The following is a 57671-nucleotide window of genomic DNA, read 5'->3' as shown; positions in this document are numbered from 1 at the left end:
CGCATCCTTGACGCGGCCACCCACCGCAACTGAGCGCCTCCAGCGCACCTTCGCCACATGTCGGCGTACGCGTGAACATCCCACCTGCCTCCACATGGACAGAGTCGCCAGCACGGCGCAAGGCCGCGGCTCTCGCACTCGTATGCCGACCCCTGTCAGTGGTGGGTGCGATGCTGCGGTCCGCAACACTGTTTACGATCTTCTGGGGGACAAATGCGTGGTGAGCAATCGCGGTCCGGCCTGCCTTCGGTCCGCTTCGAGGCTGGGTGGTGCGCTACCGATCTGGGTGCGTACCGCGCCTGCGCCGCTACCTACGAGCGCTACCCGTACAAGAGCCTCCCGCCGCTCGAGCCAGCTCGGTTCACGGGCGACTTCCAATGGCTCGGTAGCCCCGGTGAACTGGTTCCCGAACAGGTCGCGGCGCTCAGCCGCCTGGCACAGGATCTGAGCGCGAAGGGCGTGACGCTGCCACGGGACTTCGTCACCTACCACTCAGACTCGAAACTGGCCCTCACGCTGGACGAAGTGTCGGTGACCGGCTGCTGGACCGATATCTCGGAACCTCTGCCCAGCCCCGTCGAGCCCGGCGCCTTCCTGGTGCGCTTTCTGCGGGACCAGCAGGACTGTGTCCTTTGGTACCTCTACCTCCGCCCCACAGGAGAGACGTTCGTGGTCGAGTCCTACCTCGACTACGAGGACGTGTACGAGGCGCAGCGCGACGGGGACTACACGGGTACCGACCTCGATGACCTTAAGGAGCAGACAGCCGCCATCACCTGGTGCGCACCGTCCTTCGAGGAGTTCGCCGCACGCTTTTGGATCGAGAACCGCCTCTGGCTCGCGCTCCAAGACAATGAACTGTCCAGTGCCGAGCCCCAGTTGCGTGACTACCTGCGCCACTACGGGCCCCTGCCTGCCGACCCGGCCGGCGTCGAGGAGGACGCTCGGCAAGGACGATGAACGCTGGGACAGCTGGCCCGAGCCATGGGCAGGGACCAGCAACGACATACGGACGATCGCTAGCGCGATCACGCACAAGACCGAAGACGATTTCAAGTACGACGAAATCCCCGATCTGCAGGACGCTGCCCCCGCACTACCGGTGCTGCCGGAGCCAAGGCCCTGGTGTTGCACTTCGCCCAGCCGCTCAGCACCCCGCACGGGGCTAAGGGCTCGTTGTCCGACGTCGCAGGGACCGCATCGTCCACACTGTTCGCCTTACGGCCTCCGTCTGACTCTCAGCGGCCGGAGCGGGCGCAGGCGCATCGTGACCGAGCTGTAGAAGCTGGCGCAGCAACCCAGCGCGGACGAGAACCGCATGGATCGCCGCGGCACGCTCTCCTGGGGGTCCAGTCACCGGGACAGGGGTGGCGTCCTTCACTGGGCGTCTGCTCCCCTCCCGGCCAGAAGCCGCTCGATGATCACGCGTTGGGAAGACTCACCGCCTGCTGCCAGGGTTGTACGGCCTGCGCCAGCTCAGGAACATCTGCCCGCTTTACGCTCACTGCGATGAAACTACGTGCTCCTGGATCCGGCGGCCGACCGCAGCAGATGCACACCAGGTCCAGCCCACGATCGAGTGCTTGAACGTGAGCGGCCTGCGGTCTACCCGTCCGGGTCGGCCGCGCGAGCCTGTGCGTGGAGCAGGTACAGGGCGAACAACGCCTGCGCCAGGGCACCCACTGCCGCATCCAGCCCGACCTGAGCCAGGCCGTGACGGCCCTCGCCGAGGTGTCCTGTGCCTTGAGCAGACTGGCAGCGGCCAGCACCCGAGGAAGCTGCAAGGCCAGGCCGATCAAGGCTTGCGAGAGAGCAGTCACCAGCAGCCCTGCCTGGAACGTCGCGTAACTGACCGCCGCCAGGCCAGCCGGTCCAATCGTCAAGACCATCCACAACCGCCGGTCCGCGCCCTCAACGTGGCCACCCTCGGCTGCCCACTTCTTGATGCCTTCCGCAATACAGAACACAGCGAGAGCCGCCCCGTCCAGCAGAACGAGCACGACCGCCAGGGCAATATCCGCGGACCACCACCACGCAGGCATGAGGCGATGCTGACGGAATCAGGCCCAAGAGGACATGAGTACAGGTACTCAACCTTGGATCGCACGCGCTCAACCTTCCCTTGGTTCGGAAGGCGATCGAGGACAGCCTGGCGGGATCCGTAAGGGGCTTGATCTCAAGTGCGGTTGAGGTAGGAGGCTTGAACCATGAACACACCAGACAGCAGTTTTCTTCTCTTCCGTAACACCATGCGCATCACCGAGGGGCACCTGGAGGAGTTCCGGTGCGCCATTGACCGGGCGGTGAGCTTCGTTAAGCAGCACGGGCCCCAGCTCATGGTGGAGGTCTTCATCGACGAGGAACAAAGCCTCGCGCACAGCTTCCAGCTCTACGAGGACTCGGACGCCGTCCGTGAGCACTGGAAGCTATCGGACCCCTACATCCAAGACGTGATGGAGCACTGCCGGGTGGAGCACTTCGAGGTGTTCGGACAGCCGGACGACGCTGTGACGGCGGGCATCCGGGAAACGCTCGGCGATCAGGCCGAGCTTGCGTTCGCGCCGCGATTCACCGGCTTCGTACGCTTCGGCGAAGCGACGACCGTCGAGGGGCACCGCACGTGAACAGGGCGTAACGGCGGACGAGGCAGCCATTGTTCAACGGTGAGCAGCAAACCCACATCGTCGCCGAGCTGCGTAGCAGGATGCCGCGGATGACCGCCGCGCTCCTCCCTTTTCACCACGCCCCCGACGACTGCCTCCGCACCGCCCGGCTCCTTCATCACGCCGGCCTTCTCGACTCCACTCCGAACGCCCCGGCCATGGTGGGGAGTCCGGTGGTCGAGACACCGCCAGTCCCGGACTTCAAGGTCACCTTCGCTCTGGTCGCGCGCCGCATCAACACGCTGCCCCACATCGACCTCAGCCTCGTCGACGGCAAGGAACTGCAGGAACTCGGCGATCTCACCGTCGAATTCCCTCGAGGAGACCCCGGAAGACTTATACGTTGCCTGGGAACTCGACTACGACTCCCGCCTCAACGGTCCCCTTGCGCTCCCGTGAGCAGCCTTAGGCCGTGCGAGGGCAGCTCCGCCGTCGGGCTGGTCGAAACCCCAGGTCACCTCCCCCCCAGAGCCAGGGGGCCGCCCTCGTCATCACGCTCCTTACTTCCTCACCCTCTGAACCATCCGGGAACGTAACGTGACCACGGGCGGCCAGATCGCTCCCCACCGAGTGGTCGCCGCTGGGAACTCCCACTGACCGCCAAGACCGACTGGCCCCATGCAACGGCCCTGAAGCTGGATCCCATACTCGGCCAAGGGATCATGTGGGCCCGAAGACTTTGCCGGGGTTGAGGATCCCGGCCGGGTCGAGAGCACGCTTCACAGCGCGGTGCATCTCCAGGACGGCCGGGCCGAGTTCACGGGTGAGGCCGGGCCGTTTGAGGAGTCCCACACCGTGCTCACCCGTCACCGTGCCGCCCAGTTCAAGGGCGTCCGCGATGATGTCGTCGAACGCCGCGCGGGCCCGGTCCTGAGCCGCCGCGTCACCGTGTTCCGTCACCAGCAGCGGGTGCAGGTTGCCGTCGCCGACGTGCGCGATGTTGGCGATGGTGATCCGGTGCTTTTCCGCGGTCTGGTCGATGCGGGCCAGCATGTCCGCCACCGCTCCGATGGGCACGCAGACGTCCTCCGTGAGGACCGGTCCCAGCCGCTCGAGCGCGGGGAAGGCCAGCCGGCGGGCCGCGAAGAGCATCTCGGCCTCTTGCGCTGTCTGCGACCGGTCCGCCCAACTCGAGCCGGCCTGGCGGAAGCAGTCGACCATCCGGCGGGCGCCGTCCTCGGCGGCGTGGCCCTCGTCGTCGAAGCGGGCCAGGAGGACCACGTCCGCCTCGGCGGACAGCCCCATGTTCTTCCAGGCGTCGACCGCGCGCAGGCAGTGCCGGTCGACGAGTTCCAGCGCGGCCGGCCGCAGCCCGGCACCAGCCGTCGCACGCACCGCGTCACCGGCCTGCGCGACACTGTCGAAGTAGCCGATGACACTCACGCCGACCGGAGGCAGGCGTCGCAGTCGGACCGTGATCTCGGTGACGATGCCGAGAGTGCCCTCGGCGCCCACCATGAGGCCCACAAGGTCGTAGCCGGCGACCCCCTTCGACGTACGGCGCCCGAGCCGGACCACCTCACCCGTGCCGGTCACGACCTCCAAAGCAAGGACATAGTCGCGGGTGACGCCGTACTTGACGCAGCACACTCCGCCGGCGTTGGTCGCGACATTTCCGCCCAGGGTCGACCAGGGCGAACTGGCGGGGTCAGGCGGATACCACAGGCCGAGCGGCGCTACATGGGTGCGGAGGTCGTCGTTGACCACGCCGGGCTGTACGACGGCGAGGCGCTCCAGTTCGTCGACCTCCAGCACCCGGTCCATGGCGTCCAGTGCGAGGATCACGCTTCCTTCGACGGCATTGGCGCCGCCCGACAGTCCCGTACCGGCGCCGCGTGGAACCAGCGGGACCTGTTGCTCCAGGCACGCGCGCACCACGGTCTGGACCTCGTCGGTGCTCTTGGCGCGCACGACGGCCACCGCTCGGCCGACAGGCGCCCACACCGCCTGGTCGTGGGAGAGGCCGGCGACGATGTCCGGATCAGTCACGACCCGGCCGGCGGGCAGCCGTTGCCTGAGTGCTTCGGCGATACCTACGGCAGGACGTGTCGCGCTGCTGACGGTTTCACGCTCGGCCACCGGCACACCTCCAAAAGAAGTCGACTCGCTTGGGACGGAAGGAGAGTTGCGGCGTCCAATCTCACTGGGCGCGGCAGGTCCTGAGGTAGCTGAGGAACGATGCCTGCAGGCCCGTCACATGCGTCTCGTGCATGAGTGCGCTGGTGACGGATCCGCCGCGTGAGGTGAGGCGGTGAAGGAACGCGGCCGTGTTCTGCGTGAGGTTCTGGTAGACCGCCAGGTCCCCGAGCATCTCCTGCTCGTTGAAGGTCACGTGCAGCTTGGTGTCGGGCAGGGCGTCACCCATCGCTTCGAGATGAGCGAAGACCTGACTGTCCGCATTGATGATGCCGGGGCTGCCCGCACCGATGCTCTCGAAGAAGGTGCTCTTGGTGACCCAGGCATAGAGGCTGAACAGCCCGCCGTAGGAATAACCGAAGAGGCCGTGACCGCTCGGGGCCGTGCCGTAGTCGCGTGCGATCCGCGGGTGCAGGTCGTCGGTAAGGAAGTTCAGGAACAAGTCCCCGCGGCTGTCGCTCAGTTCGGCGAGGTAGGCGTCGGCTTGCTCGCGCGTCATCGAGCCCGCCTCGACCCCCATCTCCACCGCATCGACGAACTCCTTCGCGATGGGTTCGCCGGGCGGCACGAGGTCGCGGTTGCGCAGCCGCTCCCAGTGCTCAGCTTCCCTTCCCGCGTACCCCACGCTGACTTGGACGTAGGGCTGAACCGGCTGCATGGGGTCCAGTTGCGTGACGATGAGCGGGGCGGTCATGCCCACGGCCCAGTTGCCGTCGAGTACGTACACGACGGGTGCTTGCGCCGTGGCAGGGTCGTAGCGCGGTGGCGTGGTGACCCAGACTCCGTAGTCGTGCCCACCGCTGGAGCTCATCTCGAAGTAATCGGTGTGGGGAAGGCAGCCCTGCCACATGGTGCTCATCTGAGGTCCTTTACGATTCGGCCGGCCTGCATGACCAGGACGGCGTTGGTGGGGTCGGAGAACAGTTCCGGGTCTTCGAGCGGGTTGCCGTTCCACAGCACGAGGTCTGCCTGCGCGCCGGGAGCGATGACGCCCACCTGGCCGGACAGGCCGAGGATCTCGGCGTTGGTCCGGGTCGCCGCCACGAGCGCTTCCATCGGCGTCTCGAGCGCTGCGCGCAGGCTGAGTTCTGTGCCGCGCCCGTCCTGGGCCGGGCCGATGAGATCGGAACCCAGCCCGATCCGCACGCCGGCCTGCTTGGCGACAGCCAGTGCCTGCGCCATCTGCTCGCGTACGCCCTCGGCCCGCTCGCGGATCGAGGCGGCGAGACCCGTTCCGGCGGTGTCGTGCAGCAGTTGCTCGACGACAGCGAACGTGGGCACGAGGGCAACCTCGCGGCCAGCCATCAGGGCCGCTGTGGATTCGTCGAGGCTGGTGCCGTGCTCGACACAGCGCGCCCCGGCCTCGACCGCATGGCGTATGCCCTCGTTGTTGTGGGCGTGGACGGTCACATAGGTGCCGCGTGCCGCAGCTTCCTGAACGGCGACAGCGATCTCTTCGACGGTGAACTGGGTGTCGGTCAGCCGATCATGTCCGCTCACCACACCGCCGGTCACACACAGCTTCAAGAAGGAGGCTCCGCGCCGGAAGGCTTCACGGACGTTGTGCCGCAGCTCATCCGCGTTGCCCGCCATCATCGACAGGGCGCACAGGCCCGGGATGTGGTGCCTGCTCCACAGCTCGGTGGGCTCCCATGCGGCTCCGTAGTAGCCGTGCCCTCCGATCTGGCATTGAACAGGTCCGCACGACAGCACGCGAGGCCCTCTGACCTTGCCCTTCGCGATCGCGGTGACGACACCGCCGTCGATCCCGCCGGTGTCACGCACCGTGGTGAAACCGGCGTCGAGCGTCGCGCCGGCCGTGGCGAAGATGTCGGCGGCGATCTCGGCGGCGCTGATCTGAAACGAGAAGTGCGGCTGGATCGGGCTCGACAGGCCCAGGTGGACGTGGGCGTCGATCAGGCCGGGCGTCATCGTCAGTCCCTCGGCATCGAGTCGCTCGCCGTGCGCGCCGGCGGCACCGACTCGGGCGATGCGGCCGTCCTCGATCGTGACGTCGAGGTGGCTGGGATCGCGCCCTGATCCGTCGATGACCGTCGCGCCGACCACATGAGCAGATCCCATCGTCGATCCTCCGCCGTTGCGAACCATCTTTTCCAATGGATAAACTGCGGGTGTGATCCTGTCAACCTCGCAACGCAACAGCGGCGCACGCGAACGACTCCTGGCACGGCTTCTCGACGCCTTCGGCGAGGCCCTTCCCCCGCCCGAGATGTCGCTCCGCGAGATCGCCGCCCGGATCGAGACCAGCCACGCCCTGTTGCGCTACCACTTCGGGTCGCTCCCGGGCGTCTTGGCCGCCCTGCTCACGGCCCAGCGATCCCGTGACAACGAGGCACTCCTGGAGACCGCCAAGGAGGGCACCTTCGACGACTTCGTCGGGGCGATCTGGCGCACCTACACCCGGCCGGCGCAACTGTCGCGTGTGCGCGGCTTCTTCCACGTCGTCGGACTGGCCGCGTACGCCCCCGAGGACTTCCGTGAGTTCGTGGAGTCGATCGACGACCTCACCGCGATGCTGTCCTCCCTCGCGGAACGCGAAGGGCTCGAGCCGAAGGAAGCACGGGAGCTGGCCACCGTCACCATTGCCGCGATGCGCGGCCTCCTCCTGCAGGAACTCCTCACTCCCGGAACCCTCTCGCAGGACGCGCTCACCTTGATCCTACGCATGAACGAGGACCGGTCCGCTCCACGATCACGTCCGGAACGTTGAACAACGGCGGCGCGGCGACCCGCCGCAGGAACCGTCTGATCCGGCAAGAAGAAGGTGGGTTGGAACATGGGTGAGAGCACAGACGTAGTCGTCGTCGGGGCCGGGGTCATCGGATCCTCCATCGCCCTCGAACTGGCGCGAAGCGGCCTGCAGGTGGTCGTGGTCGACAAGTTCGGCGGCGCGGGCAACGGCTCCACCAGCGCCTCGAGCGCCGTGGTCCGCTTCACCTATCCCACGATCGCGGGCGTCACTGCCGCGTGGGAGTCCCGTCACTGCTGGGAGGCATGGCGCGACCATCTCCAAGCGCCCGCCGGTGAACCCCTCGCAGCGTTCCACCGCTGCGGCGTCACCATGCTGGACGTGGACTTCGCACCCGCTGCCCTGTTCACGCGCCACTTCGACAACATCGGTGTCCCGTACGAGAAATGGGACGCACAAGAGTTGTCGAAGCGGCTGCCCGCTCTGGACACCGGCCAGTACTTCCCACCCCGCCCCGTGGACGACGACGAGTTCTTCGCCGACGCGTCCGCTCGGCTCGGCGCTCTCCACACACCCGACGGAGGCTTTGTCGACGACCCCCAACTCGCCGCGCACAACCTCGCTGCGGCCGCCCAGCGGCACGGAGCCGCCTTCCGCTGGAAGACCCAGGTCACCGCGGTGATACGGCGCGGGGGACGCGTGCGCGGGGTGCGCCTCGCGGAGGGAACCGAACTGTCCGCCGCGGTGATCGTCAACGCGGCCGGCCCCTGGTCCGGGCAGCTGAACCGGCTCGCCGACGTGGGCGGCGACTTCACCATCGGACTGCGACCGCTGCGCCAGGAGGTGCACCACGTAGCAGCCCCCGCCGACTACCACGACAACGGCGACAACCATCACCTACCGGTGCTGGCCGATATGGACCTCGGCACATACATACGGCCCGAGGGCAGGGAGTTCCTGCTCGTCGGCGGCACGGAACCCGAGTGCGACCCGCTCGAATGGCTCGACGATCCGGACGACGCAAACCCCCTCCCGACCGTGTCGCAGTTCAGGACGCAGGTGACACGGGCGGCTCGCCGACTGCCCGGCCTGCGCGTCCCCAACAAACCCCGAGGTGTAGCCGGCGTATACGACGTCACCGACGACTGGACCCCCATCTACGACCGAACCGAACTCGCCGGCTTCTACGTGGCCATCGGCACCAGCGGCAACCAATTCAAAAACGCCCCACTGGTCGGACGACTCATGACCACCCTGATCCACGGCGTCGAAAGCGGACACGACCACGACCACAGCCCACTCACACACACCTGCGAACACACCGGCCACACCATCAACCTCAGCGCGTTCTCACGCCGCCGCCAACCCACCACATCCACCGGCACAGTCCTCGGCTGACACCGGGCCCAGACCCCACGGCAACCAGAAGGAGGACTGTGACGAACACGTCGGCCTCGACCGTCATCACCTCCTTGGCGAGTTCGACGAGTTCGCCGTACGGCGCGTACGGCGCATCGAGGCCCTCGCCCGAGGCGTGCATGTAAGCGATGGCGATGCGCACGTTGTGTGCGGGCAGCTGGCGCAGCAGTACCAGGGGTCTGCAGGAGCGCGGCCGCGCGCCAGGATGCATCGGAGTCGATACCGAGGCGGGGCAGGTCGACCCGGTGCCGTGCCACGGCCGCGACCAGCGCGGAGAAGTCCGAGCGGGGCGAACCCACTCGGGTCGTTGTGGTGGCGATGCCGGTGTGGTGTCTTTCCCTGCCTGGCGACGCGGCCTTCATTGAGGTCCATGACATCGTTCACCTCATTGGCCCGGCAGGGCCTGCCGGCCTGCGCGTTGGCACTGGCCGCGCTGGCCGGCTTGCTCGCGGCAGCGCCGGCGGCGGGGTCCGCTCACACGGCTGCGGCCGATCCCCTGCCCCCCGTCTGCGCGCCTGGGCCGGGCAAAATCCCGCCGTGGCTGGCGAAGCTGCCAGGGAGCAAGCAGCGTGAGTTCACCTCGCAGCAGTGGTACCAGGACTGGCTGACCACGACGACCTCGCTGTGTGTGGACCTGACCCAGCTCATCGCGCAGAACCGCAGCCACACGCTGCAGTGGCGCACGGACCACGCGCTGACGTTCCGAGGCACAGGCACCGGCAGTCACTCCGTGCCTGAGACGGTCTTCCGGGACGGGGTGCAGCCGCGCGGCATGCAGGGCGACGCAAACCTCAAGATCCGTCCGGGGATCGACGTGACCAACAGCGCTCTGTCCAGCGCTTCGTATCGCAGCCGTCATGCGAAGTACTTCGGCACGTGGATCTATGTCGTGGACGCGCCGGGCGGCATTCTCGTCGACGCCGTCCTCAACGGCGACGCGATGAACGACGAGTCCGAAGTCGCCTTCGTAGGAGGCATCCAGCCCCGCTTCATCGTGGGTGCTTTCCTGCTCGAGAAACCAGGGACGTGGTCCAAGGCAGTCGAGTACCGTCCGAACCCGGGCTACAGGGGGCCCATCGTCAACCCGAAGCCGGGGCAGCCGGGCGTGCCGGTGTTCTTCGGTGCGGGCCCCGCCATCCCGATGGCGCACGTGCGGGCCGCCGGTGGTCACGCGGCGGATCCGCAGGGCCGTGCGTTCCTGTACCCGCCGTCGGCCACGACGGCGACGCTCGCGGCGGACGCCACGGCGAAGGACCCCCTCTACATGTCATGGGGCTCCGTCCCACCCATGATCAAGGACTGGGTGGCCGGGCAACAGGATCCCTCGATCTCCAAGCGCACCCGCCCGTACGCGACCTGTCACGAGCTCGGCGGTGCCGAATTCGCCCCCGGCGTCGGGGGCATGGTCGACGCCCTGAGCGCAGAGCGGCGCAGCACCATCAAGCTCCTCGAGGACAAGTTCCTGATGGAGCCCGGTACTTGCTACAACCAGGCCGCGGCACCGCACTCGCTCGTGAGCACGGGTGACGGCAGGCAGATCACCGTCTCCTGGCGGGCGCCGCTGAGTGGCGCCGGCCAGGTGAAGACGTACGAGATGTACGGCCGCAACAGGGACGACGGAGCCTGGCGTCACCTGGTCAGCGTCGACGCCCCTGCCACATCGCACGTGTTGAGCGCCGCCGAGGCCGAGCCGTTCACCCTCGCAGACCTCGATCCGGCACGTCACCCCGGAAGGATCTCTCTCACCGCGGGCCTGACCGACGGGACCCGCACCGCGCCGACCCGCCCGGACTGCGACTGGCCGGCCGAAGGTGCCTTCGCGGCGAAGTGGAAGGAAGCCGGCGGCGAGGAAGGCCGGTTGGGCTGCCCCACCGCCGCCTCCCAGCACACCCGGACCGTCACCGGCGTCAAGCAGGACTTCGAACACGGCACGCTGTACTGGTCGCGGACCACCGGCGTGCACCCCGTGTGGGGCGCCTTCCTCGCCGCGTACCGGACACTCGGTGCCGACAGCGGACGCCTGGGCTTGCCGGAGAGTGACGAGCAGCCGCAGACCGGCGGCACGGTCCGTCAGGAATTCCAGGGCGGCACACTGACCTGGGACAAGAAGACCAAGAAGGTCACCTCCCGTTTCGCCTGCGCTCATGAGGTCAAGGGATCCTTCGCTCCCAAGTGGCAGGCGACGGGCGGCCCGGGCGGCCGGCTCAAGTGCCCCACGTCCGACGCCCTCCACACCAAAGGAGGTGTCTTTCAGCGGTTCGAAGGCGGCGTCCTGTACTGGTCTCGGGCCACCGGCGCACACATCGTGGCCGGCGCCATGCTCAAGACGTACGCCACCGTGGGGTGGGAGCAAGGACGGCTGGGCTTCCCGACCAGCGACGAGTGGAAACTCAAAAGTGGTGTCGGCTACCGGCAGCTGTTCGCCGGCGGCCGGATGACGTGGGACAAGACCATCAAGAAGACGACCATCCAGTACAACTGACACACCCTCGACCACACCGTGCACGGCCGCCCTGACGCACCGCCGGGCGGCCGGCCGGTCAGGCGGGCAGTGCGTCAGGGCGGCCGTGCGTACCACCCATCCCCTCACGCCACCACGGCCAGCAGCAAGTGGCTACTGGCTGCTGGCCACCGAATGTCATCTACGACGAACACCGCACGCGGGACCAGGAGGGCCGACGCGTTCCCGTCTGCCTGGTGTGTGCCGGCTGCCGCGACGGGCATCGTGGCGGTGTTACTGCACACAGGTCCGGCGCACGCGGCAGTGGCGGTACGCGATGCGCGTTGCTCGACGACAGGGCGCCCAGGGGTGGATGGTGGCGGAGATCTACTCCGGGTACGTCACCGGCCACACCAACGCCAAGGACACGCTCGGCGACGGCCATCACGCCCGGACCCGGATCGTCGCCACCACTGCCGGCCACTACTACGGAGACTGGGTCAAAGCCACCGGCGGCAAAGGCGACTGGAGCTTTCGACATGGTGATGGCGCACGCGGGTCACCCGGCGCACACGACCCTTGAGATCGGCGCTGGCACCGGCAAAGCAACCCGTCTGTTCGCTGAACGGGAGGTCGCGGTGACCGCGACCGACCCTGACGGGGCCGTGCTCTGTGAGCTGCGCAAGCAAGAGTCTGCCAACGTCCGGCCACTGCAGGCGGCGTTCGAGGACCTGCGACCGGGCGAGCACTACAGGCTGATCTATGCGGCGGCAGCACTGCACTGGACAAACCCGGAGAGCCACTGGTCACGCATGGCCGCACTTGTCGAGCCGAGCGGTGTGTTCGCCTCGTTCGGCGGGCCAATCCAGCTCGGGCGTGTCGAGATGTCCTCCTTGGACGAAGCAGAGGGCGACGACGCCGACGGCGAACAGGTCGGCTTGCGGGTGGAGTTCAGCGCTGCCGACTCACTCTCGGCCTGTGCATCCTGAACACGGCGATCGTGGAGGCGACCGCGTCATTGCAGGAGGCGGGTACCGCACCAGAGTTGTCTGGTCCGGTGCGGCAGGTGCCGTTCGACGGATCACTACCCCGGTCCCGGGCGCGTACGGGCCGAGGGCACATACGGCGACTTCCCGGAACCGGACTCACCGTGCCTCAGACTCACAACCTTTGAGCACTGGCCAAATAACTCCCTAAAGCCTCATCAAAGGGCAGATGCCGAGTCGCTTTTATGTGACCGAGGCCTGTTCCGGGCCGCAAATCATGCCGAGGCTTCCGGTCCCTCCCGTTCCAATGTAGGGTCCCGGTGAATCAGAACACCGATACCTGCGGGGGAAAATGAAGACGCGAAAGCTAGTCACCATCGGAATATCTTGCGTGGCGGCGTTTACCCTCTCGGCGGCACCGGCGAGTGCGGGCGAGAGCGTTTCGGTCGGCGTAACCCACTCGGACTGCACCGTAGTTGGGCACATGGCCGCGGAAGGCTCCTTCTACGAGAATGGCGATTCTTTCAACTCGCACGACACTTGTTCCGATGGACATTCGGCGGTCCTGCAGGTGGATGCGACCCCGCTCTCGCCGAATGAAAACGACTACGACTGGAAGATTCAAGTCACCACGGGCGCGGGAACTTCGAAACTCGTCCCGCATAACTACAGCGAAGGCACCCAGGTAGGCATTCGAGCCTGCGTTTACGAGGGATCCACCAAGCTCCGCTGCAGTTTGTGGAAATTCGGGCGAGCCTGATCCGTCCCCTGGGGTGAGGGATACAGGGGCCCTGGCTTCATGGGCCGCGCACACTTCCCCTATCGCGCTACACGTACACCCCACGGCGCTGGGTAAGTCTGAGGGCGCGTGCCGGCATGGATAACCCTGCCGCGGAGGTCGCTCCGCCGCCGGCGGCAGGGGGTGTCGGCACGCTCCTCCCGACCGCGCGGAACGCGTGATCTGCACGTGTGGACCTGCGCCCAGCGTGTCCGGGGTGGGGTCGAGACGCTCGGCGATCCAGGTCGCGCCTTCGCGCAGCCACCACAGCGCGAGCGGCAGGCTCGGTGCCCAATCGGTACCCAGCGGAACGCCGACCAGCCGGCCGGCGGGTGAGCCGGTCGCGCAGCACTTGCGGCGCCGCGTCGGCGGTTGCCGGCACGGCGTCATCGTTGAAGACCCAGGTCTCGATCATGGGGAGGACCCGGTGAAGCGGCGCACGGGATGCACCGTCTACGCGATCGCCGCGACGCGCGCCCTGGTGATGCCGCGAAGCTCGGTCTCGCCATATGGGTCGCCTGCTCGCCACGGCGTCGTCACCTGTGGATTTCAGGATTCTTCAAGGTGTCTGCAGGCTCTGTGCCGCATCGTTGCTCCCGCATCGCCGTACGCCCTGCATCTCGCGGGTAAGCCGGACGGCGCCAACGGGGGAAGAGTCAAACATGAACCTGCGATCAACACCCGCCAAGATCACCACAGGCGTGATCGGCATGCTGGCGGCAGGTGCACTGGCCGTGAGCACGGCGCCCGCTTCTGCGAACGCTGACGATGGCTACGTGAGAGGTTACGACGCGGCCAAGGGGGACTGGGGCGACGAGGGAACTCTGGGGTCTCACCCGGGTCTCCACCAGGAGTCCAATGCGACGTGCCTGTGGCAGAAGATCCTTTGGGCGGAAGGCGCGTACTACCCGGGACCGAACAACACGCACCCCAGGTTCACCGCGAGCCAGGTCACCGGATACTTCGGGTGGTACACCGATCGGGCCACCGTTACGCTCCAGGCCCGGTGGGGCCTGGACAAGGACGGCGTGGTCGGTCCGGCGACCTTCAGCCGCGCTGAGCGGCAGCTCACGGTGACTGGCGGCAGCGACGACAGGGGCGAGCAACTTAACTTCACCTACTACGGCCAGGCCCACAGCTTCTCCGTCATTCGTAACAAGGAAGGCCAGTACGCCTTCCGGGACGGCGATGACAAGTGGAGGGCCGCCGGCTACAACTACCGCACCTGCAGCTGACACGGCTTATCCGCACTCCGGCGTTGATCGACGAGGGGTCGGCCGTGGCTAGTTGGAAGCGGCCGCCCCAAGTTTTTTGATCACCGGCCCCGGGCCATCGCATGAGCCTCTGCGCAGCGCCGCCTCGACCGCCCCATGCACCTGCCACGCCAGGGTCCGGGCCTGCGCCTGGAGCGCGGGCGCCACGCTCACCAGCGTGTCCAACAGCCAGATCGGCAATCCCGACAACACCCAATCCGGTTCGGCTGGCTCACCCGCTGTGTTCCCCAAAGGCCGATGGCCCCGCACCGTAGATCGGTCTACGGTGCGGGGCCGATCGGCGAGGGCATCAAGCCTCTGAAGTCCTACGTCGCCCGGGCAAGGGGCGAAGTGCTAGGCGATGCTGGCGGTGCCGCCCAGGGACCACGTCTGGGTGCCCTTGCCGTCGTTGTTGATGTTGTATTCGATGTAGCCGTCGGCGGTCCAGTTATTCCTGCTGGTGGAGGTCTTCGTCGCTTCCAGGTCGCAGTCGAGCGCGAAGCCGTTCTCGTCGCCATACCGGTCGAAGTTCGCCGTCGAATCCAGGTAGATGGCCGGGCCCATGTCGCAGTAACTGCTGGCCTGGCTGACGTTGCTCTTCTCGAGCCGCAGGTGGATGTCGAACTTCTCAAACTTGTCGACGACCCCACCGCCGTCCGTCCAGGTTCCCAAGGCGTAGGCGACGTATCGGTTGCTGTCCGAGTCGCGCTGGACACACAACCTGATGTAGAAATCGGTGTCCGTGCCGGGCGTGGGGAACTCCTTGTGCTGTCGGTTGGCGTTGCACTGGAAGGCGGCAGCGGCCGGACTGGCACCCAAGGTGATCGTCCCCGCCAGGGCGATGCCGAAGGCCAACGCCGTCGTGGCTGCCCGCTTCATGATCTGAGCCATGTAATCCCCTCGTTGGTGGTCATGTTCTGACGTCTTCGGACGGAATGCGCCAGCCGAAGGCAGGCTCCATCCCCGCTGGGTCACGATGCGTAGCGCCATGGATCCGCACCCGCCTCTGACGCTCGTCGGCTCAAGGGTGGAGTGATGGAAAGAGGAGTCAGCAGCTGGAGGAAGTGCTGATACGGATGCCGGTCAGCGTGTAGGGGGTGCTGTAGTAGCGGGAGGAGTTTGGCGACATGCACTCGGTCCAAACGTCGCCGTAGTTGTTCTGCACGCGTAGGTAAGCCACGTCATCGTTGCGGGTGTTGACGACGAAGTCGGCGCCTCGGCTGGACGAGCCGAGGTTCTGCCAGGTGCTGGTGACGTCCTGGAAAGCGGCGGTCGGGCTGTTGGCGTCATAGTCCGCCTTCTTGAGGTAGAAGCAGACCCGGGGATAGGCGCATCCCTTGGTGGGAGCCTCCGCGGCCGTGACCGATGGTGCGAGGGCGAGCGAGGATGCGGCGGCCAACGAGGCGGCACCGACGACAATGGCAGACCTGCGGATGGCGTTCATGTCCGGTGATCCTGGCGCAGGCACCCTGTGCAAACCTTGCAGGGTCCTGAAACGTGCAGGCCGCGGACCAGACTTCCTTGACCACTGCACTGCCTACAGCGAATGCATCCGTGACGGTGAACTCGTCCGCGGTGACCGAGCAGTGGCCGAACAAGTGCGGCTACACGGTCAATACCGACGGGGCGCGGCTGCGCACCGGTCCTGCCGACTTGGCGAGGACGAAATCAAACTCCGCGCCCTCCATCGGCTGGTGAATACGGCTCGCCATCAACACTCCTACGGTGATCAGCCACGCATGCACCCCTCATCATCGCCGACCCTCACGACAGCACGTGCCGACGCACAACACGCTCAAGAGTGAAGACGTCACCGCCGCAAGGCAGCCGAGGACGGTTCCGCCTCAGGGTGCCCGACCCGGCCGCCGGCTCCACCCGAAGGTCAAGCTGCGCAGTACTGGTCGGACCCCGGGCCGCCCCAGGTCGGAGGCCGGTCGGGCCCGGCCCTGGCCGACGCCGGCCCTGGCCGGAGCGTGGCAACTCCTCTGCTACAAGACGCACTTAGATGGCGACAGTCGAGGAGGCAGCGCGCAAGCCTCCCCCTTTTTTTGTTCACGGTCTGAGTACGGCCGGTAGCGGGCGTGGGCAGACGGGAACGCGGCGGTGGTCGGACCGACCGTCACCGACAAGCATTCGTGGTGTCTTCCGTGGTCCGCCCGACCACGGAAGACACCACTGCGCACCCGTGCGCAGTAACAGCCACAGCACACCGTGGCCGCCTGCGCACCCAGTGTGGAGCTGCACAAACACCGATACGCAGCGGAAGCACAGTGGGTGCGCAGACACAAACACCGGTGCGCACGAGCCTGTCCAGTGCGCAACGAATCGGTGAGCGGTGCGCATCAGTGACCGGCAGTACGGGAGTAACCCGCATCAAGGTGCGCGCTCCCGTGTTGTCGGCCTCCCGGCGCTGCACGCCAGTGACGGCCGCTGCCGCCGGGCACGCGGAAACGGGCGGTCATCCTGCTGTCCACCGGAAGCAGCCGGGCACGGCCGGATACGCGGCCATCATGAGCGATACCTTCAGCGCCAGCGGCCACAAGGGGAGTTGGATGCGGATCCTTTGAAGTGGCCGGTGGGATCATGGCGGCGTTGATGGGGTAGGGGCCCTGGCCCGACTTGGTGGCGGAGGGCTACGTTCGGGTGATGCGGATCTTGCATCTCTCTGACACGCATCTCGACGCGGCGGGTGGCCCGGATGTTGACGGGGCCGACGGTACTGCCGCGCTCCGTCTCCTGCTGGATGAACTCCAGTACCTGGACGACCTCGATGCGGTGGTCGTCACCGGCGACGTTGCCGACGACGGTTCCCGCGAGGCATACACGCGGGCCGGCGAGCTCGTGTCCGCCTACGCCGGCCGACGGCGGGCGGAGGTCTTTTACACGACGGGGAACCACGATGACCGCGGCGCGTTTCGTGAGGTGCTTGGCAGTGGACACCGACAGCCCGAGGCCGTGTATGAGGGGGCGGCAGGTGAGCGGGCGGCGGTCAGCACCGTCGGCGGATGGCGGTTGATCACGCTGGACACGCTCGTGCCGGGCAAGGGGTACGGGCACCTGGACAGCGGTCAACTCGAGTGGTTGCGGGAGCGGTTGGCCGCACCGGCCCCGCTGGGCACCGTGTTGGCTTTTCATCATCCGCCGGTCGCTCTGGATGTGCCGGTCCAGCGGGCGCTGGGCCTTGAGAACGCTGGCGAGTTGGCCGAGATCATCCGCGGGACGGACGTTCAGCTCGTCTTGTGCGGGCACTTCCATCTGCAGATTCTGGCGCGCCTGGAGCAGGCGACGGTCTGGGTCACCCCAGGGGTCGTTAACCGCATCGACCTGACCGGCCGGCCGGGTACCGTGCGTGCAGTTCACGGCCCGTCGGCTTCTCTGGTCCGTCTGGGGACACCGTATGGACCGTTGATCCATACGCTGCATGCCCGGGTTCCGCGCATGGGTGAGACGGTGTACGAGGCCGACGAGGCGCGGGTGCGCATGGCCATCAGTAGGCTCGGCCCTGCCTAACTAGCCTGAATGTGCGGGCTGTTGCGGGAAGATGCTGCCTGCTTGTTCTGTGGTGGTGCCGTCGCTCTCCTTCTGCCGGGTAGGGAGGTGGGGCCAGGCAGGTCGTGCCGCGGATCGGTCTTCCGACGGCGACCGGGGAGATCGAGGGCCCCTGGGGACTGGCTGAGGCGACTGGTGGAGCGGGGCTGGCTGGACGCCGGGACGCCGTCATCACCTGCGCCCGCTACTTCACCGGTCACCGCGAGCGCCAGCTGCTGGCGCGGGCGGACACGGTCGTCGTACCCCCGCCACACGCCCGCGGCAGCGCCCTGCTGGACGGCGCCCCACTCCCGGCGGCACTGGCCGCCGCGCTGGACCGCGTGCGCCCTGGCACCCGGATGGTTTCGATCTGCAGGGTCTCGCACGTATCGGCGGCCGCAGGGCTCCTCGACGGGCGGCCCGCCGCGACGCACTGGCGGCGCGCAATGGCCTTCCAACGGGCGTTCCCGCAGGTCCGGGTGGACCAGGACGTGCTCTTCGCGGACGACGGGAACGTCCTGAGCCCCGCCGGTATCGCAGCAGGCGTGGACCCCTGCCTGCGCCTGGTACGCGACGACCACGGCGCTGCCGTCGCCAATCTTGTGGCCCGGCGATGTGTCGTACCGCCCTGGCGGGACGGCGGCCAGGCCTCGTTCATCGAACCGCCCGTCCCCAAGCCCACCTCGGCGACCACGGCCGCGACACGCGCCTGGGCGCTGGAACACCCGCAACAACCGCTGACGCTCGGCGAACAACTCGCGTTACCCGGCGCCTTCCGCGGCACGGACGTGTTGGCCTGCTATCCCGCTTGCGCTGGAGCCACGCACGCAGGCTTGCTACAAGCGGCGTTGGCCAGCACGGGTAGCCGGTGAACTGGTGCTCAGCCGTGTCTGGCACCGTGCACCGGTCACCACGACTGCCTGGGCGGGGCACGCGCCGGGTCCTGGAACTAGCCGACACGGACCTCGCCAGCGCTCCCCCAACGACCCTGCCGCAAATGGATCCCCAACGTCACAGACATAAGGCTTAGGGCTCGTGCGGCAAGTCCAGGGTCATGCGAATGACGGCCATCGGCTGGCAGCCCACTCCCGCCAGGTCGACCAGCCGGTAGGCGGCCCGCCTACCTCATGCGCGCCGAGCTCTGCCTCGTCGGGCTCCTCGAACAGTCTCCGCCAGCGCAAGACGTCAGCCTCGCTGATCGGGAGGGTTTCCTCGGGGGTGGTCGCCTCGCGGTGAGCGATCCGAGCCAGTTGGGTCTTGTGGTCCACCGGTACGTACATGAGGCGGAAGGAGGCGCCTGCGGATTCGGTCAGCCAGCGGATCGCGGATCTTTCGTCGCGGGACCAGCATCCGAAGTCCAGCACCACGTTGGTGCCAACTTTCAACGCTTCCATGGCAACCCACAGGAGTCGGCCTTCCAGAACGTCGCGACTGTCGTCTGCCTCCAGCAGCTTGCCGAACAGCGGAATCATCCACTCGTCAGGCGTCAACCGCAGTCCGTGGTGTTCGTCGGCGAGCTGCCGAGCCTTCGTGGTCTTGCCGGCCCCTGGCAGGCCGACCATCAGGAACAACGCCGTCACCCCCTGATCATGTCAGGGAAGTCGAGCCAGACTGTGTGAAGTGGCAGAGCGGGCAGAGCAGTTTGACGCCCCGCTGATACCTGGCGTTCGGGCCGGGCTCCCCGGGGAGGGCACCTTCACGGCAGGGACGCCTGCTGGGCGATGGCTCAGCGGGCCGCATGGGCGTGCGAGTTGGCGTGACACGCCCTTACCGCCACATCACCGTTCATCGCGTCTTGGAGAAAGTCGCGGAGACGCCGGACTTGCAGCAACCGCGTGCCGGAGACCAGCAATGCCGCCCTGCCGTACCGCGTCCCTCCCACCTCCCGTCCAGCACTCCCCTGCCCGTCAACCCCAGACGCGTACACATGCCGAGCTGCCATAACCTTGCCGCCCGGCGCTCCTGGCGAAGTGAGGGGTGACGCCATCTGGCGGATGACGGCTGATCGGTGGCAGGGAGCGGTCCTGCTGCCCAAGTAAGGACAAAAGGGTTCGCCCCGGGTCGTCCGGAGGCCGTCAGCGGGCCGGCACCTCCTGGGCTGGTACGAAGGCCCGGTTCAGGTGGGCCGTGGCAAGAAGCGTGTTGCGCCGGCGCGCCTGGCTGAGGAGCTCTTCGCGGGTGGTGCGGGCCAGGGGCTGGTCGCGTTCGAATCGGTAGGCGACGCCGGGATTCGCCAGCTGGACCGCGTGCACGAGAACATCGCCGGTGACCAGGATGTGCCGGGCCGGGCTTTCGACGAGGACCGACTGGTGTCCGGCCGTGTGGCCGGGTGTCGGGACGAGGGTGACCGTACCGGCCTGTCCTCGGCCGCAGCTCAGGATCCGTGTGTGGCCCTCGACTTGACGCAGCAGACCCGCCGCGCGCAGCGGCGCGATGACGTAGGACATCGCACTGTCGTCCTCGCTGAGCGCCGTCACTTCGGCGCGCTGGATGAGGTGGCGGGCGCCCGGGAACATGGGCGTGCCGTCGGGGCCCACGACCCAGCCGTAGTGGTCCTCGTGCAGATGGGTCAGGACGACCGTTTCCACGTCGTCCACCGCGATGCCGGCCTCGGTGAGCACCGTAGGCAGCTGGCCGGGCACCGGAGCCCACCCGGCGGCGGGGCTGGCGGCGTGCCCGATCCCGGTGTCCACCAGCGTGACGCGCCCACCGGGGCGGCGGATCGCATAGCAGCGGAAGTCGAGGTTCCAGGCGTCGTCCGGACCGGCCGCTGCCGGATCGATGCGGTCGGCTCGTGCCCAGTCGGCTGCCGTGGCATCGGGGAAGTGGTCCTGGCGCCTGCCCGGAAACCGCCCGTGGGCATCGAGCAGGGCCAGTACCTCCAGCGGCCCGGCGGCTCTGGCGATGACGGTGGGTTGTACGCCTGATGCGACCGCCCGGTCGCCACCCATCAGCAAGTGGCCCCACCCTGCCAGCGCGGCAGCCCCCACAACACCCCGCAGCACCTCTCGTCGGTCCGGTCCGCTCATGCCCGTCCTCCTCGACTCGACACCTGTTGTCGGTTCCTCGCACGAGACAGTGCCGGGCAACACCCGCAGGACGCTTGTAAGTTCTTGCTCACTGGGGATCGCGCCGGGCAAGCGGCAGCGCCGGCCGAGGGTGCAGGAACAGGGGAGGTGGTCATGTCGTCACAGCGTCGGGTCCTGCTGCGCGGTGACGATCTTCTGCTCGCGGACGTGTGGTGCGCGCCCGCTGCCCCCGGCTGGACGCCGACGCGCCCGGCGAGTGTCTTCGGCCTGGTCATGGTCCGGCGCGGCCTGGTGCGCGGCCGCATCCAAGGAGTGGAGCAGGTACTCGATCCAGCCGGGGTGTACGTGGAACGGCCAGGCAGTGAGCAGCAGTTCGCGCATCCCTGCGGCGAAGATGTCTACACCGAGATCATCCTGTCCGAGCCGCAGCTCGCCACGATCCTAGGCGGCGACCCCACTGTGCCCGACGGGCTGGTGTACACAACACCCCAACTCACTTTGGCACACCGCCTTCTGCTCGCCCGGGCGCATGCGGGCGATGACGCGTTCGAGGTGTGCGAGCGTGCTGTCGTGCTGGCTGCGGATCTTCTAGCGCAGCTGGCCGCGCGGCGTGTCGTATCCGGCCGTCCTCGTTCGGCTGCGGCGCGGCGGCGGTTGGCCGACGACGCGCGCGCCGCGCTCGGCGCCGACGTCACGCGGGGACTGAACTGTCTTGCGCGTGCGGTGGGGTGTTCTCCGTACCATCTCAGCCGTGTGTTCCGCGAGGAGACCGGGGCCACGCTCACCCACTACCGCAACCGGCTGCGGCTCGCGCACGCCCTCGATCGCCTCTCCGAAGGCGAACGTGACCTGGCACTGCTGGCACACGACCTGCACTACAGCGATCAGTCCCATCTCACCCACGCGCTGCGCCGGGCGACGGGCCTGACTCCGGGCCGACTGCGCACTCTGCTGCACCGCGTATCGCCCACGCGCTGACGGGGGCCGGTCGCGGGTCGGGTCCGCGGGACAACGGGGAGTGCGCCTACTTGGCGGCCAGGGCCTTCCGTGTTCGATCGGCCGGCGACCGCTTACACGCGGCCTGCTCGCGGTCCGTATGCGTGCCGAGCTGGTTCGGGTTGATCCGGGAGCTGTTGGTGTACGGCGCGTGCGGTCGGTTGTCGTCGACGATCTGGATGCGCGATTACTGGGGCCGGAGCGAGAGATGGCCCGCTGACCAGGCTGGCTAATAGCCATCCAGTCCGTCGCGCCGTCCCCTTAACATGATCAGGTTTACACCCCCGTAACACGCAAGATCTGCCACTTGGCCGATTGATGAACACCTGGAGCATCGCCGGTGACTTCGCGAATAGACCGCAGAACTGAGTTCGCCGCGTGGCGTCGGCCACGGGTGGTGCTGTGGGTCGGGGTGGCGGTGATGGTGAGCCTCGGGTTCTTCCTCGCGATGGATTACGCCGAGCGTCGCTACGGCGGGGGGCCGATCATCGGCCACCCAGGGGTGCAGATGCAGGAGCTGATCTTCACCCCGGAATCGTGGCCGCTGATGTACGTCAGCATGGCTTTGATGACAGTGGTGTTCACCTGGCGTCAGCGGTTCGTCGCGGCAGGTGTCGCGGTCGTCATCGATGGCGTCCTCGTACTGGTGCGCCTGGTCTTCGATGCCAGGACCACTCTCGGCACCGGGCCGTTGTGGGTGATGCTGGCCTGCGCGGTCATGGCGGTCACGCATCGCAGCGGCAAGGAACGTGTCCTGCTGTTGAAGGGAGTCGGCCTTGGCATGCTGCTGCTCGTCGCCCGCAAGACAGGCAACATCTGGCTGCTCATCACAGCGACTAGCCGCCCGACCGTGCTCGACGAATACCTGACGACTGCCGATCATGCGCTGGGCAACCCGTCGTGGCTGGCCGGCCGACTGATCGAGGCCACCGGGCCGGTCGGTTCGAACATCCTGCACTGGGTCTACACCCAGCTCACGGTGGCCGCGGTTGTCATCGCCTTCTACCAGCTTCGCCACGTGGCGAGGGAGCGCAGTTACCCGCGCCACCATCTGGTGCGCACGTTCCTGGCCATCGGCCTGCTCGGGCCTGCCATCTACATGATCTTCCCGGTGGTCGGTCCGGTCTACGCCTTCGGTGCCCAGGGCGGACCGTGGGCAGTGGCCAACCTGTGGCCCGACGTGCTGCCGTCGATCCCTGCCCCGCGGCACCTGACGTTCAACGACCTCACACCGCGCAACTGCATGCCGAGCCTGCACACGGCATGGGCCACCGCGATCTTCATCCATTCCCGCCGGGCTCCACGACTGCTGCGCTACGCGGGCACGTTCTGGCTGGTCGCCACGTTGGGGGCGACGCTGGGGTTCGGCTATCACTACGGCGTGGACATCATCGCGGGCGTGGTGTTCACGCTCACGATCGAGGGAGCACTGCGCGCGCAGGCGTACGGCTGGAGGTGGTCGAGCGTTCAACTGTTCGCGTACGGCACGACCGTCTTCGCCGGGCTGCTGGTGTCGTACCGCTGTCTGGCGACGGAGATGGCCAGATACCCGGGGGTCTTCGGGCCGCTGCTCCTGCTGGCGATGGGCTCGGTCATCTACGGCTATGTGCGCACCACCACCAAACTGGGCGAGCCGCAGGCCGCCCCGGCGACGAACCTGGCGCCGGGACCGCAGCCCGAAATGGCCGCCTGACCCGGGAGCACCGGAGCGCGTCGGAACACCACGGTTGAACCAGCAGCAAAGTGTGAGCTGTGCTGTGCCGCTTGGCTGCGTCGGTCACCACGGGATACGGCGCCGGCCGTTGGCTGCATAGGTCACCACGGGGTACGGCGCGGGCCGTTGGCTGTGTCGGTCACTACCGGCAACAGCCCGGGCCGGCCCCCGCAAAGGGGCTATGCATGGCGTTGGACGCGATCGTGCCGATCACTGCCTACCGCCGGATCGACCCGGTGGCGTCGATGACCAAAGCCGACGGGTCTCTGCGACCGGGAACCGTACTGGCCGTGGTGCGCACCGACTTCCGGCGCCACGTCCACGACCCGCCGTACAAGACATCGAAGGGTCCGGTACGACCGCAGTTCCGCTCCGGCCATCGAGCGTTGACACGAGAGGCCATGCACAGCCGGACCCTACGCGTCGGGAACTCTGCCGTAGGCCGGTGCCGTTGACGTTGAGTCAGCTCGTCGAACAGAGGAGTGCCGTGCCCGAGACCCCGTCCACCGTGCCTGTTCTTCCCTCGCTCTCCGACCAGGCCCGACGCCTGATCGAGCTCGGGGTGCCGGAGCTGTCGGGGGTGTCCGCCGACGAACTGCGCGCTTTCGCCGCGGACAACGCCGGCGCCGACGGTGACGCCCTGCTGACCGTCCACCCGGACCGCGCCCCCGCCTCCGTTCTCGCACCGCTGCTGCGCCGGGACGACAAGCCGGGCTTTGTCGTCGTCGACATGCCCGACGTCGACCGCTTCACGCCGACCGACGCCGCTCTGGTGCCCGAGGCCGCCCTCTATCTCATCATCGGCCTCGACCGCGGCGACCACATGTCCAACTGGAGCCCGGACGAGGCCCTGCCCGCCCTTGCCGAAGAGGGCCGCACACCGCTGCTCCTGAGCGAGGGCATCCACTGGGTACTGCAACAGCCGGCGGCCCTGGAGCGCAATCGGTGCTTCATGACCATCGGCTCGCGGCTGCGTAAGGACAACGGCGCGTTCGACGCCCGTACACCGGCGATCTGGATCAGCAACGGCACCGGGCGCGACGGCCGCGAGCGGCGTGGCGCCCCGAAGGTCGGCTGGTGCTGGTGGAACAACCGGCACACCTGGCTCGGCTTCGGCTCGGCCACGGGCCGCAAGGCATAACAGCCGGGACCAGAACCCCGCCCGCCCCCAACGCCCAGCACGCACGCCCGCATCGTGCCCGGCATGAGCCACCGCGGCCCACTACGGTCCGAGGTCGGAAAGGACACCGTCGGTCCACGCCTCTTCGAGACCGTGGTCGTCGGCGGGGCCCAGGATGCGATGCGGGAGAACTGCTCGGGCGCAGTCACCAAATGACTCCTGCGGGGTGGTTGAAGAGCGGCGGTGTCCACGGGCTCTGGCACTCCGTGCAATCGGGTCGCCGAAGTGATGTCAGTGGCATGTGCTGAGATGACGTCGCTCTGTCAGACGCTTGGTGGGAGATCTTTCCGATGTCGGTGTATTCGTCGCTGACCCGTGCTCTGGCGCAGGCCTTGGTCGATGTTCTCTGGTTCGTTGAGGGATGCGAGGACGACCGGATGGATCCTGATGACGCGGTCAAGGTCTTGGAGGGTGTTGCTCACTTGGTGACACGGCTGTCGAGTGATCAGCGAATCGAGTTCATCACTCTGCTCGGTTCAATGGCCGCGGAGGAGGCGGATCCATCGCGACGCGCATTCCTGGAGGGCTTCCCTGCGGGGTTCGGTCTCGTCGAGGATGACTCATGACCTGAGCCCCGTTCGTGCACCAAGACCCGTTTGCGGAGAAGTTCGAAGCCTGTGCGGCCGAACATCGGGTGCTTGAGCAGCTTGCCGGTCATCGGCAAGGCCTGCCGTCGTGGCGAGTTGTCACCTGCCCCGGTTGAGGCGGGTGTGTCCCGCGCCGGTCACGTGAGCAGGACGCAGCGCCTGACTCATCCTGAGACGTAGCGGAAAGAATCTCCCTGTCCCTCAGTTGCGAGCCTCATCCCCTCGAGCGACTTGTCCTCGTCGCTCCTGTCCAGGAAGCATTGGATCTGCTGCGTGCCCTGCGAGGGCAAGAGGTAGGCAATCTGCTCCAGTGCCCGTTGCAGTGACACCTCCAGCAGGATGGCGCTGTGGTGGAGTGCCACCAGCGGGTAGAGCTCGTCGTGCTCGTACTCCGACCGCCCCGCTCCGATCGCTACAGCCACCAGCCCCTTGTTCAGGGCGTCGCGCGACTCTTCCCGGACGGCCATGGCTGCCATGCGCTGGCCGTACACGCACAACACGGAGCCGGCCCGGGGGCGAAGCCGGTTCAGCATCCACGCCCTGTGCTCCGCCGAACCGCTCAGGTACGAGCGGATGTACCGGTGCACCTGCGCGTCGAGCGCATGCGGCAATGCGATCTTCAGGTACCCGTTGAAGCGTTTGTCCTCGAGCCCCATCAGGCCCTCAACTCCCCTGTCGTCACAAGCTCGGTGGCACAAGGCAGTCACCGTTCCCGGGCCATGCTCGGCTGTCTTGGAGCCGTCGTCGAGCCCCGGTTGACCGTGCCGGCCGTTTGCTTTCGGTGTCCGAGGCCGCTGCCAAGTCGGGCTCCGCGTCGTACGACTTCGAGCGCGACGAACGCGACCCACTGCGCACCGACGGCGCTGCTCGCGCTCGCCGAGCGGCTCAGCCTGCGCTCAAGACAGCGACGACCGTCTGCGGGGAGGGGAACCTTCCGCAGCAGCTCCCACAGCGGCCGTGAGCCGGCCGCCCACGTGCCCAGCAGCGCACGGTCCACCAGGTGGATCCGCTGCGAGGTGGCGAACGGCGGCGCCTTCTTCGAGAATCGGCCGTTGGTCACCAGCACCACCACGTCCGCCTTGTGCACCGGCCGGGCGGTGCCGTTGAGGACCTGTAGATCCGGGGTGCCGACCGCGGAGCCGGCCAGCCCGGCGCGGCGGTGCTTGCACTGGATCACCCAGCGCCTGCCGTACGGGTCGGTGGCCTTCACGTCCGCGCCGTTGTCGTTCGCACCGCCCACCCGCACCGCCTCCGGACAGCCATCACGACGCATCAGATCCCGGATCGCGAACTCGAACTCCCGGTGGTGCAAAGCGTCGAGCTGCGCCAGCCCGTAGCGCAGCGCGCGGGCCTGGACCTGATCCCATTTGGCCCGCTGCACACGCTGGAACAGCCGGAACCCGCCCCCGCCCACACCGAGCACGGCGAGGACCAGCAGCAACCACCAGTGGGCGAGCAGCCACTGCAGCAACGTCACCACCAGCGACACCCCGAAGAGCGCTGCGATGCCGTAGACCCACAGCAGGTCTTGCTGCCTCTGCCGCCTCGAGCGGCGCCGGCGGCTCACCCGCGGTCCCACGGAATCGGATACGACACCGTCGACTTCGGCAACGGCCGCTTCTGGTCGGAGTCCTGGAACTTGACCGGGTACTGCCCCGTGTGGCCCGGGCGCGGGTTCTGCGTGGTCCCCCCGCTGGATGATCCGGCCGCGTTGGAACCGACGAACACCAAGGCCCCGATCCCCAGGAAGACGGCCATCTCCCGGTGTGCTCCCCATCCCCAGCGGTTGTGCTCGCGCACCTTGTGCCCGGCCCGTATGTGCTCCCTGACTTTCGGCATGCCGTCCCCCTGGTCGTCTGCGTCTCCCCGCGCAACTGGTCATGCTGGCAGGCCCCACTGACAACGAGTCAGGGACGCTACACCCGCAGTGATCGACGAAGGGAGAGCGATACAGGTCAAAGCCCTTGCCTCCGGCTGGCCACCCTGCGGAGACCAGCGGCCAGGCGATCTTGCCTGTGAGTGGTGGAGGGCGATTGGCAGTGGCACTGTGCGGCACCCTCATCGGACGGCGCCCACCGAGTGCCCGGGGGGTGGGCCACCCGGGCGCCTTGCCCAGGTCTCGTACGCAGATGGTTATCGATGAGGGCTGCTAGTGCGGGGGCAGCTGCTCTGCGTCGCTGCGTTGGGAAGGCAGGCTTGCGCCGGCTGTCTGAAGTGGGTACACAGCCCGCACCAGTCCGCGTTCCGGCACACGCCATCCGTCACTGCGTGCCGTACCACATCGAACGTGGTCGCCAGATTCTCGGCCCGTTCCATAAAGCAGCGCGCGAACCAAATGTCCTCTTCGCCCCACCACTTGTGAAGCTTCAGTTGAATCGCAGTCCCGCCGCCGACCCACCACCTGTCGGCGGGCCCAGTCGCCTCGACGTCGAGGGCAGGGAGACCTGCTTCGGCGAGCGTCGGCTCCTGGCCGGGTTCGGTGGCAACAGCGAAGGTCATATGGGGCCAGTCTCGGACCTGTGACAGCTGGGCGTGGTTCTCCAATCGCTGAAGAATGCTGCTGTTGATGATCCGGGGACGCCCCGCAAGCGTCATGGCGGTGCGCTCGCCCGGGAGGACGTCGACCCGCCAGGTCTGGTCACCATCGTGGATGCCTGGGAAGGTCCAGCCGTCGATCGTGAGACAGACGGTGGCCTCGCCGTCCAGGCCGTGTTCCATGCCGTTGGAGCCGAGAAGCGGGTACCACAGGCCGCCGTAGCGTTCCTCGAAACGAATCATCGACTCGACGGCCTCAGGCGGCACCGCCGCCTCGACCCCGTCGGACGTCTCCGCACGGGCCAGTGCCCGGATGCGGTCAGTGGGCATCTGATGGCCGCGCCGTGCCCGCGCCAGGAGAGTCGCGACGCGGGGCGACAAGCAGGGGTCATCGAGAATATGCACGTCAATACGCTAGTGGGTCGGCTCAGTCGTCTCGATCAACTGCCAACCAGGTGACGCCGGAGATGCCCGGGGCGGCTGCCACCGCCTTGGAAGCAGAACTCTTTGAATCCCTCCGTGATGATCTGGCGCAGCTGTCGGTCGTCTGCGCCGGCGTCCCGGGCGTCGAACAGAGGCTGGGTGTATGGGGCAGGAAGGTTCTTGGCGACGATGTTCCCGCCTTGGGGCCTTGGCCGGAGTTCCCGCCTTGGGGTCTTGGTCGGGCTACGGCTCGATCACCGTCATTCCTGGGCCGGGCGCCGAACCCATCGTGCTGAGTGCCGCCGGTGCCTCGTCCAACGAGACGATCGACGTCACCAGGAGGTCCGGTCGCAGCGCCCCGGCCCGCACCATCTCCAGCATCGGCGGGTAGGCGTGTGCGGCCATTCCATGGCTGCCGAGGATCGTCAGTTCCTGGCTGATCACCCGTGACATCGGTACTGCGGGGTCTCCGAGCGCCGGGGGCAGCAGCCCGACTTGGACATGCCGTCCTTGCCACCGCAGACCCAGCACGGAGGCGGCGCAGGTTGTGGCGGATCCCAGCGCGTCGAGTGACAGGTGGGCGCCGCCGGCGGTCAACGCCCGCACTGCCTCGCCCACTCCGGCCCCGGGGCTGGTTCCGGCCGCCACCTCGGAAGCATTGAGACATTGTGTGGCGCCGAACTTCCGCGCCAGTTCCAGTGCTTGTGGTGACACATCAACCGCGACCACCCGCGCCCCGCAGGCCGCGGCAATCATGACGGCGGACAGTCCGACCCCGCCGCATCCATGCACCGCCACCCATTCGCCCGCAGCCACGCGGCCCTGGGTGACGACCGCGCGGAAAGCCGTGGCGAACCGGCAGCCGAGGCTCGCGGCCGTGGCATAGGAGAGGCCTTCGGGTATCGCCACGAGATTCGTGTCGGCTTGTTCCAGCGCAACGTACTCGGCGAAGGAACCCCAGTGCGTGAACCCCGGCACGGCCTGTTCCCCGCACACCTGTTGCTGTCCCGCCGCGCAGGTGTCACAGCGCCCGCATGCGCAGGCGAAGGGCACCGTCACCCGGTCTCCCGGGCGCCAGTTGACGACGTCGGCGCCGACTGCCTCGATCGCACCGGCGAGTTCGTGGCCGGGGACGTGCGGCAAAGTGATCGGGTCATGCCCTTTCCACCCGTGCCAATCGCTGCGGCACAACCCGGTAGCCCGCACCCGCACGACCACGCCCGCCGCGGAAGGCGCCGGATCCGGTACCTCTCGCACCATCGGTTCCTGCCCGAATTCCTCGAACACCACAGCTCGCACGGTTCCCCACCCTTTCGCTGAGCGGCCGCCAGGGCCTGCCGTCACCCGGCCGCCCTGGTCGAGCCCGGTCCACCTCGAACGGGCTTACCCGTGCGCCCGCCGCGCACACCCAGGCCGCTCCGCTCGCGATTCGACCTGTGGCCCACCTCGAGGAAACAACGAGCTGTGCCCACACCGGCTCTGTCTCGCAGTGCGGGGCCATGTCCCGGAAGGTTGCCGGACTGTGCAGCTGTGTGATGGGTGATGGGTGATGGGTGAAACGTTGCCCGTCACTGAGGCCCGCGCGCAGTTCGGCAGGTTGATCCGCCGTGTGTGTCACGGCCAGGAACGTGTCACGATCACGGCACGCCTGCGGCTGTGTGGATTAGTCCCCCAGGAACTTGCCATGCTCGGGGACGCCTTGGCGCTCGCGCAGTACCGGGCGCGGCAGGTCGGCGGTGAGGTGGTTGGCGTCCCGCGCTCTGGGGTCCGGGCTCGTATCGGGCCGGGGCGCTGAGCTTGGCGTATGGGCGAATGGGTGTATGGGCCAAATTCCCTGGGCGCGTCCGGAGATACGTCCGCGGGCTCGTACGGAGATACGTCCGCGGGTCACTCTGTGTCCGGCATGCCCTCGAGGGCATGGAGATGGCTCTTTACAGCCAGTAGCTGGGCCGCTGAGAGGATACGCCGGCACCGTGGGGATGTCAGGGCGCGTAGTGGGAGGTGTGTTCGGGATGCGGGGTGTCCTCGCGCCGAGTTAGGCCGTCTTGCGCGGTCCGCTGCGGCGGTGTCCCTCCCAGAGCGGTCCGCCCCCGCGTCGAGGACGTCCGTGAACAGCGAGGTGAGGCCCTCCGGTGCGCCGCTCAGGGCAGCTTGCGCCGTCTCGTCCAGACGCGCGGCCAGGTCCGATGCGACGGTTCCAGGCGCCGGGCCAGCCACTTGCCGCCGCCGAGCCGGGTGCCGTGGGTCAGCAGTGCCAACTCGCCGCTGCGCCGGACGAGTTCGGCCACGACGAACAGCCGCTCCCCCGCATTCGTACATGCGGCAAAGTCGTCGAGCAGGTCGGTGAGCGCGTACTGGGCGTCTTCGAGCGCCGTGTCAGTGACCGGGGGCGGGCGCGCCTATCTGGACTGCACTGTCCCAGGGCCGCTCGGAAGGCTCGCACCTGAGTCGGGAGCCGCCTGCGGTGTCGACGCCTGCGAGTCGGTTAGAGGCCGGGGCTCACTACGCTGCACCCGGCGCCCTCGAGGGGAAACCACGGGGACGGGGACGGGATCCTCCTCCACCGGGGTACGGGGTCCGGCGTGCTGCCCACGCGGGCGAGGACTGAGTTCGGCGTCGATCCAGCTCTTCTGCACCAACGGAGTCACCGACGGGCCCGTGTCGCGTGGCGGGAACAACTGATGCTTGAGGGCTTCGACGTCACCTCCCGTGATCTGGTGCGTCGCGAGGCAGAATGTGTCGCGGAGCCCGGAGCGTTCATTGTCAGGAAGCGGCGCCATCATCCTGATGCTCTCCTGGATCACGGTGAGGTGCGGCGTCAGGGCCTTCCGCACCACGCCCGCGATCTCCGTGAGTGGAGAGTGTGGTGCCGCGGCCTTGAAGGCGCCATGCGCCATTGCCGCGATGGCTCCTACGACGTGGAAGCCGATCAACACCTGTACCACGCCGGCGGCGAGCGTCAACAGGGCGTCGAGAAGCGAGGGTGGAGCGGCCAGGCCCGCGCAGTCGAGGTTCGACGCGGGTGGAGTGCTGACGCCGGGCTGCGGGGTAGTCCGCGAGTCGGGCGCGGCGTGCTGCTCGGTGGTCTTCACAGCGGATGCGGGAGGTTCCGGAGTCACTAGCTCGGCAAGCAGCCGAAGTTGGACCAAGAGGTGCCGCTGGTAGGGCGTCAATTTGAGCTGAGGACCGGTCCAGGGTTCATGCGGCTGCTCCAGGAGCAAGGCAGCCGCGGCAAGCATCTGCTCCCCCGCCTGCTCGTCTTCGTTCTCCTCGACTATCTCCGAATCCGGCAACAGCCTTTGCAGAGCCCAGATTTCGCAGAGCACATGCCAGACCGCCCACTCCTGGCTCGTAAGCGTGCGCTCTGAAGACCATCGTCGGCCCTTGTCTTCCCACACCAGCAGTGCCCGCCAGTTCTGTACCGACATGCCAGCCGTGTCCGTTACCTCGAGTGTGAGACCGCTGTACGTAGTTGGCCAGACGCCGGCGCAAGAATGGCCCATGAGTTCATCGCGGGGGCCACCCCAGGACCAGGGCGCACCGTCGGGCTCACTGGGCGGACACGGTCACTGAACAACGCCCGCGTCGTGCCCTGCCCACTCAGGACCGTGCGACCCGTTGCACCACCTGGGACAGCGTTTCTCCCAGGGGTAGTTCGATCCGGGCGGTGGCCCATCGGTCACCGCGGGTCGGCCCCTGATTGACGATCAGGACTGGGATGCCGGCGTCCGCCGCCTGGCGCACGAAGCGCAGGCCGGACATGACGGTCAGGGATGAGCCGAGTACCAGCAGTGTGTCGGCGGTGTCGACCAGGTGCCGGCACCGGGCCACGCGCTCGGGTGGGACGTTCTCTCCGAAGAAGACCACGTCGGGTTTGAGCATGCCGGTACCGCAGGCCGTGCACGGCACCACGCGGAATTCCCGCACTGCCTCTTCGGGTAGTTCCACGTCTCCGTCGGGGTTGACCCGCGCGGCCCGATGCCGTTCGGCGACGCGCTCGAATCCGGGGTTGGCTTCGCGCAGCCTCCGGTCGAGCGCGGCCCGGGTGTCCTCGCGGCCGCAGTCGAGGCACACCACGCGGCTGAGGCTTCCGTGCAGCTCGATCACGTGTTGCGCCCCGGCGGCCTGCTGCAGTCCGTCGACGTTCTGTGTGATGACGCCGACGACCAGGCCGGCCCGGGTCAGGGCGGTGACCGCGCGGTGTCCGGCGTTCGGGTGCGCACGCGTCATGGCTCGCCAGCCGAGCTGGCTGCGGGCCCAGTATCGCTGCCGGGCCGATTCGTCGGCGACGAACTCCTGGTACGTCATCGGAGTGTGCCGCCGCAGGGAGCCGTGCTCCCCGCGGTAGTCCGGGATGCCGGACTCGGTCGACAGGCCGGCGCCGCTCAGCACCACGACGCCGCCCGCCCGTACGGCGTCGACGACGGCCGTCGGATCGGTCGTCGCCGCGGGCAGGTCACCGGAGGGTTCCCAGCTCAGCGTGGGTCTGATCCGCATGCCTGCCAGCGTACGCATCCCGCAGAGCCGGGGCCGGGTCAGTCCGGGGGCGTCAGGCGGGATTGTCGATGCCGGTCACGGACGCCGGCCCCAGCGCGGCGTCCCGTTCTTCGAAGCCCGCCGCGCGCAGGGCCTGCGTGGCAAGTTCGCCGGCCGCGCTGCGGGCCTCGTCGCCGGCGTCGGCGGTGACTTCCACGCGCATGCTGAACGTGTCGTCGTCGTTCACGGTGAGCAGCCCCAGGTCCTCCTCACGGCCCAGCTCCGTGTCCTGCGGGTCGGCGCCGCGCAGATGCCGTGCGATCCGGGCTTGGGCTCCGGCGTCCGCCGGGCGCAGAAATGTGCCGGGGATGGTGATGACGTAGGTGGTCATGTGAGGGCTCCTGTCTGTGCCGGATCCGCGGTACGGATATGTGCCGGATCCGCGGTACGGACGTGTCGGTTCGCTTTCCCCAGGTGGGCACGCTGACTCCGGTCAGGTGATCCCGATGCTTCGCTCGGCGCACGCCCCGCAGCTGCACTGGATCCAGTGCAACCCTCTGGTTCGTGGGCGCTGAGGTCCGACAAGTCGTGCGGCTGTCTGCCCACAGCGGCCGGAAAATGCGTTGGCCGACCGTCGGCATGCTGGGAGCATGCCTCTGATTCCCAGCGGAGGTCATTTGTTCGTTTTCGAGTGCGCGGGGTGCGGCGGAGAGTTGACTGCCCCACTCACCCAGGTCGCCTTGCCGGTTCACGCCCACCAGTCGTTCGGGAGCGGGCTCCAGCTTCCGGTGCTCATGGAGCCGGGCACGTTCGCCGTGGACCCGGAGCCCTCGGGACCACCGTGGCGACCGTGGGAGGAGATCGATCCGGATGAGGCGGCGGACCGTGGCATCTACGCGCCGGTCGACGGCCTGTCCGACGGCGCACCCGGTGCGATCGTCATCGCCCCCGGCGATGCGCGCGGCACCCAACTGATCCCGGAGAAACGGGGCGGCACCTGCTGCGGCATGGACGGGGCCGACGGCCCCAACATGACGTGTGAGGCGTGTGGGCTGCCCGTGGCGAGCCGGATCGACGACTGCTCGCTGTGGCAGGCGGTGTGGCTCGCCCCGAGAGCTGTGCGCCGTCGCCCGGTCGACGGAGGCGACGCCGTACCGCTGTCCTGGGCAGAGCTGGTGGCCGAAGGCAGGAGCACTCCTCCGTTCGAGCCGATAGTCAACACGTGGAGTCGTTCGTGGCTGAGGTCGGACGACACCTGGTCGTGGAACCCACAGTGGGAGGCCGCGGCGGGCCGAGCGCTCGCCCACCTGCGGGTGGCCTCCCAAGGCAGGCCGGTGACCGTCCAGGAGGGCCTGGTCGCGGAGGTGTTCCAACGCGCCCTGGACGCCCTGCTCCCCGTGGGTCCACCGATGCGGCGTGCCGCCCTGGCCGGACCGGGGCAGCCCTCCCCCGAAGCGGACGCGGACATTCTGCTCGTGCCGACCCATCCTCAGACGGGGAAGACCTGGATTCCGTCCGGCCCGGCCGCCTCCGCGTACCGGGTGCCGCTGCCGTTCGGGGTGTGGTTGTGGCTGGTCTTCCCCGAGCCGGACCTGCCTGTACCCGCGTCGGGCGGCCTGCCTGACTGCGTCCTCCGCGACGACCTGCCCACGCCGCGTCCGGATCGCCTGTTCCAGGCCGACTCGGCAGCGTTCCGGCACACCCTGACCCGGCTACCGGCTGTGCGTAGCCCATGGTTGAGCGAGATCCTCAAGAACCTCAGGCAGCACATGCGCGCCGGCCTCTTCGGCTGGTGACGGAGATGCCCGTCGTGTCGCGGCGCAAGGCACGTCACCAGCTGGTCCAGGGCGGGCCAATCGCTTCGATCTCGAGATTCCCGAGCAGCGCCTCGACAAGCGGGAGGGGGTCGCAGACCTTGGTGCCCCCAGGGGTCGTGGTCGGTGCAGACTGCCCAGGAGCGGTCGGCTGCACGTCGGCTCGCGCTTCAGGAGACGAGCCGACGATAAATCTGCCGTGACCCGCCTTCCGGTCCCGGATCTGCCGTCTCAGCCGGCGTGAAGCCCAGCGACTCGTAGAAGACGCGAGCACCGCTGGAAACGGCGCCCGGGTGGTCGGCTCCGAAGGTGACCACCTCGATGGTGCCCGGCCCACGCACGAACCTGCGCGACGCCTCATCCATCAGCGCGCGACCGACGCCGGTGCCGCGGCCCCCTTCCGAAACCACCAACCAATCCACGTGAAAGACAGGCGCCTCCGCGCCGAACAACAACCCGCCGAGGACGCCTGAATCTGCAGAGATGGCGACGAGTGCCGTCGACCGACGAATGTGATCTTTGACGGCTTCATGGAAGCCAGGTTCCGCGACCATCGGGCCGAACCAGTGCTCGACCTGGGCGGCCAAGGCAAGGAAGCTCGGGAAGTCACGCTCCTGCGCGGGTCTGACGATCACCCAAGCAGTCTGACAGACAAGGCCAAAGGCCCGGACCAAGTCAGGGTCGCTGGGGAATCAGCTGATCCCGAGGCGGCCGGGTTGGTTGCTCACGGGTGCGGCGGTCAGCTGAGGCCGGTGTCCGTGTGGCGGAACGGGGCGGTCCTCTGCATTTTCCGGGCGGGCGGTGATCTACTTCCCGGCATGACGACTTCGACGAAGCTCGTGCCGGCGCCGGTCATCGACGAGACGGTCCGGCTGCTGACCGAGCACTATATCTTCCCCGACATAGCGCAGCAGTTGGCCGGTCTGCTGCAGCGGCGCCTGGCCGAGGGCGCCTACGACGTCGACGACGCCGAGAAGCTTGCCCAACTGGTCACCGCGGACTTGCAGTCGGTCAACGGCGACCGGCATCTGAGCCTGAAACACCACGCCAATCAGGTGCCAGCCAAGAAGGGCGCGGCCAACATGGAGGCCATGCGTCGCGACTTCGACGCCTCGCTGGGTGGTGTGCCGCGGGTGCAGTCGCTCGAGCAGAAGCTTGCGGTGCTGGAACTGGCGCCGATGCTGTTTCCGTTGGAGTGGGCTGCCGAACCGCTGACGGCGGCACTGACCCTGGTCTCCCGCGCACAGGTGCTGATCGTGGACCTTCGTGCGAACCTGGGCGGCGATCCGGACAGCGTCGCGTTCGTCTGCAGTCACCTGCTGGATGAGCGCACTCACCTCAACACCATGCACTGGCACGGCGACACCCGCATCGAACAGACGTGGAGCCAGCCGCACGTGCCCGGCGCCCGCTACGGCGGCAGCAAACCGCTGTATGTCCTGACCAGCAGCCGTACGTTCTCCGCCGCCGAGGAACTTGCCTACAACCTGCAGCAACTCGGCCGCGCCACCATCGTCGGCGAACCGACCCGCGGCGGCGCCCACCCCCGCGACGGCTGGACCGTGCATCCGCACCTGGAAGCCAGCATCCCGGTCGGCCGTGCCGTCAACCCGATCTCCGGCACGAACTGGGAGGGCACCGGCGTCCAACCCGATGTTCCCTGCCCCGCCGCCGAGGCGTACGACCGTGCGCACGCGCTGGCCCTCACGCAACGCACCTCCTAACCCACGGGCAACAGACGGGTTTTCGTCGCCGGCGCCGCGTTCGGGCGGCAACGCCGTGGGATGCCGGCGGCGGGCGGTTTCCGGGCTGCCTCATGCCTGACAGGTCACGTGGTCGGTGACGGCGCCTTCACCGTGCCTGCGGCAGAAGCGCGGCGATGACCATCTGCACCTGGTCGATCAGGTGCGCGGGCTCGAACCTGCCGGGGTCGGTCAGCGCGAGGACGCCGAAGTGTTCCGCGCAGGCGACGAGCGCGTGGGCGAGTACGCGCGCATCCAGCTGTGGTGCGGAGTTGGGGTCGCTGTGTGTCGTGAGGGTGCGGGAGATCCACGCTTCGACGCGCAGCCTGAACCGCTCCCGGTCCGCCTCGATGCGGTCGCGGACCGCCGCGGGCATGTTGCCCGGGGGCAGCAGGATGAGCCGCCAGGTGTCCGGGTCGTCGCGCACCATCGCCGACATTCCGCGCACGGTCTCGGCCACGAACACGCCCGGATCCTGCTGACCGTACGGGTCGGGGATCGACTGGAGCAGCCTGTCGAAGGCGCGCACCTGCTGGCGGTCGAGCAGGGCGTGCAGCAGGGTGTCGAGGTTGTCGTACGCGCCGTAGACGACCGACCGGGCCACTCCGGCTCGCGTCGCGATGGCGTCGATGGAGATCCGGTCGTAGCCGTCGTTCACGATCACGAAGAGGGCGGCGTCGAGCAGTTGCTCCCTGCGCTGGGCGAGCGGGAGGCGCGGCGCGTATGGCCGGCGCTTGCGAGGCCGCTCGGAGGAAGAAGAGGACGTCGACACCTTGGCAGCGTACGACATGCGTGTCTTAATTTACGACACCGGCGTCGTAATTGAAGGCGGCGTAGCCCGCACACTCACAAGGAGCGCCTGCATGGCGAAGTTGAAGCGCGACACGGTCGAACCGCACGAGGATTACGGGTTCTTCGGCCCGGGCTCGGTGGTGTGGAAGGTCTGGAGCTACCCCACTGCCCCGACCGTGGGCTTCCAGCGGTCCGTGGTGGTGGAGGAGCTCGATCCGCCGCTGGTCGCCGCGGTCCACGCGACACAAGGGATCTATCAACGCTCGCGCACCCGGTACGACCGGACCCTCAAGTACTTCGCGATGGTGGCCTTCGCCGGGTCACGGCAGGTGTGCAAGGCCGCTGACATCCTGGTCAAAGTGCACTCGAAGGCGATCGGCCAACTGCCCTACGGCGGCGGGACCTACGACGCCAACGACCCTGCTTCACAGTTGTGGATCCAGCTCACCGGCTGGCACTCGATCCTCTATGCGTACGAGAAGTACGGGCCGGGGAAACTGACCGCGCAGGAGGAGAAGGAGTACTGGGAAGCCTGCGCCGTCGCAGCGGAGCTGCAGACCTGCTCCCCTGACGACATCCCGCGCAGCCGCGAGGGCGTGCGGGAGTACTTCGAGCGGATGCGCCCCCAGCTGTCCGCCAGCCCGATCGCCCGACAGGCGATGCACCATCTGCTCAGGACCGAACTCGTACTGCCGCCGGTCCCCCGTTGGGCCAGGCCGGCCAGCATGGTGGTGGCCAAGGCGCAGCGCATCGCCACCATCGCCACGATGCCGCGCTGGATGCGCGAGATGGCCGGGATCCGCCAGTCGCGGCTTCTGGACGTGCTCATCGTTCCCGTCATGAAGACGGCCTTCGCCCTCGCCCACCTCCATCCGCGGGTAGAACTGGGCCTGTTGGGGATGATCTCGCCCTCCACCGTCGCGGTCGTCGCGCCCATCAAGCTCCACATACCTCCCCGCAACAAGGAAGTGCTCACCCCTGCTGAAGCCCGTGCCCGCCATGGCTACGTCAAGCCTGCCGAAGCCCACCACGAATTCCGGGCCCGGCAAGCGGCCCGTGTTTTCGGTGAAGGGCAAGTACCCAGCGAACAGGGCCTGATCGAATCCCAGGAGATCCTGGGACCGCTCGCCTGACCAGGGTGGAGGCGCTGCGCGGGAGCGCGCGGTCGCGCACCGAAGATTCCGTTGCCCGCCGTCGCGCCCCCGTGAGAGCATCGAGTTCTCCGGTCCGTCCCTTTCGTTTGCGCTTCGGGTGCGAAGGAATGAGTGCGGGCCTTTGCCATGTCCACCCTCGCGAGCAGCCCAACTCGGTGAACGGCAGGTCCGTTTGATGTACGCAGCAGAGCCGGCGGAAGCCTGCATCGATGACGCCGGCAACCTCTTGGTCGCACCGTCGGCGTTGCAGGACCATGACGTGGTGAGGGACTTCTTCGGGTCGGTCATCACACCGGATCATCTTGCCTCCGGTTCGGTCGACATCGCGGAGAAGACCGTCTACCTGTGTGGTGACATATCCGGGTTCAACAGCCCTCAACTGCGCGCGGCCGCACGGGTATTCGTCGTCCGGGAGCTGTCGCAGGGATACCGCGAGGCCAGCGACTCGTCGTGGACTCCCGTCGGTCTCGGCCGGGTCCCCCTCGGCGTACACGGCGTCGGCGTGCACTACCGCCGCTACTTCGACCTCGACGGCGACCATTTCGCACGGATCCGTACGGAGCATGCGTTCCAGTCCCTGACGGAGTCCACCAAGCCTGGAACCGCCCATCGCAGCGGCATCTACCTGACGCCCGTCACGCAGGACGGCGACGAGCTGCATTTCCGGCTGCTGCGCTGTTCCACAAATCTCTCGGGGCCGACCGAGACCTTTCGCCCGACCGACACGCAGATCGTCGAAGCGCTGAACCGCGAGGCCGCTGCCGTCTTCCGGAACCACGCACCGCTGAATCACGTGCTCGCGCAGATCTACCACAACACCCTTGCCACGACCGAGCGAAAGCAGGCCAAGGCGAAGATCTCGGCCCATGCCGACAAGACAAAGGACATGCCCGCCAATGGGATCATGGCCTTCTGCACCTTCTACGACCGGCTCGACCAGCTGCGGCCGCTGACCGAAGACGTCTTCGACTACGGCGTGAAGGATGCCAGCGCACTGACCAGACTGCGCTTCCGCCTCAAGGAGACGGCCGCGAACCGCCACGAGACCGCGCCGCCCCAGCAGTTCTCCGTCACTCTGTATCCGGGCTCCGTGTTCATGATGCCTCTGTCCACCAACCGCCTGTACACGCACGAGACCCGGCCGTCAGCATTGAACGCCGAACTGCTTCCGACCCGGCTCGGTTACGTGGTGCGCTGCTCGAACACCGAAGCCGTTCACAAGGACGGCAGCACGCTCCTGAAAATGGCGGGAGGTCTGCGGCAACTCGAGCCACCCACGCCTGCGGGCACGGACGAGCTGCGCCGGTTGTACGCCGAGGAGAACCGGACGTCATCCCGTATTCACTACGGCGACGATTTCCTCTTCAGCATGAACTCGGGAGACTACCTTGCACCTCGCATCTAGGATTCCGCACGAGTTCATCTCGATCGCTTTGCCGACAGAGGACAACCCCTTCACGGAACTGTCCGCATCAGTCTGCTGGGAAGATCTCGGCAAGGGTCGGCAAGGCGCCACAGTCACCGACATCGATGACACCGACGGCGTGCCTCTCGTCCGTACCACCACTCGTTACAGCAGCCCCATGCAGCGCTTCCGGAAGATGCACCAGCGGCTGGCGCGCGAGATTCAGGAACGCGCGGCGCTCCCGGTCGGCTTCAACAATGCGCTCGTCGAGAAGTACACGAACGCATACAGAACCATGGGCGGCCATTCCGACCTGGCCCTCGACCTGGCCGACGAGTCGTTCATCGCCGTCTTCTCCTGCTACCGGCATCCCGACGCGGGCCCGCCCAGAAAGCTGATGGTCGAATCGAAAGAGTCCGCTGACGATCGGTTCGAAATCTCTCTCACGCACAACAGCGTCGTCGTGTTCTCCGTCGCGGCGAACCGCCGGTTCAAACACAGGATCGTGCTCGAGGCGTCTGACCCGACGGCTGACAACGTATGGCTGGGCGTGACCTTTCGTACGTCGAAGACCTTGCTGCGTTTCCGCGACGGAGATGCGTACCTCCCGCGGGGCGAGCGCCTCACGTTGGCCGACGAGGAGCACAGGCGCGAGTTCTACCGCCTGCGGCGCCGCGAGAACAACGAAACGGACTTCGTCTACCCCCAACTGACCTGCACCGTCAGCGAGAGCGACCTCATGCCACCCGTCTGACCTCTCACCGCAGTCGGGCGCCCGAGCGCGTACCTGTGTCGTGCGTTTCTGGCGGGTGTCATGCGGTGCTGTGCGGTCACGGTCCGCTCCCCGCAGCCATCTCGACCGCTCGCAGCGCCTTGGTCAGGCCCCGGCCTGCGTGCCGCCAGGTCCAGGCCTGTTGCTCACGCGAGTAGCCGCGTGGAACCGACTCGACCAGCATGATCAGGTAGAGGTAGCAGCGGTACAGGTTGAGGCGCAGTCGCGTGGAGTCGGTGAATTCTGCCTGCCCGCCGGCCTCGGCGTAACCGGTGAGGAAGGCCTCGTCGCGCTCGATGTCGTCGAACAGGGAGAGCGAGACGAACTCGGCGACCGGGTCGCCCCAGAACATGCGCTCCCCATCGATGACGCCACTGACGGAGCGGACGCCTGGCTCTCCGTCGAGCAGCAGATTCCCCTTCCACAGGTCGAAGTGCACAAGTGCGGGCCGCGTGACCTCGTCCAGGACGCCGGCCGCCGAGGCGAACACCTTGCGCACGTCCGCCACGGTCCGCGGAGGGCGTACGTCATGGCGCTCCGCGTCGTCGAGGACCGCGCGCATCATGTCGGTGAAGGCCTCGCGCCAGGTCGTGGCGAGCGGCCCGAACGGCAGAGCCGGGTAGCCGAACCCGTCCCCGGCCACGGTATGCAGTCGGGCGACGATGCCGCCCAACTCCCGGCGCAGCCGGCTTTGTTCGGCCGACGCCAGTTGGGCGTCGACCTGATGCCAGGGGCTGCCGGGGCACTCCGTCATCACGAGGCATGACACCGTCGGCGGGTCTCCATCGAGTGCCGCGTGCACCATGCGCGGAACCGGGACCTGGGACAAGTCGGCGGCAGCGCGGTAGTAGACGGTCTCGCCCCGCAGCAGGTCGTGCTCGTACGCGAGCCCGCACGCGCCGCCGCCCGACGGAGGGCGCTTCACGATCCAGCGTTGCCCGTCCCGCAACACCACCCGCAGCAGGTCGTTGTACGTACCTCCTGCCAGGGGCGTGTACTCCACGATGTCGCTCACGGCGACGGAGAGGGCGGCGAGTGTGTCTGCCACCGACGTGTCCATGGCCCGATTCACACATGCTCCTTTTCGGTGAGGGCAGGCTGCACATCGCGTCGTGCCGAGCGGTGGATTCGTTCCATGGCGGCGATCCGCGGCCGGGCCCCGATCAGGTCGGCGCCCCAGTGTGGACCGGACCCGTCCATGAGCGCGATCACGCGGGCGAGTTGCTGCGGGTAGTACGCCACGGCAGGCGTACGCATGACTTCCGTAACGCCGGCCGATGTACGGACGGTGATATGCAGGGGCACCGGCCGGGCGGCAGGCAGCAGCACCCCACGAACGCGTACGCGCGCCTCGGTGAAGTCAAAAGCGTGCTCGGCCACGTGACGGGCGCCGAAGGCCCAGTACAGCGTCGCCGCGTCGGCCTCGGGCAGGGAGACCTCCGCCTCGAAGACATGGTCGACGCTGTTAGACCCCTTGCACTGGGCCACCCCCGTGCCACCGGACGACGGCAGGCCGACGGTCTCCTGCAGACACTGGAGCCGATAGCTCGCCGCGTCGTGGAAGATGCCACCACCCAGAGCTTGGCCACTGTTGTCGAAGTCCAGCAGGGTGCCCGCCGACCCACGTAATCGTCTTGCTGACGTTGCCGTTGCACAGGCCTGTCCGGGCGAGGGCAGCCGACACCTCTTCCTCACGCGCCTCTCGTTGAAGTCTGCCAGTCGCTAAGTCGTCCGATGAGCCAGACGAACGGCTGTGTCTGGCCAGCGAGCTCGCAGGTGCCCGCGACCACGCTCTCAAGCAGGCGTCCCACGTTCCGTGAGCACAGTGCGGCCGTTGCCTGATCGTCGACCAGGCGAAGCGAACAGGCAGGCGTCGCGGCGGTGATGTCGTGTACCCGGGCGACCCCATGTTCGTCGATCCGGATGACAAGCTCCTCTCCCCCACTCGGCATTCCGATCGTGACCAGGAGATTCGGCGCCGGTGCGGGAAGCTCGGCCAAGACGGATTCCAGATAAGTTGTGAACGCCTCGGCCCAGTGCGCTACATCGAGCCGAGTGGACTCCTCCTCCCTTACCTCTCGCAGGTCCGCATCTTCATGTGCCGTGGCAACTGTCGCGGCTTCGGTCTCGGCGTCGATCAGGGCCTGCAGCGTCTCGTCGACGTCCGCTCGGGTATGGGAGGCCGAGCAGATGAATCTCAGTCGGCCTCGCCCGCGCTCGACAATGGGGTAGGTCACGGCGGCGGCATGGACGCCCCGCCGGAACAGCCCGCGGGCTATCGCGTGCAGCTTCTCCCCGTCGGAGAAGAAGGGGGTGATGATGAGCCCGTCCCCGGTGCCGAGTTCGTAGCCGGCGTCTGAGAAGCGCTTCCGCATGTAGTGCGCGGTATCCCACAGTCTGGCCCGCATCGCGTCCCCCGCAGCGACTTTGCGCAGGGCAGCAAGAGCCGCTGCCACATCGGCAGGTGTGATGTTCGCCTGGAAGACGTACGACCTCGCCGACGCCCTGAGCAATGCAATGTGCTGCTCCCGGGCGGCAACCACACCGCCGATACTACCGAGGGCCTTGCTCAGGGTCGTGAGGACGAAGTCAACCTGCTCGGTGACGCCTTCCGCAGCGCACAGTCCCGCACCTCGTACTCCGTAAAGCCCGAACGAGTGGGCCTCGTCCACGAGGACGAGCGCCCCGAATGACTTCGCGGCGGCCACGATGTCGCGCAGCGGCGCTGCCCCCTCCCCCATGCTGTAGACACTCTCGAGCACCACCAGCGTCGTGCGGTAGGGAGAGGTCTCCGCTTTGAGGACCGCCCGCAGGTCGGCCGTGTCGTTGTGCCGGAAGGTCCGCACCTTCGCACCGCTCAGGCGGGCTCCGTCCACCAAGGAGGCGTGGCAGAGCTGGTCCATGACCACAACGTCCTGATCACCCACGATTCCGGCGATGGTTCCAAGACTCGCGGTGAACCCGGTGGGGAACAGGCAGGCAGCCGGCTTGCCCACCATGGCGGCGAATTCCTGCTCGAAGTCCGTGTGGAGGCCGGTCTGCCCCGAGCCCGCCGCTGATATCCCCATTCCGGTGCCGAAACGGCCCAGCGCATCGCGTGCCTCCTCGATGACCTCCACGTCACGGTTGAGTCCGAGGTAGAGGTTGGTGGTCCAGATGAGCGCCTCATGCTCCTCGCCGGTACCAAGGTCGGCGACGACTCCCCGCTCAGCGCTTCCGGTGCGGACGACCTTTCCGTACGGGTCCAGTCCCGAGCGCGCCAGGAGGCTCCGGAAGTGCTGTACGAGTGCGCCGCGGTCGGTCGCAGACCAGGCCGGCGCCTTAGCAGCGAAGGCCGGCGGGTGCCCGGACCGGACCTGTTCCTGGAACACATCGAGCCGATCCGCGGCCCCGACGCCCTGCGGGCGCGCACGCACCTCGCCGCCGGCAGCACGGCCCAGCGCTACCAGCAGCCCTTCGACGGCCTCCTTGGGAGTCATCTGCTCCACCAGGGTGGATGAAGGAAGGTTGGTGGCCAGTCCCAGCGACAGGCGCGCCGTGAGCTCCGCGATGTCCAGTGAATCGAACCCCAGCGCGGCCAGGGGCTTGTCCGGCCGGACCGCATCGGGGCCGGGGGCGCCGAGGAGCAGCGCCGCCTCCTCTTTCACCATGGCGAGCAGTACCGAGCGCTGCTGATCGTGCGTCGGGGGCAGCTCGGCGGGACCTGTCCGCGAGGCGGCCAGGGCGTCGCCGCCCGCCTTCCCGTCGGGAGCCGCCTCTTGGCCATGGTGCGCGGGTGCGGGGAGCCCGAGCCGGTCGACCTTGCCGTTGGGGAGTTTCGGCAGCCTGGCCAGCAGCATGATGTGGTGCGGGATCATGTACTTCGGCAGGCGGTCGGCCAGCTGGGAGCGCACAGTGGTTGCAGTCACCGATTCCTGTCGGCTCACCGCGTACGCTGTCAGGAGGTTCTTGCCTTCGCCTGTGGTGGCAACGACCGCGGCCTCGTTCACGCCGGGCATCGAGGCCAGCACGGCCTCTATCTCGTCGAGTTCGACCCGGTGGCCCCGGATCTTGACCTGTCGGTCGATGCGGCCGAGGAACTCGAGCTCCCCTGTTTCCGTCCACCGGCACAGGTCGCCGGTCCGATAGATCCGCTGCTCAGGGACCGGGCCGTCCGGCGCGAGGGTCGGGAAGCTCTGCCGGGTGCGCTCGTCGTCGTGGAGATACCCCCGGGCCAACTGGTGACCGGCGAGAGCCAGTTCTCCCGCCGTGCCGGCCGGCACCGGCTGCAGGAACTCGTCCAGCACGTATGCCCGCGCGCCCGGGACCGGGCTGCCGATCGTGATCGGCCCGCTTCCCACTTCGACGGCGGTGATGAACACAGTGGCCTCAGTCGGGCCGTACACGTTCACGACCCGCGGCGCGCAAGGAACATCGTGCAACCGCTCCACAAGGGAACGGGACAAGGCCTCACCGCCCAGCACCACACACCGCAACCCATCGGGCAGCGGGGCGGCCGCGAGCAGCGTCTTCATCGCGGACGGCACCATGATGGCCGTCCGCACGCGGTGCGCGGCGGGCAGCTCGCGCAGGGCGAGCGCGTTCTCGGACAGGACGACCGTGCCGCCGAGGATGAGCGTCCCCAGAATCTCCATCACCGAGGGGTCGAAGCAGACCGAGGTCGCGGCCAGGACGCCCGCAAGGTCCTCGTCGTCCAGGAGCCGGCTCATCGAGGCGGTCATCGCCACCACGCTGCGGTGCTCCACCGCCACACCCTTGGGATTCCCGGTCGACCCCGAGGTGTAGATGACGTAGGCGAGATCGCCGGCCGAGCAGGCCGCCGGGGACGCCGCCGGGCGGTCTGGAACCGTGTCGAGGCGCACGCGGTCGGGGGCCGCCGAGCACAGCGCCGCCGTGCCGGCGTCGACGACCACCGATGCCGCCCGGGAATTCTCGATCACGTAACGCACCCGATCGGCCGGGTAGGCGGGGTCCACGGGCACATAGGCGCAGCCTGCGCGCAGTATTCCCAGCAGAGTTGCGACCAGTTCCCACGTCCGGCCGAGACACACGCCGACGAGCGCCCCCGGCGCCACGCCCCGGGCTATCAGCTCCGCGGCGATCGCCTCCGCTCGAGCCCGCAGCCGCTCGTAATCGATATCGGCCGCCCCGTCCACGACGGCGATCCGGCCCCCCTGGCGCGCCGCGCGGGCCTCGAACTGCCCCCAGACGGTTTCGTCGGGACCGCCGCCCGCTCCGTGTGCGCGCGCCTGCCTGCGGTCCGGGTCGCCTGCTCGCCCGTGGACGGCCTCGTATTCGGCGTGATGCATCTCTGCTCCCAACCATCAGATTCTTGATCAGTTCGTCGAGCCTGTGCCGGGTGCCCGGCCTCGCCCGGTCCGCTTCTACGCCTGGCGGGCCGAGGATGAACGCGACCTTCGCGTCGGTCTTGGCCTCACCGGGATAGAGATCCGCGATCCGCCGCATCGTCAGGCCGGTAGGCAAGCAAGGTGGCAACCCACATCGCGGGCAACCACCAGTGGCAGGGCGTCGAGGGAAGCCACCTGGTCGACGAGGGCGGCGCCGTGCTTGGCCTGCAGTTCGGCGAAGACATCTCGGGGCTTGGGCTCACTGTCGGCAGCCGCCGGGTGAAGGTCTTATTGCCGGTCGGAGAGAGCGCAGTGGCGTGGTTCCCGCCCTTGCCGACGTCCAGGCCTGGGTGGACGTCGATGTCACCTGGTATCGATCACGTCGGGCATCCTTCGGTGCTGTTCACCCGGCCCTGCCACGGCGCCGAACGCCACATCCACATGGCAAAGACTCTCCCGAGCTGCGGAAAGGGTGGTGATCATGCACTTGATCAGCGGTCTGTAAGTGCATCCGGAGCCGGTGGCACCCCATGCACTCGACAAGGCCGGTCCCCGCTACGTCTTCAACCGCTGCCGGTCCGCCCGGAGTTGGCTGAAGCGTTCCGTACGGCCCGGTGCCCTGTGGCGGCGGTCCGGTGGTGCGTCCGCCGCGTCGGACAGGAAGGCGCTCAGCGCGCTCAGGTTGGGGTGCTGGAAGGCCGCCACGGGTGGGATCTGGCGGCCGAGTACGTCGGACAGTTCGGCAACCATCTGCAGCAGGGGAATGGAGGTGAGTCCGGCCTCGAAGAAGTTCTCGTCGCTCCGCAGCCGACGGCCGGCCACGCGCTCCGCGACTTCCTGCAGCCGGGGATCCACGTCCGGGTCCTGGCCGGCGGGTGTGACGACGGGTGTGACGGCCGGTGGAGGCGAGGCGGGTGCGGCGGTCTTGAGGTTGGCGGTCATCTCGAGGCGGTCCACCAGGTGGATACCGGCGGGCACCGCGCTGGCCGCGAGGGTGGCGGACAGATGGCTGCGCAGCCGGCCCTCGGTGAGGTCGGCACCCGAGGCCCTGCGCGCCCAGACGCGCACGGTCTGAGCGCCGTCCTGCCCGACGAGTTCGGCGACCGCGTCGGTGACACCCGTACAACTGCGGGCGGCCGCCTCCACCTCATGGAGGTCGAGTCGGTAGCCGTTGACCTGTACCTGACGGTCACGGCGTCCTGCATAGTGCAGTCGGCCCCGCGCATCCAGGCGGGCCAGGTCCCCGGAGTCGAGGTGGCGCCGGCCGTCGGCGCTCATGCCGAACCTGTCGTTGCCGCCCCCCAAGTAATCCCGTGCGATGTACGGGGCCAGGATCCGGATCTGCCCGGGACGCCCGACCTCGCACGGACCGCCGTGCTCGTCGACCACGATGACCTGTCGGCCCGGCAGAGGTGCACCGATGGGCAACTGCCCAGTGGCGGGAAGCGGTTCCCCCGCCCTCACTCGGTGTGCGGTGACGAGCTGAGGGGTCTCGGTGCACCCGTATCCGTTGACGATGTCGGCGTTCCGCGCCGCGGAGCGGATCAGCGCGGCGGTCGCGACCGGCAGGACCGCGCCGCCGCACACCACCACGCGCAAGTTGGGGAGCGCGCTGCCGTCGAGGGAGAGAGCGAGGTCGAGCAGGGCCGGCGTGGCATTGACAAAGGTCACCTCCTCTTGGCGGAGCCAGCCCGCCGTACGGGCCGGGTTGCGCAGTACCTCGGGCGGCGGCAGCGCGAGGGTGGCACCCGCCCGCAGGGCGAGCCCGATATCGCGCAGGGCCGGATCGTGGGCGGGTCCGCTCAGAAAGGAAATGGTGTCGTGCTCGGTGACGCCGAGCCACTGGGCGAGGTCGGCGAGTGCCTGGTCGAGTACCTCGGTGTCGACGCGTACGGCGAGCGGTTCGCCAGTCGTGCCGGAGGTGAACAGGGTGTGCCCGAAGCCGCTGGTGGCGGGGGCCCCGGTCGCGGTGGCAGGCCCCTCGCCCTGCCAGGGGTAGGCATGGGTCACGCCTGCCGTACTCGCCGCACTGGCGCGGCGGCTTTCGGGCCATTCGGCGTCCACGAGCACCGGGGCGACGTTCGCCTCCCAGCAGGCGAGCAGACGGACGACGAAGGTGCTGTCACGTCGTGCGGGCAGCGCGACGACGGCGGGACCCGATCCCGTCGTGTCGCGCAGGGTGGCGGCCTCCTGTTCGACCCGCGCCCACACCTGGCCGTAGGTCAGGGACCCTCGTGCGCCCCGCAGGGCCACCGCGGTGGGACGGCTGCGGGCGTGGTGGCGCAGCAGCGCGACGGTGCGCTGTGGTGACGGTGTGACCGCGGGCATCGCAGGTGCGGCCGCGTGGGGCGTGTACAAGGGCTGGTCGAGGTCCCGGGTCGCGCGCTGGGCGGATTCCGCGGTCTGCCGCAGGAACTCGGCCATGTCGGCGGGCTCGAACATGCCCTGTGGTGTCACCAGATGCAGCTGGTAGCGGTCGGCGTTGCGCCGTACGTAGAGTCCGAGGTCGAAGAGGGACCAGCGGGGCGGCAGGTCGTGTTCCTCGACGCTCATGCCATGGATCTTGGTGGGCGGTGCGGCCTGGGTGAGGTCGTTGAACCACACGCTGACGAGGGGGCTGCGCGCCGATCCGCCTCGGGGCAGCTCGAGCCGGTCCACGATGTCGTCAAAGCTCGGCAGCGTGTGCTCCGCAGCCTCGGCGTAGAAATTCTGGATCTTGCTCGCCTCGGTACGGAAGGTGCCTTCGGGATCGACGTCCAGTGGCAGGGGCAGCGTGTCCAGGAGGAAGCCGACCAGGCCGAGGTCCTCGAAGCGGCTGCGGCGCACGCTGGGGAGGCCGACGACGGCGGTGGCGGTGTGTCCGCGCCAGCCCGCCAGGACGACGGCAGTGGCGGTGAGCAGGAGGCCGGCGGGGGTGAGGCCATGGTCGCGGACGGCCTGGTCGAGGGCGTTCGAGGCCTCGGTGTCGAGCTCCAGGGTCCGGCAGTCGCCCGCGTACGTGGAAGGTGCGGTGCCGGCGGCCAGGGGCAGCGGAACGGTGGTCGGCACGTGCTGCAAGCGCTCCGTCCACCAGGAGAGGTCATCCTCACGGCGAGGGCTGTCGGCTGCCGCGTGCTCGTGGCGGAGATGTTCCAGGAGGCTGGGCGCCGGATCCGGCCAGTGCGGCGTGGTTCCGGTGGCACGCGCGGCATAGGCGGTGGCGAGATCGTTCAGGACGATGTCAGTGGCTCGCAGGTCGCTGATGATGTGGTGCATCACCAGGGCCAGCCAACTCTGGCCGGTGGACGGTGAGTAGATCAGCCCGGCCCGCCACAGAGGTGCTCTGTGCAGGGGAAGGGGGAGTTCGGCGAGGTCGTACAGGGCCGACTGCAGTGCGGCTGCGGGAGACGGGTCGTGGAGGACCTGCACGGTGAGAGGGGCGGGCCGGCCCTCGCCTACGACGAGTTCGGGATGTCCGGGCCGCTCCTCGACCACGGCGCTGCGCAGTGCCTCATGGCGGGTGACCAGGTCGTTGAGGCCGGTCCGCAGCACGGTGGGGTCAAGGCGTCCGTCCACGCGCAGCACTCGCACGACGTTGTACGCGGGTGAGGTGGGGTTGAGGCGGTGCCAGGTCCAGACCCGGCGCATGGAGGGGGGCAGGGCTTCCCTGCTGGGGGCGGGCCCGCTCGCCGTGGGCGGTGTCGTGGCGGCCACGGTAGCGAGCGGCTGGTCGGCGAGACGGCGTGCGACGAGGGCGACCAGTTCGTCCAGGGAGGGGTTGTCGCGCAGGACGGCCGCGAGCGGGATGTCCACGCCGAGGTCGGCGCGGAGCGTGGCAATCAGGCGGCCGGCTGCCAGCGACTGGCCGCCCGCGGTGAGAAAGCGCTGCTGGTCGGGCGGGACGGGTGACTGCCGGGTTCCGGGCAGGGTCGCATGCCATGCCCGGTGGGTCAGTTCGCGCACCTCGGCGTCGGTGTGTCGGTCAGCCATGGGTCGGTGTTCCCGTCTGTCGCGCCGGTGCCTCGCCGGCTTCTTCGTCCACGTCGTGGTGGGCTGCTCGCGCGGTGAGCGCGGCGCGGTCGACCTTTCCGTTCGGGGTCAGCGGCATGGCGGTGAGCGGCTGGAGCAACGAGGGCAGCATGTAGGAGGGGAGGCGTTCCGCGATGTGGGCGCGGAGGCGGTCCGCGTCCGTGGCGCCGCGTCGGTGTTCGGTGTAGAAGCCGGCGAGGGCCCGGACGCCGGCGGCGTCGACGGTGACCACGGTGGCTGCGGAGACGTCCGGGTGTGCGGCCAGCACCGCCTCGATCTCGCCGAGTTCGACCCGGTATCCACGGATCTTCACCTGGTGATCGCTGCGGCCCAGGAACTGCAGGGTGCCGTCGGGCCGCCAGCGGGCGCGGTCCCCTGTGGCGTACATGCGCTCGCCGGGGACGAACGGGTCGCTCACGAAGCGTCGAGAGGTCTGCTGCGGGTCACCGTGGTAGCCGAGGGCCAGGCAGGTTCCGGCGCTGTAGAGATCTCCTGGCTCGTCGATCGCCGTGGGCCGCAGGCTCTCGCCCAGGACGTACGTCCGGGTGTTGGGTATCGGCGCCCCGTAGGGAATGCTCGGCCACTGCGGGTCGACCTGGTCGATGACGTAGTAGTTCGACCAGACGGTCGTCTCGGTGGCGCCGCCCAGGGAGACCACGGACGCGGCGGGGAACAGCGAGCGGATGGTGTCCGGCATGGACACCGGGATCCAGTCCCCGCTGAGGAAGACCAGGCGCAGCGCCATGTCGTGGCCCGGCCCGGGGTCCTGGTCCGCGGAGGCCGCCGGTGTTGGGGTGAGGAAGGGCAGGACCCAACCGAGCATGGGGGGCGCCGAGTTCCAGAAGGTGATGGGTTCGCTGCGCAGGACCGCGGCCAGGCGGGCGGGTTCGGCTAGTTCGTCGTCGGTGGCCAGGCGCAGGGACCCGCCTGCGGACAGGACGCCGAACACGTCGTACACCGAGAGGTCGAAGCAGTACGAGGTGGTCTGCAGCAGGCGGTCCTGCGGGCCGACGGCGAAGCGTTCGTTGAGCAGGCGCACGAGGTTGGCCAGCGCCCGGTGGCCGACGGAGACGCCCTTGGGCCTGCCGGTGGAGCCCGAGGTGTAGATGACGTAGGCGGCGTCGTCCGGGGTGCACTGCAGGGGGAGCTCGGTGGCCGGCTGGTCTGCGATGTGCCAGGCCGTCCAGGTGTGCAGGCGCGCCGGGTCCGTCGCGGGCGCGACCCCGTCGTGGTCGGACCGTCGGCGCAGCACGGCGTCATAGCGTGACCGCAGTTCGTCGGGAAGCCCAGTGTCTGCGGTGCGGTGGACGATCTGCGCGTCGGTCCAGGGGCTGTCGTCCGGCAGGGTGAGCAGGTCTTCCGGGTCGATTTCCAGGAGATGGTCCACGGGCGCCGTGCCGGGGGGCAATAGGTCGGCGAGGACGAGGGTGCCGCCGGGCCGGACCTGGTCCGCGAGCCGCTCCAGGACGGTGCCGAGGTATCGGGGGCCGGGGAAATGCTGCACGGTTGCCGCCAGTACGGCGACGTCGTAGCCGCCGGCGAGCAGTTCGCCGACCTCGTCGGCGAAGCCTTGGGCCAGGTCGACGAAGAGGCCGTTGGCGGCTGCCCAGTCGGCGTTGCGGCGCACGGCCTCCTTGGACGCGTCCACACCGGCGTACAGGTCTACCTGCGGGGCCACCTGCTGCAGGACCAGGCCGGAACCGAATCCGACCTCGAGCACCGAGGACGGTCGCCCGTCCAGGACGAGCGCCGCCACGTGACGGGCGTAGGCCTCGGCGTCCTGCGCGGTGTACCGGTGGCCGCCGCCGAGGTCGAAGCCGGCAGCCTCCGCGATGTCGGTGCTGCTTACGATGGAGTCCCACAGCTCGCTCACGGCCTCACGGTCGGGCACGCCGGGGTGTTCGGCGGTCACGTCGAGCAGGACGACGTCGGTCAGGCCGGGGCAACTGCCCTGGTACTCCGGGACGTTCCGCAGATCGGCCTCGAGGCCGAGCAGAGCCCGGGCGCCCACCGCTTCCAGTACGTGACCGGCGCGGGCGGTGGGCCATGCGGGATCCAGCGGCACGTAGGCGGCTCCGGCCAGCGTCGCGGCGAGGAGCGCGGTGATGGTCTGCGGGGCATGACGCCCGACGACGCCGATACGGTCTCCGCGGCCGATCCCCCGCTGCAGCAGCAGCCGCGCCAGCCGTGTCGCATCGGCGTACAGGTGCCCGTAGGAGATCTCGGTGCCGTCGGCGGTGACCACGGCCGGTGCCTGCGGAGCACGCCGCACCTGGTCGGCGATGAACTGGAGGACGACGTCGTCGGAAGGCCAGGTCCGCAGTGTTCCCGTCCACTGCGCCGGCGGATACCGAAGGGCATCCTCGCCGGGGCCTTCCGGGTCCGCTGCCCCCTCCGGCTGTGGTGCGTTGGCATCCCGGCGCCCGTGTTCTTTGCCTGGCAGCATGCTTGACCTCCCTCGCTCACGGGGACCGGCCCGGTCACTTCTGTCGACGGCCCCTGCCCCGGCGCGCGCCCGGATGTCCATGCCCGTTCGCCCTGTGGAACCAGAACTCGATGGTGGCCGCGGCACCTCGCGGCGCCCTGGAGAGCTGATCGACCACGGTGGCAACGACCTGAACGCTGGGGCAGAATCGGCCGCCACGACCGGGCACCCCGCCCGCGCACGGCGGCATGGGCCGCCGGCCCCGGCATCAGCCTCCCGGTCGGCACGAGTCCTTCCCCATGCCTCGGCAATCCCGGTGAGGAGCCGTAGATGACACAACCGATGGAAGGCGTGAGCTCCGCACTGCGCCGGCTCGCCGCAGCGACCGGCAGTGACGACGGGCCGCTCGGCGTGCAGTTCTACGTATCACTCGACGGGGAACCGCTGTGTGACGTGGCCCTGGGCGACCGTCGGCCCGGCGGACGCCCCGTCACCAGCGACGACGTCTTCCCCTGGATGTGCGCCTGCAAGCCCGTCACCGTGATCGCCCTCGCCCAGCTGTACGACCAGGGGCAACTGACCACCGACACCCCGGTGGCCAAGATCGTCCCGGAGTATGCGGGCGTCGGCAAGCAGGATGTGACGATCCATCACCTCCTCACGCACACCGCCCTCCTCCCCCGCCCCGAGCGCGATCTGTGGACCGGCGACCGCGCCGCCGCACTGACCTGGGCATACGAGCAGCCCCTTCTCGCGGCCCCTGGGGAACGTGCCGCCTACAGCTCCTTCGACGCCTGGCTCGTGCTCAGCGAGGTCGTCGAGCGGCTCGTCGGCACCGACTTCCTCGACCACATCCGCACCCATGTGCTCGAACCGCTCGACCTCGGCGGGGCCTTCTTTGCCGGCCCGGGCCGTACACCGCCCGAGGACGTCCTCTTCGACCGATCGGCGGACAACTCCTTGACCCCGTCGGCGGACTTCGCCTTCTTCACCCGTCACGGATGGCCGGGTGTCGGCATGTGGGGAACGGCGGCCGAACTCGCCCGCCCCCTCGAATGCGTGGTCGCCGGCGGCACCTGGCGCGGGAACACCCTGATATCCCGTGAAGCCGTCGAGCACTTCTTCACACCTGTCCGCCGCGGCATCCCCGACGAGTCCTTCTCCGGCATGGAACTCACCTGGAGCCGCGGGCTGTGCACCGATCCCGCCTGGTTCGGTGCACACGCGAAGGCGAACGTGGCCGGGCACACCGCCGACCAGCGCACCTCCTTCGTTCTCGGCGACCACGATCAGCGCCTCGTCATCTCCTATGTCTCCAACACGGTCCTCCTGCAGCCGTCCGTACGCCGCCGCATGGACACCCTCATGCTCGTGGGAGACATCCTCGGAAGGAACCGAGGCTCCGGTCGCTGACCGCGGCCTGCCCCAGGGAGCTCCCCGTCGCCCGTCCCCTCTCGCGGGATCGTGCCGTCGCCGAGCGCGACGGCACGATCCCGGACCACGGTACGGGCGACGCGGGAGCTCAGGCGGTCCGGCCGACCTCCAGCGCTTCGGCCAGCGCGCCCAGCGTCGGGTACTCGAAGAGCGCCGCGATGCTCATCTCGACGCCGAACTCACCGCCCACCCTGCTCACCAGGTCGATCGCAGCCAGTGAGTCACCGCCGAGCGCGAAGAAGTCGTCCGCCTCCTCGACGACGGGCAGGCCAAGGGCCGCCACCCACAGCTCGCGCAGCCGTTCCACGACCGTGCCGTCCCCGGACGGTTCCTCCGCGCCCTGCGGTGCGCGGGCCGCCGACTCCTGCCGGCCGTCGGCATCCCGGTCGACGACACCTGCGGCCACGTCGTCCGGCGCGGTGACCAGGTCCGTCGCCGGTCCGGCCGCAGGCAGGCCGACCGGCCGGCCGTCGCGGAAGGGCCGCACCACCACATGGCCCGACACACCTCCGCCAAGCAGGCCCAGGGTCAGCTCCACACCCACCCGCGGATCCACCCCTTCGGCGGGGGCGAGCCCGCCGGCCTCACGGGACGCCGCCATACGCCGGTCTGAGACGGCGGACGGATCAGCCTCGGCCGCCGCCTCGAGACGCTCCTCGAAGTCCTCAGGCACACGCCGCATGGTGAAGCCCTCCACCGCGACCAGCACCCGGCCGTCCGGCGCGACCAGATCCACGTCGGCCAGCACCAGACCGTCCGCCGCGGGCCGCCGGCGTATATGGCTGTAGAGCAACGCCGGCAGCCGGTCGTACACCACCAACGAGCGGTACATGAACGGCAGACAGCGCCCGTCCTCCGCCAGTTCCCGCGCCCACGAGGTGGCGGAGTCCAACTGCGCCGGGTGCAGCGCGTGCTCCTCCAGATCCTGATGGAACCGCTCCGCGAGCTCGATCGTCAGGAGCTTCTCTGTACCCTGCGGGCCGCTGCCGCCCTGCATCCGCCGGAGGTTGTCCCAGCGGGGGCCGAAGGCGACCAGGCGGTTCACACCGGCCGACTCGGGAACCTCCAACGGCTCGCCGAGCTGGTCGCCGAGGGTCTCCAGGTCCACCGTGCGGGCCGGGGATTCGACGACGGCGGCCATGCCGGTGGCGTTGACCTCCTCCGCGCCACCGGACACCGGTGTCGAGCGCAGCGTGAACCGCCACTGCCGCTCCCCTGCCGGGTCGAAGGTCACGGCTACCCGGCAGGAACCGGTCACCGGCCGGGAGAACACCACCTCGCGGAGGGCCACCGTCTGGCCGGGATCGGCGCCGAAGGCCCGCACCACAAGGTCCAGACAGCCGGTGCCGGGCAACACGGGCCGACGGCCAGGCCCGACCCGGTGCTCGTCGAGGAACGGATATGTGTCGGCATCCAGCACGATCTCCCAACGGCGGCTTCCGCCCAGCCCGTTGGCTCCCTGGTCCGGGCCGCGCGTCGCCATCCCCACTGAGTTCCACGACGGCCAGCCCACGCTCAACCGCCCCGGACGCGTGGCCGCGTACGCGTCGAGGAACGCGTTGGCAACCGCGTAGTCGCCGCTGCCGACGAGTCCGTCCACGGCGGCCCGGCTGGAGAACAGCACGAACAGGTCCAGCGGCGGTCCGCCCGACAGCAACTCGTCGAGGAGCAGCGTGCCAAGGACCTTCGGGCGCAGTACGGCCTCGGCCTCGGCCGGCTCGCGCATCAGGAGCATGCCGTCACCGGCGACACCTGCCAGATGGAACACCCCGTTGACGGGACCCCACTGTGCGGTGACGGATTCGAGCACTCCCCGCATCGCGTCGGCGTCCACCACGTCCGCCGAGAAGATCCGCGCCTCGGCCCCCAACTCCTCCAGCTCGGCGACGAATCGATCCACATCCGGCGCCTCGGCCGCCGTGCGTCCGACCAGCGCGATCCTCGGTCGCAGACCGGTACGGGCCAGCCCGGCGGCGAGTTCCCGTCCCAGTCCTCCCAGTCCACCCGTGACCAGATAGACGCCCTGCCGGCGCAGGGCGGCCTTCGTGTCCCCTGCGGCCACGGCCCAGCCGCGCTCGGCCCGCACCCAGCGGCGGCCACGGCGTACGGCCACGACCTCCTCTTGCGGCAACGCCCCGATCTCCGCCACCAGGTCCGCCTCGTCGACTCCGTGACCGACGTCGATGAGGCGGCACTCGGCGCGCGGCTCCTCCCGCGCCAGCGTGCGGACGTATCCGTGCAGTGCGGCGTGCACCGGATCAAGTACCTCGCCGCCGGAGACATCCACCGACCGTGAGGTCAGGACCAGTACGCTCGGCAGACCGGCGCCGTGCGTTCCGCGCAGGCCGACCTGGACGAGCCCGTGCAGACTGCCGAAAAGACCGTCGAGCCGGCCGGCCACGGCCTGTGCATCCCCACCCGGCACCTCCGGCGGTGTCCAGGCGTGCACAAGACAGCTCAACTCCCGGTCCTTCTCCCGCAGGGAGGAGAACACTCGCTCCAGATCGGCGCGCACCCCGAGGCGCACCGTGAACCCTGTGCCGTCCGCCCCGAACTCCTCGCCCGCACGGACCGGCACGACCCGCAGACCCGCCTGCTGCAGCGCTGAGACCAACACCAGTGCGGCGTTCCTGTCCTCCGGCATGATCACCAGAGCGGTTCCCGGTCGGCGCGTGCGCACCGGCAGCAGGGGCCGCTCCACCCAGCCCACCCTGCTGAACGGACCGGCGGCATTGCCCGGGTCGGACGTGCCGGTATCCGGTGCCGCCACCGTCGCCCCGGCCGGCTGCCCGGCCTGCTCCGCCGCGCCGGCCTCGGGTGCCGGGCCGTGCCAGTAGCGCTGCCGCTGGAAGGCGTAGCCGGGTACCGGAACCCGCCGCAGCGGCTCATCACCCCGCAGCGCCGGCCAGTTGACCGGCTGCCCCTGCGTCCACAGGGCGCCCAGCGCGCTGAGCGCGACCCGCGAGTCCTCGCTCTCCGCCGCGCCCCGCTTGGGCAGGCTCGGCAGCAGCAGGTGACGTCCCGATGCCACATCCTGATGGCGGCGCACCAGGGACGTCAGCGTGTGTTCCGGCCCGACTTCGAGGAGCGCCCACTCGTCCTGTTCAAGAAGCCGCCCCAGCGCAGGGCCGAAACGCACCGGGCCGGTGAGCTGTTCAGCCCAGAAGCGGGGTGCGCGGGCTTCGTCCTCGGTGAGCAGGTCCGCGGTGGCCGCCGAGTACAGCGGGATCGCCGGCGCCGCGGCCTGCACGTCGGTGAACGCGGCTGCGAACCGGTCCACCGCTGCGTTCATCATCGGACTGTGGAAGGCGTGGGAGGTACGCACCGGCTGCGCCGGAACGCCCTGACCCGCCAGCACCCGTACCGTCTCCGCCACGGCATCGCGCGGACCGCTCAGGACGCTGTGTTCCGGCCCGCCCTCGACGGCGACCACCACCTCGTCGGGTAGCAGCCCGGCAAAATCCTCCAGGCGGCCGCGCACGGCGATCATGGCTCCTCCGGGCATGGCGGCCATCGCCTGGGAACGGGCCACCACCAGGCGGGCGGCGTCCGCCTGTGTGAACACCCCGCCGACCGCTGCGGCGACCAGCTCACCGACACTGTGCCCGAGCAGCGCGGCCGGCCGTACGCCCCAGGACTGCCACAACTGTGCCAGCGCGTACTCCACGCAGAAGAGCAACTGCTGGGCGACGGCGGTGTCCTGCAGCGCCCGGTCGTCGGGGTCCCGCCACACCCGCGCCACATCGCCGCCTGCCTGCTTCAGCAGGGCGAGACACTCGTCGAAGGCTGCGGCGAAGACCGGCTCGCTGCGATGCAGGCCGAAGGCCATCCGCGCGTGCTGCGCCCCCTGTCCGGGGAAGAGGAACGCCACCGGACGCGGACGGCGGCGGCGCTCTCCTCGTACGGGGCGCCGGCCGGCGCCTG

The 57671-nt window shown here is 68.6% G+C and carries 48 protein-coding genes and 5 pseudogenes (1 of these 53 running past the window's edge); 24 read left to right on the top strand and 29 right to left on the bottom strand.

The features are described 5' to 3' along the window. A protein-coding gene (locus ABT367_RS15910) for a helix-turn-helix transcriptional regulator (protein WP_352253632.1) crosses the window boundary here: on the top strand, nt 1-33 show its 3' portion. It extends 675 nt beyond the left edge of the window; only the last 33 of its 708 coding nucleotides appear in the window; its start codon lies beyond the left edge, outside the window; the stop codon is at nt 31-33. A gap of 180 nt (nt 34-213) precedes the next feature. Next, the gene (locus ABT367_RS15905) at nt 214-960 is read left to right on the top strand and encodes a hypothetical protein (RefSeq protein ID WP_352253630.1); all 747 of its coding nucleotides are present in this window, start codon (nt 214-216) and stop codon (nt 958-960) included. 461 nt (nt 961-1421) lie between these two features. Here ABT367_RS15905 and ABT367_RS41455 read toward each other — a convergent pair whose 3' ends face one another. Beyond that, a complete protein-coding gene (locus tag ABT367_RS41455; RefSeq protein ID WP_434975473.1) occupies nt 1422-2042 on the bottom strand; it encodes a DUF6234 family protein in 621 nt (206 codons plus the stop codon). A gap of 165 nt (nt 2043-2207) precedes the next feature. Here ABT367_RS41455 and ABT367_RS15900 point away from each other — a divergent pair, with 165 nt between their 5' ends. Then, nucleotides 2208-2624, top strand: a complete 417-nt coding sequence (locus ABT367_RS15900) for a hypothetical protein (protein ID WP_352253628.1) — start codon at nt 2208-2210, stop codon at nt 2622-2624. A 699-nt stretch (nt 2625-3323) separates the two neighbouring features. Here ABT367_RS15900 and ABT367_RS15895 read toward each other — a convergent pair. The 3 genes from ABT367_RS15895 to ABT367_RS15885 all read right to left on the bottom strand — a co-directional run bounded on the left by ABT367_RS15895 (nt 3324) and on the right by ABT367_RS15885 (nt 6866). Beyond that, nucleotides 3324-4694, bottom strand: coding sequence for an FAD-binding oxidoreductase (locus ABT367_RS15895; protein WP_352253646.1), 1371 nt, complete (start codon nt 4692-4694; stop codon nt 3324-3326). Between the two features lie 109 nt (nt 4695-4803). After that, on the bottom strand, nt 4804-5658 hold the full coding sequence (locus ABT367_RS15890; RefSeq protein ID WP_352253626.1) for an alpha/beta hydrolase: 855 nt from the start codon (nt 5656-5658) through the stop codon (nt 4804-4806). Beyond that, nucleotides 5655-6866 (bottom strand): metal-dependent hydrolase family protein, encoded by a 1212-nt coding sequence (locus tag ABT367_RS15885; protein WP_352253624.1) that lies wholly within the window; start codon nt 6864-6866, stop codon nt 5655-5657. The genes ABT367_RS15890 and ABT367_RS15885 overlap by 4 nt, the downstream gene beginning before the upstream one ends. Before the next feature lie 67 nt (nt 6867-6933). Between ABT367_RS15885 and ABT367_RS15880 the strand changes: the two genes are divergently transcribed. Further along, entirely contained in the window at nt 6934-7530 is a 597-nt protein-coding gene (locus tag ABT367_RS15880; protein WP_352253622.1) for a TetR/AcrR family transcriptional regulator, read from the top strand. A gap of 66 nt (nt 7531-7596) precedes the next feature. Further along, on the top strand, nt 7597-8907 hold the full coding sequence (locus ABT367_RS15875; RefSeq protein WP_352253620.1) for an NAD(P)/FAD-dependent oxidoreductase: 1311 nt from the start codon (nt 7597-7599) through the stop codon (nt 8905-8907). A gap of 43 nt (nt 8908-8950) precedes the next feature. Here ABT367_RS15875 and ABT367_RS15870 read toward each other — a convergent pair. After that, a pseudogene (locus tag ABT367_RS15870) lies at nt 8951-9248 on the bottom strand (hypothetical protein); the annotation flags it as partial. 50 nt (nt 9249-9298) lie between these two features. Here ABT367_RS15870 and ABT367_RS15865 point away from each other — a divergent pair. From ABT367_RS15865 to ABT367_RS15855, 3 genes are all read left to right on the top strand, one after another. Then, nucleotides 9299-11410: a scabin-related ADP-ribosyltransferase gene (locus ABT367_RS15865; protein WP_352253619.1), complete on the top strand. Its 2112-nt coding sequence runs from the start codon at nt 9299-9301 to the stop codon at nt 11408-11410. A gap of 331 nt (nt 11411-11741) precedes the next feature. Further along, nucleotides 11742-11951 carry a hypothetical protein gene (locus ABT367_RS15860; RefSeq protein ID WP_352253617.1) on the top strand — a complete coding sequence of 70 codons (210 nt, stop codon included), beginning with the start codon at nt 11742-11744 and terminating at the stop codon, nt 11949-11951. Then, nucleotides 11908-12357 (top strand): class I SAM-dependent methyltransferase, encoded by a 450-nt coding sequence (locus ABT367_RS15855; RefSeq protein ID WP_352253615.1) that lies wholly within the window; start codon nt 11908-11910, stop codon nt 12355-12357. Before ABT367_RS15860 ends, ABT367_RS15855 begins: the two co-directional genes overlap by 44 nt. A 982-nt stretch (nt 12358-13339) precedes the next feature. On the opposite strand, the pseudogene ABT367_RS15850 reads toward ABT367_RS15855, so the two are convergent. Continuing rightward, nucleotides 13340-13522, bottom strand: a pseudogene (locus tag ABT367_RS15850) (hypothetical protein); the annotation flags it as partial. A 272-nt stretch (nt 13523-13794) separates the two neighbouring features. Here ABT367_RS15850 and ABT367_RS15845 point away from each other — a divergent pair. After that, nucleotides 13795-14367 carry a peptidoglycan-binding domain-containing protein gene (locus ABT367_RS15845; RefSeq protein ID WP_352253613.1) on the top strand — a complete coding sequence of 191 codons (573 nt, stop codon included), beginning with the start codon at nt 13795-13797 and terminating at the stop codon, nt 14365-14367. A 372-nt stretch (nt 14368-14739) separates the two neighbouring features. On the opposite strand, the gene ABT367_RS15840 is transcribed toward ABT367_RS15845, so the two are convergent. Both ABT367_RS15840 and ABT367_RS15835 read right to left on the bottom strand, forming a co-directional pair. Beyond that, a complete protein-coding gene (locus ABT367_RS15840) occupies nt 14740-15276 on the bottom strand; it encodes a hypothetical protein (protein ID WP_352253611.1) in 537 nt (178 codons plus the stop codon). 157 nt (nt 15277-15433) lie between these two features. Beyond that, nucleotides 15434-15829, bottom strand: a complete 396-nt coding sequence (locus ABT367_RS15835; RefSeq protein WP_352253609.1) for a hypothetical protein — start codon at nt 15827-15829, stop codon at nt 15434-15436. 110 nt (nt 15830-15939) lie between these two features. Between ABT367_RS15835 and ABT367_RS15830 the strand changes: the two genes are divergently transcribed. From ABT367_RS15830 to ABT367_RS15820, 3 genes are all read left to right on the top strand, one after another. After that, nucleotides 15940-16083 (top strand): hypothetical protein, encoded by a 144-nt coding sequence (locus ABT367_RS15830; RefSeq protein WP_352253607.1) that lies wholly within the window; start codon nt 15940-15942, stop codon nt 16081-16083. Nucleotides 16084-17031: 948 nt separating this feature from the next. Continuing rightward, nucleotides 17032-17895 carry a metallophosphoesterase gene (locus ABT367_RS15825; RefSeq protein WP_352253605.1) on the top strand — a complete coding sequence of 288 codons (864 nt, stop codon included), beginning with the start codon at nt 17032-17034 and terminating at the stop codon, nt 17893-17895. 104 nt (nt 17896-17999) lie between these two features. Beyond that, nucleotides 18000-18785, top strand: coding sequence for a hypothetical protein (locus ABT367_RS15820; protein WP_352253603.1), 786 nt, complete (start codon nt 18000-18002; stop codon nt 18783-18785). Between the two features lie 180 nt (nt 18786-18965). Here the strand turns inward: ABT367_RS15820 and ABT367_RS15815 are convergent, their stop codons facing one another. Both ABT367_RS15815 and ABT367_RS15810 read right to left on the bottom strand, forming a co-directional pair. After that, the gene (locus ABT367_RS15815) at nt 18966-19493 is read right to left on the bottom strand and encodes an AAA family ATPase (RefSeq protein WP_352253601.1); all 528 of its coding nucleotides are present in this window, start codon (nt 19491-19493) and stop codon (nt 18966-18968) included. Nucleotides 19494-19988: 495 nt separating this feature from the next. Further along, a complete protein-coding gene (locus ABT367_RS15810; protein ID WP_352253599.1) occupies nt 19989-20942 on the bottom strand; it encodes an MBL fold metallo-hydrolase in 954 nt (317 codons plus the stop codon). 153 nt (nt 20943-21095) lie between these two features. On the opposite strand from ABT367_RS15810, the gene ABT367_RS15805 reads away from it, so the two are divergent. The 5 genes from ABT367_RS15805 (at nt 21096) to ABT367_RS15785 (ending at nt 25398) form a co-directional block, all read left to right on the top strand. Further along, nucleotides 21096-21920, top strand: a complete 825-nt coding sequence (locus ABT367_RS15805) for a helix-turn-helix transcriptional regulator (protein WP_352253597.1) — start codon at nt 21096-21098, stop codon at nt 21918-21920. A 439-nt stretch (nt 21921-22359) separates the two neighbouring features. Continuing rightward, on the top strand, nt 22360-23631 hold the full coding sequence (locus ABT367_RS15800; protein ID WP_352253644.1) for a phosphatase PAP2 family protein: 1272 nt from the start codon (nt 22360-22362) through the stop codon (nt 23629-23631). A 508-nt stretch (nt 23632-24139) separates the two neighbouring features. After that, complete coding sequence (locus ABT367_RS15795) at nt 24140-24793, top strand: DUF5701 family protein (protein ID WP_352253595.1); 654 nt, start codon at nt 24140-24142, stop codon at nt 24791-24793. A gap of 63 nt (nt 24794-24856) precedes the next feature. Beyond that, nucleotides 24857-24988 (top strand): hypothetical protein, encoded by a 132-nt coding sequence (locus ABT367_RS15790; RefSeq protein WP_352253593.1) that lies wholly within the window; start codon nt 24857-24859, stop codon nt 24986-24988. Between the two features lie 134 nt (nt 24989-25122). Then, a complete protein-coding gene (locus ABT367_RS15785) occupies nt 25123-25398 on the top strand; it encodes a hypothetical protein (protein WP_352253591.1) in 276 nt (91 codons plus the stop codon). 185 nt (nt 25399-25583) lie between these two features. Here ABT367_RS15785 and ABT367_RS15780 read toward each other — a convergent pair whose 3' ends face one another. The 5 genes from ABT367_RS15780 to ABT367_RS15760 form a co-directional block, all read right to left on the bottom strand. Continuing rightward, the gene (locus ABT367_RS15780) at nt 25584-26075 is read right to left on the bottom strand and encodes a hypothetical protein (protein ID WP_352253589.1); all 492 of its coding nucleotides are present in this window, start codon (nt 26073-26075) and stop codon (nt 25584-25586) included. A 47-nt stretch (nt 26076-26122) separates the two neighbouring features. After that, entirely contained in the window at nt 26123-26986 is an 864-nt protein-coding gene (locus ABT367_RS15775; protein WP_352253588.1) for a restriction endonuclease, read from the bottom strand. Then, nucleotides 26983-27258, bottom strand: a complete 276-nt coding sequence (locus ABT367_RS15770; RefSeq protein WP_352253586.1) for a hypothetical protein — start codon at nt 27256-27258, stop codon at nt 26983-26985. The genes ABT367_RS15775 and ABT367_RS15770 overlap by 4 nt, the downstream gene beginning before the upstream one ends. A 294-nt stretch (nt 27259-27552) precedes the next feature. Then, nucleotides 27553-28359: a hypothetical protein gene (locus tag ABT367_RS15765; protein ID WP_352253585.1), complete on the bottom strand. Its 807-nt coding sequence runs from the start codon at nt 28357-28359 to the stop codon at nt 27553-27555. 261 nt (nt 28360-28620) lie between these two features. After that, the gene (locus tag ABT367_RS15760; RefSeq protein WP_352253583.1) at nt 28621-29676 is read right to left on the bottom strand and encodes a zinc-dependent alcohol dehydrogenase family protein; all 1056 of its coding nucleotides are present in this window, start codon (nt 29674-29676) and stop codon (nt 28621-28623) included. Nucleotides 29677-29926: 250 nt separating this feature from the next. Between ABT367_RS15760 and ABT367_RS15755 the strand changes: the two genes are divergently transcribed. After that, nucleotides 29927-30172 carry a type II toxin-antitoxin system prevent-host-death family antitoxin gene (locus ABT367_RS15755; RefSeq protein ID WP_352253581.1) on the top strand — a complete coding sequence of 82 codons (246 nt, stop codon included), beginning with the start codon at nt 29927-29929 and terminating at the stop codon, nt 30170-30172. A gap of 346 nt (nt 30173-30518) precedes the next feature. Here ABT367_RS15755 and ABT367_RS15750 read toward each other — a convergent pair whose 3' ends face one another. From ABT367_RS15750 to ABT367_RS15735, 4 genes are all read right to left on the bottom strand, one after another. Then, nucleotides 30519-30665: a hypothetical protein gene (locus tag ABT367_RS15750; RefSeq protein ID WP_352253579.1), complete on the bottom strand. Its 147-nt coding sequence runs from the start codon at nt 30663-30665 to the stop codon at nt 30519-30521. Between the two features lie 111 nt (nt 30666-30776). After that, a complete protein-coding gene (locus tag ABT367_RS15745) occupies nt 30777-31805 on the bottom strand; it encodes a hypothetical protein (protein WP_352253577.1) in 1029 nt (342 codons plus the stop codon). 172 nt (nt 31806-31977) lie between these two features. After that, complete coding sequence (locus tag ABT367_RS15740; protein ID WP_352253575.1) at nt 31978-32874, bottom strand: NAD-dependent protein deacetylase; 897 nt, start codon at nt 32872-32874, stop codon at nt 31978-31980. A gap of 52 nt (nt 32875-32926) precedes the next feature. Continuing rightward, the gene (locus ABT367_RS15735; RefSeq protein WP_352253573.1) at nt 32927-33244 is read right to left on the bottom strand and encodes a hypothetical protein; all 318 of its coding nucleotides are present in this window, start codon (nt 33242-33244) and stop codon (nt 32927-32929) included. 286 nt (nt 33245-33530) lie between these two features. Between ABT367_RS15735 and ABT367_RS15730 the strand changes: the two genes are divergently transcribed. Further along, on the top strand, nt 33531-34649 hold the full coding sequence (locus tag ABT367_RS15730; RefSeq protein WP_352253642.1) for a hypothetical protein: 1119 nt from the start codon (nt 33531-33533) through the stop codon (nt 34647-34649). 188 nt (nt 34650-34837) lie between these two features. On the opposite strand, the gene ABT367_RS15725 is transcribed toward ABT367_RS15730, so the two are convergent. Further along, the gene (locus ABT367_RS15725; RefSeq protein WP_352253571.1) at nt 34838-35302 is read right to left on the bottom strand and encodes a GNAT family N-acetyltransferase; all 465 of its coding nucleotides are present in this window, start codon (nt 35300-35302) and stop codon (nt 34838-34840) included. Between the two features lie 183 nt (nt 35303-35485). Between ABT367_RS15725 and ABT367_RS15720 the strand changes: the two genes are divergently transcribed. Further along, complete coding sequence (locus tag ABT367_RS15720; protein ID WP_352253569.1) at nt 35486-36391, top strand: S41 family peptidase; 906 nt, start codon at nt 35486-35488, stop codon at nt 36389-36391. A 127-nt stretch (nt 36392-36518) separates the two neighbouring features. On the opposite strand, the gene ABT367_RS15715 is transcribed toward ABT367_RS15720, so the two are convergent. After that, on the bottom strand, nt 36519-37199 hold the full coding sequence (locus ABT367_RS15715; protein WP_352253567.1) for a TetR/AcrR family transcriptional regulator: 681 nt from the start codon (nt 37197-37199) through the stop codon (nt 36519-36521). Between the two features lie 73 nt (nt 37200-37272). Here ABT367_RS15715 and ABT367_RS15710 point away from each other — a divergent pair, with 73 nt between their 5' ends. From ABT367_RS15710 to ABT367_RS15700, 3 genes are all read left to right on the top strand, one after another. Then, nucleotides 37273-38334: an oxygenase MpaB family protein gene (locus ABT367_RS15710; protein WP_352253565.1), complete on the top strand. Its 1062-nt coding sequence runs from the start codon at nt 37273-37275 to the stop codon at nt 38332-38334. 196 nt (nt 38335-38530) lie between these two features. Beyond that, a complete protein-coding gene (locus ABT367_RS15705; RefSeq protein WP_352253563.1) occupies nt 38531-39760 on the top strand; it encodes a hypothetical protein in 1230 nt (409 codons plus the stop codon). Further along, nucleotides 39744-40514: an alpha-ketoglutarate-dependent dioxygenase AlkB gene (locus ABT367_RS15700; protein WP_352253561.1), complete on the top strand. Its 771-nt coding sequence runs from the start codon at nt 39744-39746 to the stop codon at nt 40512-40514. The genes ABT367_RS15705 and ABT367_RS15700 overlap by 17 nt, the downstream gene beginning before the upstream one ends. A gap of 76 nt (nt 40515-40590) precedes the next feature. Here ABT367_RS15700 and ABT367_RS15695 read toward each other — a convergent pair whose 3' ends face one another. From ABT367_RS15695 to ABT367_RS15670, 7 genes and pseudogenes are all read right to left on the bottom strand, one after another. Beyond that, a complete protein-coding gene (locus ABT367_RS15695; RefSeq protein WP_434975474.1) occupies nt 40591-41592 on the bottom strand; it encodes a phosphotransferase family protein in 1002 nt (333 codons plus the stop codon). A gap of 8 nt (nt 41593-41600) precedes the next feature. Beyond that, nucleotides 41601-42020 carry a hypothetical protein gene (locus ABT367_RS15690; RefSeq protein WP_352253557.1) on the bottom strand — a complete coding sequence of 140 codons (420 nt, stop codon included), beginning with the start codon at nt 42018-42020 and terminating at the stop codon, nt 41601-41603. Between the two features lie 203 nt (nt 42021-42223). Beyond that, a pseudogene (locus ABT367_RS41450) lies at nt 42224-44494 on the bottom strand (aminotransferase class I/II-fold pyridoxal phosphate-dependent enzyme); the annotation flags it as partial. Nucleotides 44495-44563: 69 nt separating this feature from the next. Beyond that, nucleotides 44564-45841: pseudogene (locus ABT367_RS41445) on the bottom strand (amino acid adenylation domain-containing protein); the annotation flags it as partial. Between the two features lie 58 nt (nt 45842-45899). After that, nucleotides 45900-46254: pseudogene (locus ABT367_RS15680) on the bottom strand (IS110 family transposase); the annotation flags it as partial. Nucleotides 46255-46435: 181 nt separating this feature from the next. Further along, the gene (locus tag ABT367_RS15675) at nt 46436-49849 is read right to left on the bottom strand and encodes a condensation domain-containing protein (protein WP_352253553.1); all 3414 of its coding nucleotides are present in this window, start codon (nt 49847-49849) and stop codon (nt 46436-46438) included. Beyond that, nucleotides 49842-52334 carry an amino acid adenylation domain-containing protein gene (locus ABT367_RS15670; RefSeq protein ID WP_352253551.1) on the bottom strand — a complete coding sequence of 831 codons (2493 nt, stop codon included), beginning with the start codon at nt 52332-52334 and terminating at the stop codon, nt 49842-49844. Before ABT367_RS15670 ends, ABT367_RS15675 begins: the two co-directional genes overlap by 8 nt. A gap of 309 nt (nt 52335-52643) precedes the next feature. On the opposite strand from ABT367_RS15670, the gene ABT367_RS15665 reads away from it, so the two are divergent. Further along, nucleotides 52644-53726, top strand: a complete 1083-nt coding sequence (locus tag ABT367_RS15665; RefSeq protein ID WP_352253549.1) for a serine hydrolase domain-containing protein — start codon at nt 52644-52646, stop codon at nt 53724-53726. Nucleotides 53727-53835: 109 nt separating this feature from the next. Here the strand turns inward: ABT367_RS15665 and ABT367_RS15660 are convergent. After that, nucleotides 53836-57671, bottom strand: a 3836-nt coding sequence (locus tag ABT367_RS15660; protein ID WP_352253547.1) for an SDR family NAD(P)-dependent oxidoreductase, incomplete at its 5' end; no start/stop codon positions are given.

It is taken from the genome of Streptomyces mesophilus (genome assembly GCF_040300965.1).
Classification (GTDB): domain Bacteria; phylum Actinomycetota; class Actinomycetes; order Streptomycetales; family Streptomycetaceae; genus Streptomyces; species Streptomyces mesophilus_A.
Note: the sequence above shows the minus strand (reverse complement) of the source record. Positions and strands in the feature narration are given on the sequence as shown.

Excerpts from the sequence above, each read along its gene's own strand:
- ABT367_RS15790 (WP_352253593.1), top strand. The coding sequence starts at position 24,857 with ATGAGCCACCGCGGCCCACTACGGTCCGAGGTCGGAAAGGACACCGTC.
- ABT367_RS15810 (WP_352253599.1), bottom strand. The coding sequence starts at position 20,942 with ATGAGCGGACCGGACCGACGAGAGGTGCTGCGGGGTGTTGTGGGGGCT.
- ABT367_RS41455 (WP_434975473.1), bottom strand. The coding sequence starts at position 2,042 with ATGCCTGCGTGGTGGTGGTCCGCGGATATTGCCCTGGCGGTCGTGCTC.
- ABT367_RS15745 (WP_352253577.1), bottom strand. The coding sequence starts at position 31,805 with ATGTCGGTACAGAACTGGCGGGCACTGCTGGTGTGGGAAGACAAGGGC.
- ABT367_RS15715 (WP_352253567.1), bottom strand. The coding sequence starts at position 37,199 with ATGTCGTACGCTGCCAAGGTGTCGACGTCCTCTTCTTCCTCCGAGCGG.
- ABT367_RS15670 (WP_352253551.1), bottom strand. The coding sequence starts at position 52,334 with ATGCTGCCAGGCAAAGAACACGGGCGCCGGGATGCCAACGCACCACAG.
- ABT367_RS15875 (WP_352253620.1), top strand. The coding sequence starts at position 7,597 with ATGGGTGAGAGCACAGACGTAGTCGTCGTCGGGGCCGGGGTCATCGGA.
- ABT367_RS15705 (WP_352253563.1), top strand. The coding sequence starts at position 38,531 with ATGTACGCAGCAGAGCCGGCGGAAGCCTGCATCGATGACGCCGGCAAC.
- ABT367_RS15865 (WP_352253619.1), top strand. The coding sequence starts at position 9,299 with ATGACATCGTTCACCTCATTGGCCCGGCAGGGCCTGCCGGCCTGCGCG.
- ABT367_RS15840 (WP_352253611.1), bottom strand. The coding sequence starts at position 15,276 with ATGGCTCAGATCATGAAGCGGGCAGCCACGACGGCGTTGGCCTTCGGC.
- ABT367_RS15720 (WP_352253569.1), top strand. The coding sequence starts at position 35,486 with ATGACGACTTCGACGAAGCTCGTGCCGGCGCCGGTCATCGACGAGACG.
- ABT367_RS15860 (WP_352253617.1), top strand. The coding sequence starts at position 11,742 with ATGGTGGCGGAGATCTACTCCGGGTACGTCACCGGCCACACCAACGCC.
- ABT367_RS15845 (WP_352253613.1), top strand. The coding sequence starts at position 13,795 with ATGAACCTGCGATCAACACCCGCCAAGATCACCACAGGCGTGATCGGC.
- ABT367_RS15755 (WP_352253581.1), top strand. The coding sequence starts at position 29,927 with ATGGGTGAAACGTTGCCCGTCACTGAGGCCCGCGCGCAGTTCGGCAGG.
- ABT367_RS15900 (WP_352253628.1), top strand. The coding sequence starts at position 2,208 with ATGAACACACCAGACAGCAGTTTTCTTCTCTTCCGTAACACCATGCGC.
- ABT367_RS15905 (WP_352253630.1), top strand. The coding sequence starts at position 214 with ATGCGTGGTGAGCAATCGCGGTCCGGCCTGCCTTCGGTCCGCTTCGAG.
- ABT367_RS15800 (WP_352253644.1), top strand. The coding sequence starts at position 22,360 with ATGGTGAGCCTCGGGTTCTTCCTCGCGATGGATTACGCCGAGCGTCGC.
- ABT367_RS15695 (WP_434975474.1), bottom strand. The coding sequence starts at position 41,592 with ATGGACACGTCGGTGGCAGACACACTCGCCGCCCTCTCCGTCGCCGTG.
- ABT367_RS15740 (WP_352253575.1), bottom strand. The coding sequence starts at position 32,874 with ATGCGGATCAGACCCACGCTGAGCTGGGAACCCTCCGGTGACCTGCCC.
- ABT367_RS15710 (WP_352253565.1), top strand. The coding sequence starts at position 37,273 with ATGGCGAAGTTGAAGCGCGACACGGTCGAACCGCACGAGGATTACGGG.
- ABT367_RS15825 (WP_352253605.1), top strand. The coding sequence starts at position 17,032 with ATGCGGATCTTGCATCTCTCTGACACGCATCTCGACGCGGCGGGTGGC.
- ABT367_RS15665 (WP_352253549.1), top strand. The coding sequence starts at position 52,644 with ATGACACAACCGATGGAAGGCGTGAGCTCCGCACTGCGCCGGCTCGCC.
- ABT367_RS15770 (WP_352253586.1), bottom strand. The coding sequence starts at position 27,258 with ATGCCGAAAGTCAGGGAGCACATACGGGCCGGGCACAAGGTGCGCGAG.
- ABT367_RS15785 (WP_352253591.1), top strand. The coding sequence starts at position 25,123 with ATGTCGGTGTATTCGTCGCTGACCCGTGCTCTGGCGCAGGCCTTGGTC.
- ABT367_RS15735 (WP_352253573.1), bottom strand. The coding sequence starts at position 33,244 with ATGACCACCTACGTCATCACCATCCCCGGCACATTTCTGCGCCCGGCG.
- ABT367_RS15805 (WP_352253597.1), top strand. The coding sequence starts at position 21,096 with ATGTCGTCACAGCGTCGGGTCCTGCTGCGCGGTGACGATCTTCTGCTC.
- ABT367_RS15855 (WP_352253615.1), top strand. The coding sequence starts at position 11,908 with ATGGTGATGGCGCACGCGGGTCACCCGGCGCACACGACCCTTGAGATC.
- ABT367_RS15835 (WP_352253609.1), bottom strand. The coding sequence starts at position 15,829 with ATGAACGCCATCCGCAGGTCTGCCATTGTCGTCGGTGCCGCCTCGTTG.
- ABT367_RS15780 (WP_352253589.1), bottom strand. The coding sequence starts at position 26,075 with ATGGGGCTCGAGGACAAACGCTTCAACGGGTACCTGAAGATCGCATTG.
- ABT367_RS15675 (WP_352253553.1), bottom strand. The coding sequence starts at position 49,849 with ATGGCTGACCGACACACCGACGCCGAGGTGCGCGAACTGACCCACCGG.
- ABT367_RS15890 (WP_352253626.1), bottom strand. The coding sequence starts at position 5,658 with ATGAGCACCATGTGGCAGGGCTGCCTTCCCCACACCGATTACTTCGAG.